A 55,390-nucleotide genomic window follows, 5' to 3' on the forward strand; every position below is an offset into this window, starting at 1 on the left:
GATTGCCGACACCGATTCCCAAGCGTCCGCTGTGGAGACTCTTGCGTCGAGTTGCGTCGATTCGCTAGCGTACCGTTGCGGTTTCTGGCTGAGTCGATCCCCGGCCCGTCTTCGGGTGGCGCGGTCGGGCGTCCGCCCTGTCGGCCCGCACCCCTCGATTGCGCGAGCCACGCGCACTCGTCGCTGACCGGCCCCCACGGTCGTTGCCGAGACCGCGGGGGCCGATCGCGGCTCAGCGCCGGTGCTGCGCGAACAGCGGGCGGTAGTCCGAGTCGTGGCGGAACCAGGCCAGCCCGGCCGGTCCGGCGGCGTACAGGGCGGTGGCGTAGGCGTCGGCGACGGCCAGGTCCGGGCCGATCACGGTGGCGGCCACCAGACGGTCGGTGGGCTCGCCGGTGTGCGGGTCGATCACGTGCCCCCGCCGCCCGGTGACGCCGGAGGTGCCCACCGCGCCGGTCGTCATCTCCAGCACGACAGGCGTCCGCCGGGTGTCGGTGGGGTGGTGCACCGCGACGCGCCACGGCCCGCCGTGCGCCGCGCGCCCGCGTACCGTCAGGTCGGCGCCGCTGAGCACGGCGTAGTCGTGGACGCCGGCGGCGCGCAGCCGCGCCGCGGCCCGCTCCACCGCCCAGCCGCCGAGCAGACCGCCCGGGTCGAAGCCGCCGGGCACGGCCCAGGCGTCGAACCATCCGTCGGTCGCCGCCCGCATCGACGCGCAGAGGTCGATCAGGTCGGCCAGCGGGGGGTACGAGTCGGGGCTGATCTCGTCGCGGCGCAGCCGGGACACGAGGCTGTCCGGCCGGTTCGGTCCGTAGGTGAGGTCGACGGCCCGCAGTTCGGCGACGGCGTCCCGCAGCGCCTCGCCCACCGCCCGGTGGCCCAGCCACTCGGGTGCGTTGAGCAGCAGCGTGTAGTCGGCGGTCGAGGTGGTCACCGTGTGCCGGACGGCGATCCGGCCGAACGCGCCGGCGCCGGGCCGCTCGACGCGGTGGCTGGCGGCGCCCAGGTGCAGGTCCGGACGGACCGGGCGGAACGCGGACTGATCGACCCAGCGGGTACGTGGTTGCTCGTCCGCCCAGTGGGTTCGCCGGTGTTCGATCCGCATGACACCTGCCCCTCGGTGGTCGCCGCCGTGTCGCGGCGGTGGCCGGTTCCGGGCCTGCGTCGACCCGATCGAACCCGACCCTAAGCAGTGGAGATGACGGCACCATGAGTGTCGGCTGGGAGCATCCTGTGACTCGCCTTTCCCGAATGGTGGAAGAGTCGTACCGGGGGCCGGGACACCGACGTACCGTTGCCGAGAACGTCGAGACGAGGAGCATCAGGTGGCACGCATCGCGGTGGTGGCCGGCGACGGCATCGGACCCGAGGTGGTCGCGCAGGCCCGCAAGGTCCTCGACGCGGTGCTGCCGGGCATCGAGGCCACCGAGTACGACCTGGGCGCGGCGCGCTGGCACCGCACCGGCGAGGCGCTGCCCGACTCCGTCCTCGACGAGCTGGCCGGTCACGACGCCATCCTGCTCGGCGCGGTCGGCGACCCGACCGTGCCGCCGGGCGTGCTGGAGCGCGGCCTGCTGCTCAAGCTCCGGTTCGCCTTCGACCAGTACGTCAACCTGCGCCCGTCCCAGCTCTGGCCCGGCGTCGGCGGCCCGCTCGCCGCGGTCAAGCCCGGCGAGGTCGACCTCGTGGTGGTCCGCGAGGGCACCGAGGGCCTGTACGCGGGCGCCGGTGGCGCGCTGCACCGGGACACCCCGGCCGAGGTGGCCACCGAGGAGAGCCTGAACACCCGGCACGGCGTCGAGCGGGTCATCCGCGACGCCTTCGCCCGCGCCCGCCGCCGCGAACGGCGCAAGGTCACGCTCGTGCACAAGACCAACGTGCTCACCCACGCCGGATCGCTCTGGTCGCGTGCCTTCGCCGCGGTGGCCGCCGAGCACCCCGACGTCACCACCGAGTACCAGCACATCGACGCCGCCGCGATGTTCCTGGTGACCAACCCGTCCCGCTACGACGTGGTGGTCACCGACAACCTCTTCGGCGACATCCTCACCGACATCGCCGCCGCGGTGACCGGCGGCATCGGGCTGGCGGCCAGCGGCTGCATCAACCCGGAGGGGCGCTACCCGTCGATGTTCGAGCCGGTGCACGGCTCCGCGCCCGACATCGCCGGCAAGGGCGTCGCCGACCCGGTCGCCGCCGTGCTCTCCGCCGCGCTGCTGCTGGACCAGCTCGGCCACGCCGACGCCGCCGCCCGGGTGACCGCCGCGGTCGGCGCCGAGCTGGCCGCGCGTACGCCCGGCGCGCCGCTGCGCACCGAGGAGGTCGGCGACCGGCTCGCCGGGTACGCCGTATCCTGACCGGGCCGATCCTCCCTGGCGGCCCGGTAACGGGCCGCCAGACCCGTCTCCGGGCCCGCTCCGGCGGTCCGGTGCGGCGTGACCGCCCGCGGGCGGATCTATCCGCTGAACGACCGTTCGGGGTAAGTTTCTGGCACCAGTGACGTCGGCGTGCGATCCCGCATGCCGTCAACCCGCAGGGAGGTCAGCGCGATGAGCGGTGGTGACAAGCTCGATTTCGAGATCCGTCCGAATCCCGCGCCGGTATCCGCCGCCGACCGGGCCGCCCTGCTGGCGAACCCCGGTTTCGGCCGGGTCTTCACCGACCACATGGTCACCATCCGCTACGCCGAGGGCAAGGGCTGGTACGACGCCCGCCTGGAGGCGCGCGCGCCGATCCCGATGGACCCGGCCGCGGCGGTGCTGCACTACGCGCAGGAGATCTTCGAGGGGCTGAAGGCGTACCGCACCGGTGACGCGGTGACGATGTTCCGCCCGGAGGCGAACGCGGCCCGGTTCAACGCGTCCGCCCGCCGGCTCGCCATGCCGGAGCTGCCGGACGAGACGTTCGTGGAGTCGCTGCGCCGGCTCGTCGAGATCGACCAGGCGTGGATCCCGCAGCACGAGGACGCCAGCCTCTACCTGCGTCCGTTCATGTTCGCCAGCGAGGTCTTCCTCGGTGTGCGCCCGGCCAACGAATACCTCTACTGCGTCATCGCCTCGCCGGCCGGGGCGTACTTCTCCGGTGGGGTGAAGCCGGTGACGGTCTGGGTCTCGCCGGACTACACCCGGGCGGCGCCCGGCGGCACCGGCGCGGCGAAGTGCGGCGGCAACTACGCGGCCTCGCTCGCGGCGCAGGCCGAGGCGATCGAGGCCGGCTGCGACCAGGTGGTCTTCCTGGACGCGGTCGAGCGGCGCTACGTCGACGAACTGGGCGGCATGAACGTCTTCTTCGTCTACGACGACGGCAGCATCGTCACCCCGCCGCTGGGCGGCACGATCCTGCCCGGCATCACCCGCGACGCGATCCTCACGCTGGCCGCCGAGGCCGGGCACGAGGTGCGGGAGGCGCCGGTCAGCTTCGCCGACTGGCAGACGGACGCGGCCGGCGGGCGGCTGCGCGAGGTGTTCGCCTGCGGCACGGCCGCTGTCGTCACCCCGATCGGCGGCGTGCGGTTCCCGGACGGCGAGTTCCTCATCGGCGGCGGCGAGCCCGGCCAGGTCACCATGGCGCTGCGCCAGAAGCTGGTGGACATCCAGCGCGGTCGCGCCGAGGACCCGCACGGCTGGGTCACCCGGGTCATCTGACCGTCCCGCCCGCGCGGTGGTCGAGGAGTCCGCTCCCCGACCACCACGCGGCGGGGTCAGTCCAGCAGGTGGGTGCGCAGGGACTCCAACTGCGCCTCGGTGACGCCGGCGTGGGTCAGATAGCCCTCGACCGAGCCGTAGCCGGCGCGCAGCTCGGCCAGGAACAGCTCCATCGCCTCGGCGGGCGAGGCCAGGAACGGCGGCGGCGGTTCCTCCGCGTCCGGCAGCGTGGCCCGTACCCACTCGGCGAAGCGCTGCGAGGCGGCGCTGCTGAGCGCGTAGTCGGCGACCACGTCCTCGTCGGGCACCCCGAGCACTGCGAGCGTGAGCGCGCAGACGATGCCGGTGCGGTCCTTGCCGGCGACGCAGTGCACCACCACCGGGGCGTTGGCGCTGTCGGCGATCAGCCCGACCGCCTCGGCGAGCCCCGCCGTGCCGGTACGCGCCAGGTCGGCGTACCGGTCGGCCAGGTAGCGGGCCAGGCTGACGCCGGAGGGGTCGAACCGGTTCGCGCCCCAGTCGGCGTGCTCGGGGTGGATGTGCCGGTAGGTGAGCCCGTCGTAGGCGGGCACCCGCCCGTCGCGTTCCACCTCGGTGGGGCGGCGCAGGTCGATCACGGTACGGATGCCGAGCGCGGTGAACGCCGCCCGGTCGGTCTCGTCGATGCGGTGCAGCGAGTCGGAACGGTAGAGCCGGCCGCGCCGTACGGTGCGCCCGTCGCCGGCGGCGTACCCGCCGACCTCACGGAAGTTGAACAGGGTGGGGAAGGGGCTCTGCGGGGCGTCCACATCCGACACGGTAACGGCCGGCGGGGCGTTCACACGTCCCGCCGGCCGTCGCCGAGGTGTCAGATGCGCGGCGGTACGTCCGGCGGCAGCGCCGAGTGGCTCTCGCCGTAGTAGCCGCCGAGCCGGTCCCGGTAGCCCGGGTCGGCGTGGCTGGACTCGTCGTACTCCGGGGCGGCCTTGATCTGGTCCTTCTCCCGGTCGACGTGCACGGTGCGGGCGTCGTGGTCGACGTGGTTCACGGTCCCGGCCGGGAGCATCACCTTCTTGCCGAAGATCCACGGGCCGGTGTCCACGACCAGGTAGCTGTCGTCCACCTCGTGGCTCGCCCGGTCGATCTTGCCGATGGCGCCGTCGGTGGCCTCGACCTTGTAGCCGGTCAGGTCGGCGCTCGCCACGCCCGCCTCGTCGCGGTAGCGCCACGGGTCGAAGGCGCCCGCCGGAGCGCCGCCGGCGACGGTGCCCCGGCCGTCGTCGAGGATCGGCTCGGTGCCGCCGTGCGTGGCGCGCGGGTCCAGTCCGTCCATGTGCCGCCTCCCGTCTCGAGGGCCGCGGCCGTCGCGGCGCCGTCATCAGTCGGGAGGGTTACCCACGCTGTCCGGGGGTCAACCGCCGAAGGGCCGGCCCGCCGACGCCGAGGGGCCGGTGCCACGGTGGTGACGCCGGCCCCTCGGGACGTCGGCCCGCGTGGCGCCGGTCGGGCGCGTTCGGGCCGGTGGATCAGGCCAGCGCGGCCTCCGCGTCCAGGGTCACCGCGGCGGCGTGTACGACGGCCGCGATCCGCAGCCCCTCGTGCACCTGCTCACGGCTGAACCCGGCGGCGCGCAGCGTCTTCTCGTGCGACTCCAGGCAGACGCCGCAGCCGGTGATCGCCGAGACGGCGAGGCACCACAGCTCGAAGTCGGTCTTCTCCACGCCGGGGCGGGCGATGATCTGCATCCGCAGCCGGGCCGGCAGCGACGCGTACTGCTCGTCGCCGATCAGGTGCTTGGCCCGGTAGTAGACGTTGTTCATCGCCATGACCGCCGCCGCGCCCTTGGCCGCCTCGACCGCCTCGGGCGTGAGGTGACCGGCCGCCTCGGCGGCGATCTCCCGCAGCGCCACCGGGTTGCGGGCCGCCACGGCGCACGCCAGGGCGGTGCCCCAGGCCTGCTCCGGCTTCAGCGTCGAGGTGGTGATGGTGGAGCCGAGGTTGAGCCGGATGTCCTTGGCGTACTCCGGCAGGCCCGCCTTGATCGCGTCCAGGCCCATGTCAGGCCCCGGCGCCGGCGAGGAGCGCGTTGGCGTCGAGCGTCGCCGCACCCTTGTTCCAGTTGCACGGGCACAGCTCGTCGGTCTGGAGCGCGTCGAGCACCCGCAGCACCTCGGAGACGTTGCGGCCGACCGAACCGGCGGTCACCATGACGAACTGGATCTCGTTGTTCGGGTCCACGATGAAGGTGGCCCGCTGGGCGACACCGTCGGCGCCGAGCACGCCGCAGGCGGAGGTCAGCTCACGCTTGATGTCGCTGAGCATCGGGAAGGGCAGCTCGCGCAGGTCCGGGTGGTCCTTGCGCCAGGCGTAGTGGACGAACTCGTTGTCGACGGAGACGCCGAGCACCTGGGCGTCGCGGTCGGCGAACTCGCCGTTGAGGCGACCGAACTCGGCGATCTCGGTGGGGCAGACGAAGGTGAAGTCCTTCGGCCAGAAGAACACGACGCGCCACTGGCCCTCGTGGGACTTGTGGTTGATCGTCTCGAACGCCTTGTCGGCGTCGAGCGACACGCAGGCGGTGAGTTCGTACTCGGGGAAGTGGTCACCGACAGTGAGCACGGGTCCTCCTTGAGCGTGGCCGGGCAGGGTGGCCGGGCCAGTAACTGGATCAGTTCAAGATTCTTTCGCAGTCGTGTTTGTCCTCCCAGGGGGCGGTGTCCGGGTGTGAAGGCGATCACCGGCCTCGCGATCGTCCCGGAATATGGGTTTCGCCTCCCAAAACCGAGTGCGAGGTGGCAGAGTACGGGTCGTGACCAGCTTCGTCCTGATCATTAGCAGCTAGCGCGCCGGCCCTCCCTCGCCGAGCGCGCAGACCTCCCGCATCCGCGGGGGGTCTTTTTGTTTGCCCCCCAGGACGGACACGAGAAGAGGACTCCGATGACCTTCCAGGTGTACGACACGACGCTGCGCGACGGCGCCCAGCGCGAAGGACTCACGTACTCGGTGGTCGACAAGCTGGCGGTCGCCCGCCTGCTCGACGACCTCGGGGTCGGCTTCATCGAGGGGGGCTGGCCGGGCGCGGTGCCGAAGGACACCGAGTTCTTCCGCCGGGCCCGCACCGAGCTGGAACTGCGGCACGCGATCCTGGTCGCCTTCGGCGCCACCCGCAAGGCCGGCCTGGCGGTCGAGGACGACCCGCAGGTGCGCGGGCTGCTCGACGCGCAGACCCCGGCCGTCGCCCTGGTCGCCAAGGCGGACCTGCGGCACGTGGAACGCGCGCTGCGCACCACCGCCGAGGAGAACCTGGCGATGATCCGCGACACCGTGTCGTACCTGGTGGCGCAGGGCCGGCGGGTCTTCGTCGACGGGGAGCACTGCTACGACGGGTTCCGCTTCGACCCGGGCTACACCACCGCCGTGGCGGAGACCGCGCTGGCCGCCGGCGCCGAGCGCTTCGTGCTCTGCGACACCAACGGCGGCATGCTGCCCTCCCAGGTCACCGCCGTGATCGAAGGGCTGGTGGCGCGGACCGGGATCGCGCCGGAACGGCTCGGCATGCACGCGCAGAACGACACCGCCTGCGCGGTCGCCAACACCATCGCCGCGGTCGAGGCCGGCGTCCGCCACGTGCAGGGCACCGCCAACGGGTACGGCGAGCGCCCCGGCAACGCCGACATCTTCGCGATCGTCGCCAATCTTCAGCTCAAGCTGGGCATGCCCGTCCTACCGGAGGGCTGCCTGGAACAGATGGTGCGGGTCTCGCACGCCATCGCCGAGATCGCCAACATCGCCCCCGACACCCACCAGGCCTACGTCGGGGCCGCCGCCTTCGCTCACAAGGCGGGGCTGCACGCGAGCGCGATCAAGGTCGACCCGTTGCTCTACAACCACGTGGAACCCACTGTGGTGGGCAACGACATGCGGATCCTGGTGACCGAGATGGCCGGCCGGGCCAGCATCGAGCTCAAGAGCCGTGAGCTCGGTCTGGACCTGGCCGGCCATCCGGACACCCTGTCCCGGGTCACCGGGCGGGTCAAGGAGCTGGAGGCCGACGGGTGGTCCTTCGAGGCCGCCGACGCCTCGTTCGAACTGCTGGTCCGCTCGGAGCTGCCGGGCGCGGCGCCGGTCCGGCCGTTCACGCTGGAGTCGTACCGGGTGCTGGTCGAGCACCGCGAGGACGGCGCCGTGGTCTCCGAGGCCACCGTGAAGATCCGGGTACGCGGCGAGCGGGTGATCGCCACCGCCGAGGGCAACGGCCCGGTCAACGCGCTGGACGAGGCGCTGCGGGTGGGACTGGCGCGGCACTACCCGGAGCTGCGCGAATTCGAGCTGGCCGACTACAAGGTCCGCATCCTGGAGGGCAGCCACGGCACCGGCGCGGTGACGCGCGTGCTCGTGGAGACCGCCGGGGCCGGCCGCGACTGGACCACTGTGGGCGTGCACCCGAACGTCGTCGAGGCCAGCTGGGTCGCGCTCGTCGACGCCCTCACCTACGGCCTGGACCGGGCCCGTGTGTCCGGCGGTACCGCGGCCTGACTCACCCGGCCGGCAGGCGCAGTTCGGCCAGCAGCGCGCGGTGATCGCTGCCCGGCACCGGGAAGGTGCCGGCGGCGCGCACCGCGATGCGCCGGTCCACCAGGACGTGGTCGATGGTGACCGGCGGGATCGGGTCGCCGTCGTACGGGCCCCAGGTGCCGCCGAACCCGGCCCCGGCCGCGTCCGCCGCGTCGGTGTAGCCGGTGGCGATCAGGTCCCGCAGCGCCGCGTGGTCGAGCGTCGCGTTGAAGTCACCGGCCAGCACGCTCAGCCCGTCCGGGGTGGCCGGCGGCTGGGCGCGCTGGTCGGTCCACCAGTCCGGCACCACGTCCACCGCGTACGGCGCGGCCGGATGCGCCGACTCCACCCGTAGCGGCGGCGCCCCCGGCACCGTCACCGTCGCGTACGCCTGGGTGAAGAAGAACCCCTTGTTGCGGCGGTGCCCGGTGTCGCGCAGCGGGTGGCGGGCGTACACGCCGGAGCCGGTGGAGCCGACCTCGGGGCTCAGCGACCGGTACGGCAGCAGCGTGGCCAGGCCGAGCCGGTCCAGCTCGGTCGCGAGCGCCGGGGTGAGTTCCTGGACCGTGAGCACGTCCACCCGGCGCGTCCGGACCAGGCCGACCAGTCCCGCCGCGTCGGCCGAGCCGAGGCGCAGGTTGGCGGTGAGCAGCCGCAGCGTCGGCCCGTCGGCCGGGGGACCGGTGTCGGGAACCGCCCGGGGCGTCACCGCGCCGATCAGCGACAGCGCGGCGAGGGCCGCGACCGCCGCCGGGGCCCGCCGCCGCAGGGCGAGCGCCGACACCGCCACGACCGGGGCCACCGCGGCGACGTACGGCGTGAAGGCGATCGCCAGCACCAGCGGACCGCGTTCCAGCCCGGCCAGGCGGACGAGCGCCCAGGCGGCGACCGGCGCGACTGCCAGCCAGCACGCGGCGGTGGCCCAGCGGCCGCCCCGGGTACCGCCCCGGGACAGGTCCGGCGCCGTGATCATGGTCGTCAGGCTACCCGGCTCCGCACCGTCGCGATGCCCGGCGAAACAATTTCGTGAACGCTCGTCCGCAATTTCCGAGCAGCTTTTCGATCGGCCGGACACGCAATATGAGCTATTGACCGCCTGCATTTCCCGGTGCTACGTTCCCCCTGGTTGAGACGTCGCGACTCTCTGTAGTAAGGCCAGCTCACGAGCGGTGCGCTCCCCGGGCGGATACCCGATGATCCGCAATTTGACGCGCGCAGTCGCCGTATCACCACGGTTTACCAAGGGAGAACTCATGGCCACATTCTTCAAGCGAAAGGCGACGGTGGTGGCGCTCGCCGCGCTGTCCCTCACCCTGGCCGGTGGCGGGATCGCCGCGGCCGCCCAGTCGGAGGCGCGGCCCCAGCCCGGCGTCCGGCACACCACGGCGCAGCCACCGGTGACCGCCGCCGAGCGGCAGGCCGCCCGTACCGCGATGCGGGCCACGCTGGCCCCGCCGGCACCCGGCCAGGTCGCCTGGGCGGTCGTGGCGGCCAACGGGACGCTGCTGCAGCACTCCGGCAACGTGGTGTCCTCGTTCCGGTTCGTGCCCGGACCAGGCGTGTCCGCCGGGCAGTACCAGGTGCTGTTCGACTACGACGTGAGCCTGAAGTCGTACCACGTCTCCATCGGTACGAACGACACGGCGAACGTGCCGCCGGGCGGTGAGGTCTCGGCCGCGCCGCGCACGCTGACCCCGAACGCGGTCTTCGTGCAGACCCGCAACTCCGCCGGCGGATTCGCCGACCGGCCGTTCCACATCCTGGTCGCCAACTGACCCGTCCGGCCGCGCGCCGGCCCCCGCTCCGGCGGGGGCCGGTGTCGTGTTCCGTCCCGGTCCGGCACGCGGCACGCCGGTTCGCGCCGTTGCCGCCCGATCGGGGAGATGCTGCCCGTCCGGTTCGGCCACTGCCGGTCAGGGTCCGATAATCCGACGTTTGTCGCCGGTCCGGCACGGGAAGCAAGCACCGTGACGGACATCTCGGACACCCTGGCCAGCATGCCCAGCCCGGTCGATGCCGACGCGAGCGGCGTCGAGCTGGAACAGACCCTCGCCGAGGTCAAACGCGTGATCGTCGGGCAGGATCGGCTCGTCGAACGCCTGCTCACCGCCCTCATCGCCGACGGTCACTGCCTGCTGGAGGGCGTACCGGGGGTGGCCAAGACGCTCGCGGCGCAGACGCTCGCCACAGTGGTCGGCGGCACGTTCTCCCGGATCCAGTTCACGCCCGACCTGGTGCCCTCCGACATCGTCGGCACCCGCATCTACCGCGCCTCGACCGAGCAGTTCGACGTGGAACTGGGCCCGATCATGGCGAACCTCGTGCTCGCCGACGAGATCAACCGGGCTCCGGCCAAAGTGCAGTCGGCCCTGCTGGAGGCGATGGCCGAACGGCAGGTCTCGATCGGCGGGCGGAGCTGGCCGGTCCCGGAGCCGTTCCTGGTCCTGGCCACCCAGAACCCGATCGAGTCCGAGGGCGTCTACCAGCTCCCCGAGGCGCAGCGCGACCGCTTCCTCATGAAGGTCGTGGTCGACTATCCGAGCGACGCCGACGAGCTGGCCATCCTCTACCGGATGAGCACCGAGCGCCCCACCGCGAGCACGGTGCTCGACCCGACCCGGCTGCGTGACCTCCAGCGCCGCGCCACCGACGTCTTCGTCCACCACGCGCTCGCCGAGTACGTGGTGCGCCTCATCCTCGCCACCCGGGACCCGCAACGCTTCGGCCTGCCCGACATCGCGCCCCTGCTGGCGTACGGGGCCAGCCCCCGGGCCACGCTCGGCCTGGTGGCCGCCGCCCGCGCGCACGCGCTCATCCACGGCCGGGACTACGTGCTCCCCGAGGACATCCGGGACCTGGCGGTGGACGTGCTGGCGCACCGGCTCGTGCTCACCTTCGACGCGGTCGCCGACGGGATCTCCGGCGAGGACGTGGTGCGCCGGGTGATCGAGGCGGTGCCGCCGCCCCGGCTGGTGAACGGGCCCACCGAGGCGGCGCCGGACCTGGCGGCGGCATGACCGGCGCGGGCGAGCCCGGGCTGACCGACCTCGCGCCCGACCAGCGGCTGCGCCGGCTGGAGCTGACAGTGACCCGGCGGCTCGACGGCCTGCTGCACGGCCGGTACCGGGGCCTGCTGCCCGGACCGGGCAGCGAGGCCGCCGGCAGCCGGGAGTACCGCCCCGGTGAGGACGAGGTGCGCCGGATGGACTGGGCTGTCACCGCCCGGACCACGGTGCCGCACGTCCGCCAGGTCGACGCGGACCGGGAGCTGACCACCTGGCTGCTCGTCGACGCCAGCCCCAGCATGGAGTACGGCACCTCCACACTGGACAAACGGGAGCTGGCGGTGGCCGCGGTGGCCGCGATCGGCTTCCTCACCGCCGGAGTCGGCAACCGGCTCGGCGCGCAGGTGCTCACGCCCGACGGGTTGCGCCGCTTTCCGGCCCGCAGCGGGCGTACCCATCTGCTCGGGCTGCTCCGTGCGCTGCTCGGCGCCCCGCGTACCGACGACGGGCGGGACCCGGGCGGCGCGGGCGCGGCCGGCGCACGCCCGCCGGCCGCGGGGCCGGGCCTGGCCGACGGGCTGGACGGTCTCCAGCGCGTCGCCACCCGGCGCGGGCTCGTGGTGATCGTCTCCGACTTCCTCGACGAGCTGCCCGACGACCCGGACGCCGCGCCACCGCCCTGGGCGGCCGCGCTGCGCCGCCTCGCGGTACGGCACCAGGTGCTCGCGGTCGAGGTGACCGACCCGCGTGAGCTGGAACTGCCCGACGTCGGGCTGATCACGCTCGTCGACCCGGAGAGCGGCCGGCACCGCGAGGTGTGGACCGGTGATCCCGACCTGCGCGAGCGGTACGCGCGCGCCGCCGCCGAGCAGCGCGAGCAGGTACGCCACACGCTGCGCCGGGCGGGCGCCACCCACATGGCGCTGCGCACCGACCGGGACTGGTGCGCGGACGTGGTCCGGCACGTGCACGAGCAGCGCCGGCTGGCCACCGTGCCGGCCGCCGCCCGCGGAGGTGTCGCATGACCTGGCAGTCACCCGCCCGCCTCTGGCTGCTGCTCGCCGTCGTCGCGCTGGTCGCCGGTTATCTGGTGCTGCAACGGCGGCAGAGCCGGTACGCGGTGCGCTTCACCAACCTGCGCCTGCTGGACCGGGTCGCCCCGCGCCGCCCGGCCTGGCGCCGGCACGTGCCGGCGGGCCTGTTCCTCGCCATGCTGGCGCTGCTCGTGGTCGGGTTCGCCCGCCCCGAGGCGGAGGTACGGGTGCCCCGGGAACGGGCCACTGTGATGGTGGCGGTCGACGTCTCCACCTCCATGCTCGCCGGTGACGTGGACCCGGACCGGCTGACAGCGGCCAAGGACGCCGGCCGGCGGTTCGTCGACGGGCTGCCCGACGAGTTCAACGTCGGCCTCGTCGCGTTCGCCGGCAGCGCCGCGGTGCTGGTGCCGCCGAGCACCGACCGGGAGGCGCTGCACGACGGCATCGAGCGGCTGGCCGAGGGCATCACCGGCGTGCAGGGCACCGCGATCGGCGAGGCGATCAGCACCTCGCTCGGCGCGGTAAAGAGCCTGGACGCCACCGCCGCGAAGGACCCGCCGCCGGCCCGGATCATCATCCTCTCCGACGGCGCGAACACCTCCGGGATGGACCCGATCGAGGCCGCCGACCAGGCCGTCGCCGCCAAGGTGCCGGTGCACACGATCTCCTTCGGCACGCCCGGGGGTTCGGTCGACCGGGGCGGCCGGGCGATCCAGGTGCCGGTGGACGGGCAGACGCTGCGGGCGGTCGCCGAGCAGACCGGTGGCGGCTTCCACGAGGCGTCCACGACCGCCGAGCTGAAGGACGTCTACGAGGACATCGGCACCTCCGTCGGCTACCGCACCGAACGGCAGGACATCTCGGCCCGCTTCATCGGCCTCGGGCTGGTCCTGGCGATGGGCGCCGCCGCCGGCTCGCTGCGGTGGTTCTCCCGCCTGCCCTGACCCGCACCAACACCGGACGACGGCACGACACGTGAGGAGCCAGGCATGGCAGTGCAGACCGGACTCGGCGAGCCACGCGGTCCGTGGTTCGTCTCGCCGGAGCTGGACCCGGACGGGCGCGGCTACCGGGAGGTACCCGGAGGCGGGCCGGACGGGGGACGCCGGAGCCTGCGGCACCGGCTGCTGAGCGTGGCGGCGGTGGTGGCGCTCTCCACCGCCTCCGGCGCGGCGGCCGGCACCTGGGCGGCCGACCACGGCTCGCCGGGGCCGACGGCGGCGTCCGCCGCTCCGGTGCCGGCGGAACTGGTCACCGCCGCCGGCAGGACGGTGCCCGGCGTGGTCTCGGTGATGGTCGGGGGCCGCTCCGGCGCGTCCGCGTCCGGCTCCGGCTTCGCCATCGACAACGAGCAGCACATCGTCACCAACGACCACATCCTGGCCCGGGGCGGCTCGGGCTCGGTGACAGTGGAGACCTCGGACGGGCGTCGCTTCCCCGCGGAGGTGGTGGGCCGGGAGCCGGGCAGCGACCTCGCCGTGCTCAAGGTGCCCGCGTCGGCCGGGCTGCCGCCGCTGCCGCTGGCCAAGGCGAACTCGACCCGGGTGGGCGAGCCGGTGATCGCGGTCGGGTCGCCGCTCGGGCTGGCCGGCACGGTCACCGCCGGCATCGTCAGCGCGCTGAACCGGCAGGTCCGGATCGGCAACGGCCGGCACACGGCGGTGCAGACCGACGCCTCCATCAACCCGGGCAACTCCGGCGGGCCGCTGGTGAACGCGCGCGGTGAGGTGGTCGGCGTGAACACCGCCATCGCCACCATCGACGGCAACGGGTCCATCGGCATCGGCTTCGCCATCCCGATCGACCAGGTCCAGCAGACCGCCGACACCATCATCGGGCGGGGCGGCTGAGCCGCCGGGGGCGCTCGCCCCGCACGGGCACTGACCTGCACAGGAGCCGCAAGATCGGTGCGAACTGTCGGATATCCGGCGTGGGATCATTGGGGCATAGAAATATTACGCTGAGTATGGATACTGGCGGAGGTGGAGCAAGCTGTCATTGCGGCCCTCCTCGTGATGGGCCTGATCATCGGCGCCGGTGTCGGCGCGTCCTACGCGCGTGCGAAACGTGGCTGGACGGACTACCAGACGATCCGGACCAGCGTGCCGGGCGCCCGCCGCAACGCCTGGCTCGCGATCCGCGGCGTGGTCGTCAAGCTCGCCGTGATCGCCCTGCTGCTGGTCGGCGCGGCGGCGTACGCGGCCTCCGGCGGCGGCGAGGAACGGGCCGGTCCCACGCCGAGCGCGACCCCCACCCCGAGTCACCGTCCCGGGCGCTAGCCTCGGGGAGTGGACGACGGACTGCGGGTGACCGACCGGCTCGTGGTGCCCGCCGCCGAGCTGCGGGAACGGTTCTCCCGGTCGTCCGGGCCCGGCGGGCAGGGGGTGAACACCACCGACTCGCGGGTGGAGCTGAGCTTCGACCTGGGCCGCTCGCCGAGCGTGCCGGAGGCGCTGCGGGAACGGGCGCTGGCCCGGCTCGCCGGCCGGCTGGTCGACGGTGTGCTCACCGTGACAGCCAGTGAGCACCGCGCGCAACTGGCGAACCGGGAGGCCGCCCGGGAACGGATGGCCGCGCTGCTGCGCGAGGCGGTCGCGCCGCCACCGAAGGCGCGCCGCCCGACCCGCCCGTCGCGCGGCGCCAAGGAACGCCGCCTGGCCGAGAAGAAGCGCCAGTCCCAGCGCAAACGCGACCGCCGGGTGGACGGCGACTGACCGAAAACATGTTGAGCCGCCACGCGCGCCGCGCGGAGAATTTCGCCACGTGATCGACTTCTCCGTCAAGCCCACGCTCACCGGCGAGCGCGTGGTGCTGCGCCCGTTCCGCGACGACGACCTGCCGGCGCTCGCCGGGATCCTGGCCGACCCGGAGGTGGCCCGGCTGACCGGCAGCCCGGCCGGCGAGACGTTCGAACCGGCCCGGCTACGGGCCTGGTACGGCACCCGCAACAGCCAGGCCGACCGGCTCGACCTCGCGGTGGTGGACCGGGCCAGCGGCGTCTGCGTCGGCGAGGTCGTCCTCAACGAGTGGGACCGGGCGAACGCGAGCTGCAACTTCCGCACCCTGATCGGCCCCGGCGGGCGCGACCGCGGGCTCGGCACCGAGGCGGTCCGGCTGATCGTCGGGTACGGCTTCGAAAAACTCGGCCTGCACCGCATCAGCCTGGAGGTGTTCGCGTTCAACCCGCGTGCCCGGCGGGCGTACGAGAAGGTGGGCTTCGTCGCCGAGGGGACGCTGCGGCAGGTGCTGCGCGACGGCGACGGCTGGGTGGACGCCACCGTCATGTCGATCCTCGCGCCCGAGTGGGACCGGCATCGGGGACACCCGGAGGGTTGAACACCAGGCGTCGAAGCGCTTCAATGCGTACGGGAGCATCAGGGCCGTCACCGACCACCACGTCACAGTGACAGGAGTCCCCCTCGCATGTCCCGAAACCCTGTGCGCGCCGCGCTGACCGCGCTCGCCGCGCTGCTACCGGTACTCGCTCTCGGCCTCGCCCTCACCGCCACCACGCCGCCGGCCGCGGCGGCCGCCACGCCGATCCGCGTCATGCCGCTCGGCGACTCCATCACCGGGTCGCCCGGCTGCTGGCGCGCCCTGCTCTGGAACCGCCTCCAGGCCACCGGCCACACCGACGTCGACTTCGTCGGCACGCTCGGGCCGCAGGGCTGCGGCGTGCCGTACGACGGCGACAACGAGGGCCACGGCGGCTACCTCGCGACGAACGTGGCGAACCAGAACCTGCTGCCCGGCTGGCTCGCCGCCACCCGCCCCGACGTCGTGCTGATGCACTTCGGCACCAACGACGTGTGGAGCAACATCGCGCCCGCCACGATCCTCGCGGCGTACTCGAAGCTGGTGGACCAGATGCGCGCCGCCAACCCGGCGACGACGGTGCTGGTCGCGAAGATCATTCCGATGAACCCGGCGAGCTGCCCGGAGTGCGGCCAGCGGACCGTGGCGCTCAACGCGCTGATCGACGGCTGGGCGGCCGGGAAGACCACCACCGCCTCCCCGATCGTGGTCGTCGACCAGTGGACCGGGTTCAGCACCGCCACCGACACGTACGACGGGGTGCACCCCAACGCGGCCGGGGACCAGAAGATGTCCGACAGGTGGTACCCGGCGCTGGTCGCCGCGCTCGACCGGACCACGCCCGCCCCGACGACGAGCCCCACGCCGTTGCCGACCACCAGCCTCACCCTCAGCCCGTCGCCCACCACCGGCCCGACGTCGGCGCCCGGCGGCTGCACCGCCACCTGGCGCGTCGCGGGCCAGTGGCCGGGCGGGTTCCAGGGGGAGGTGACCGTCCGCAACGACGGCGCCGCGTCGATCGGCGGCTGGACGGTCCGCTTCCCGCTCGCCGACGGCCAGCGGATCAGCCAGGCGTGGAGCGCCGACGTGACGCAGAGCGGAACCACGGCGACCGCCCGGAACGCGGGCTGGAACGGCGTACTGGCCCCGGCCGCCCAGGCCACGTTCGGCTTCCTGGCCGAGGGAACCGTGCCGAGCCCGGCGCCGGCCCTGACCTGCGTGGCGAGCTGAGCCGTCGCGCCCGCTCCCCGCGTCGCGTGCCGGCCGGCTCCGCTCAGCGGCCGCCGGCCGGCACCGCCCGGTCCAGCGCGGCCAGCAACCGGGACCGCAGCCCGGCGGCACGTTCGGCGAACCCGCGCTGCGCGGCGGCGTACTCGGCCCGGCCCTCCGGGGTCTCCACAGGCACCGGCGGATACCCCAGACCGGCCAGGTCGTACGGGCTGGCGCGCATGTCCAGCGTCCGGATCTCCCGGGCCAGCTCGAAGCAGTCGGCCACGAGTTCCGAGCAGACCAGCGGAGACAGCTTGTACGCCCACTTGTAGAGATCCATGTTGGCGTGCAGGCAGCCCGGCTGCTCCAGCGCGTGCTGGCTCTCCCGGGTCGGCTGGAGCACGTTCAGCGGGCGGGCCGGCGCCGTGAAGAACCGGAACGCGTCGAAGTGGCTGCACCGCACGCCGCGCTCCTCGACCACCGCCGCCGTCCGCGCCGGGCTCAGCCGCAGCGGCCAGGAGTTGTGCCGTACCTGCTCCTGGGTCTGCCGGTAGACCATCGCCCACTCGTGCATGCCGAAGCAGCCGAACTGCGCCGGACGCCCGGCGGTCGCCGCCAGCAGCGTACGGATCCAGGCGATCGACTCGGCGCGCCGCGCGCGTACCCGATCGGTGTCGAGGGTGAGCCCGGCGGCGCTCGCCATGTAGTCCGGGCCGAAACCGGCCGGGTCTGCGTCGCGCAGCGCCACGCCCGCGCCCGGGTGCCAGCGGCGCAGCTGGGCCGGGCGGTACGAGTAGTACGTGAAGAGGAAGTCCTCCACCGGGTGCTTCACGCCCGTCCGGCGGCGGCCCAGATGCGGCGTCAGCCAGGCGTCCACCCGCTCCTCGTGGGCGTGCCGGCGCGCCTGCCAGTCGGCGACGTCGAGCGCGGGGGCGAGGGCGGCGGTCACGCACCCCAGGGTACGACCGCCGCCCGTCGCCGGGTCAGGGCACGTCCACCCGCACGCCCGCGGAGAAGACGCCGCTGCGCAGCTCCAGCCGCTTCGGCGGCTCGTCGCCGCGCATGGTGAACACCAGCGGCAGCAGCACCCGCCGCCCGGCGGCCACCGGCTGGGAGAAGACGTCCCGGCCCAGGTTCGCCACCCGGGTCGCGTCCTCGTCGGCGGCCACCCAGTTCCCGCTCGGCAGGTACGCGCGCTGCAACTGCCCGTGCCAGGTCTGGTCCTCGTTCGTGACGTTGCGCACCCCGACCGTGGCCAGGCAGGGGCGCCCGCTGGCGGGCATCGCCGGCAGGACGTTCGCGCCGCAGCTCACCCGGTAGACGGTGAACTCGAACGCGGTCTCCCGCAACGGCTGGCCCAGCCCGCCGGTGACGCTGCTGCCCACCCACGCGCCGCTCGTCGGCTGCTTGGTGGTGTCCATCGCCGCCACCCGCTGCGTGGCCGACCACGCCGCCGCGCCGACCACACCGGCCAGCACCGCCGCCGCCACGCCCACCACCAGCCAGACCGGCGGCCGGCGACGGCGGCTGGCGGGCGCCGGCGCCGCCGTACGCGGATAGACGGTGCCCCGTTCGGCCGGGCCGCCGGTCGCGCCCTGCCCCGGTACGCCGCTTGCCGGCGCGGACATCGCGCCGCCTCTCGGCGTTCCGGAGGTCATGGTGCCGCCTCCGGTCGCGCCGGTGCCCGTCGTCGCGGCCGTGCGCCGGCGGCGGCGCCACACTGCCCACCACAGCACGCCCGCGGTGACCACCAGCAGCGCGGTGAACGCGGCGAGCAGCACCGGTGGCCGGCGCCAGGCCGGGGCGGCCGTCACCTGCGCCGCCGGGGCCGTCGCGGCGCCCACCCAGGTCGCCGTGGCGCAGTCGTACGGGCGCGTGCCGTCGGTGCCGTAGACGCAGGTCGGCGCGGTCACCGAGCGGCCCGGGCCGGGGATCGACAGCGCGGTGTGCAACGTGGTGGTGCTCTTCGCCGGCAGGCGCAGCCGCCAGGTCACCTCCCCGGCGCTCGACCCGGCGGGCCGGGTGCTCCGCCCACCGCCGGTGACCGTGGTGGCCCGTGACCCGCTGGGCAGCTCCTGCCGCACCATCGTGTCGACCGGCGCCGTGCCGGTGTTGCGGACCTCGATCCGGTAACCCGGCGCCGGAGTGCCCGCCGCGCCGACCGCCACGCTCACTGGCGGCATCGACGGGCGGACCGGGGCCGGGCCGGTGGTCGGCACCGCCGGGGGGACCGCCGGCACGCCGGTCGGGATCGGGGTCGCTCCCGCCCCGGGCAGGGCGACCGGGACGGCGGCCGGCGGTGGAGCCGGTTGAGCGGGGGTGGCGGCCGCGCGGGGCGTCGCCGGGGACAGCGCCGGTACGGCGGCGATGACGCCGAGGCAGTTCACGAACACTGCCAGGGCCCTGTGGTGTCGTCTCGATGCAGGCATACCAACGAACCTCCGGAACCGAAGCTATGGGCCGGGAGCCGCCGGGCGGGTACGAAGCCGCCATTCCCGCCCCGTCCGGCGCGATCCGGCGTACCCTGCCGCCCTCTCCGGCGGTCCGGCGCGGGTGTGGCGCGGGCGGCCGGGCGTGCCGCCTGCCGGTGTCCGCCGGGTGGCGCGCGGGCGGGGATAGATTGGCCGGGTGCGTATCGCTCGTTTCGCTCATGCCAAGGGAATGTCGTTCGGGGTCGTCGAGGGCGAGCCGGAGGCCGGGCCGCAGGGCCTGACCATCGCCGAGATCGAAGGCCACCCGTTCGGGCAGATCCAGTTCTCCGGCGCCCGCTGGGCGCTCTCCGACGTCCGGCTGCTGTCGCCGATCCTGCCGAGCAAGGTGGTCTGCGTCGGCCGCAACTACGCCGAGCACGCCGCCGAACACGGCAGCGAGGTGCCGAAGGAGCCGCTGCTCTTCCTCAAACCGTCCACCTCGGTGATCGGCCCGCGCGACGCGATCCGGCTGCCGATCTTCTCCAAGCAGGTCGAGCACGAGGCGGAACTCGCCGTGGTCATCGGCGCTCCCGGCGCCCGCCGGGCCGACCGTGCCGCCGCCGAGCGGGCCATCTTCGGCTACACCTGCGCCAACGACGTCACCGCGCGGGACCTTCAGCGTTCCGACGGGCAGTGGACCCGCGCCAAGGGCTTCGACTCGTTCTGCCCGATCGGGCCGTGGATCACCACCGGTCTCGACGTCAGCGACCTGGAGATCCGCTGCGAGGTGGGCCGCAACCCGGAGGAGATGGAGGTACGCCAGCTCGGCCGGACGAAGGACATGGTGTTCGACGTACCCGGCCTGGTGTCGTACATCTCGCACGTGATGACGCTGCTGCCCGGCGACGTGGTCCTGACCGGCACGCCGGCGGGGGTTAGCCCGCTCACCGAGGGGGATACGGTCACCGTGCGGATCCAGGGGATCGGGGAGCTCAGCAACCCGGTGGTCCCTGTCGCCTGATTCGCTCCGATGCCTCGTTTCCGCTGGTCAGGTGGGTTTCGAGGGGTTGGATTTGGCCTGTCGGCACCGGGAGGGTAAAGTTCATTCCCGGCGCCGCAAGGGGCCAATGGGGTATGGGGTAATTGGCAGCCCGACTGATTCTGGTTCAGTTAGTCTAGGTTCGAGTCCTGGTACCCCAGCGCAGCCGCGGGTTCGCAAGAGCCCACGGACGCTGGATTCCGGCAGCTCACGCTGGCGGAGTGCAATGAAGGTTCTGGCCCCGTCGTCTAGCGGCCCAGGACGCCGCCCTCTCAAGGCGGTAGCGCCGGTTCGAATCCGGTCGGGGCTACAGCACTGTCAGCCCGTCCCGTTTTCCGGGGCGGGCTTTCTGCTGTCCGGCCACGTGTTTTCCGCGCGCGGTGAGGGTGTACCCCCGCGGCGCGGTGCCGGACGCGATGCCGCTAGACTACTGCCACGCCACCCGGCAGGGCGGCGAAGCAGGAAAAGTGCCTGGCCCCGTCGTCTAGCGGCCCAGGACGCCGCCCTCTCAAGGCGGTAGCGCCGGTTCGAATCCGGTCGGGGCTACGTCACCGAACGGCCCGCCTCGCGGAGCGAGACGGGCCGTTCGCGTTCCCGCCCTCTCACCCTGGCTGCCGCCCTCGGCCTCACCCGGCTGGCAGCCCGCCCTGTTGATCAAGGAGTTTGCGGCGGATTCACGCGGCCCCGAGGACACAAACTCCTTGATCAACCGGGTCAGGCGAGGGGAGCTGCCGCAGCCGGCTCAGCAGGCGAAGATCTTGGTAGGAAATGGCCCCTCTGAGGGCCATTTCCTACCAAGATCTCGCAGCCGCCGGGTCAGAGGCCGGAGAGGCGCTGGCCGGCTCGGACGACGGCCATGGCGTGGCGTTCGCCGGGACGGCGGCCGAGGCGCTCGATCGGGCCGGAGATGCTGATCGCGGCGATCACCCGACCGGTGCGGTCCCGGATCGGCGCCGAGACGCTCGCCACACCCGCCTCCCGCTCCGCGACGCTCTGGGCCCAGCCGCGCCGCCGCACCTCGGCCAGCGTGCGGCCGGTGAACTTGGAGCGGGGGAGCAGCGGCATCACCGCCTCCGGCGGCTCCCAGGCGAGCAGGATCTGCGCCGCCGACCCGGCGGTCATCGGCAGCACCGAGCCGACCGGGACGGTGTCCCGCAGGCCGCTGGCGCGCTCGGCGGCGGCCACGCAGATCCGTTCGTCGGCGCGCCGCAGGTAGAGCTGGGCGCTTTCGCCGGTGGCGTCCCGTAGCGCGGCGAGCAGCGGCTCGGCGGCGGTCAGGAGCACGTCCGGGGCCGCGTTCGCCAGCTCGCCCAGGCGTGGCCCCGGGCGCCACCGGCCCTGGGTGTCCCGGACGAGCATCCGGTGGATCTCCAGCGCCTGTGCCAGCCGGTGCGCGGTGGCCCGGGGCAGCTTGGTGCGTTCAACGAGTTCGGCCAGGCTGGCGCCGTCGACACAGGCGGCCAGGATGACCACCGCCTTGTCGAGAACGCCGACACCGCTCATACTGTGTCCCACAAGCCGAAATTTACCTCCCAGAATTTAGGATGTCCAGATGGTGGGAGTCACTCAACCGAGGACCCTGGCCGAGAAGGTCTGGGACGCACACGTGGTCCGCTCCGCCGACGGGGAGCCGGACCTGCTCTTCATCGACCTGCACCTGCTGCACGAGGTGACCAGCCCGCAGGCGTTCGACGGGCTGCGTCTTGCCGGGCGCGGGGTCCGCCGTACCGACCTGACGATCGCGACGGAGGACCACAACACCCCGACCGGGTACGACGACCCCGCGTTCCGCCTCCGGCGCGGCGACCTGCTCACGATCGCGGACCCCACCTCCCGCACCCAGATCGAGACGCTGCGTCGCAACTGTGCCGAGTTCGGCGTCCGCCTGCACGCGCTGGGCGACGAGAACCAGGGCATCGTGCACGTCATCGGCCCGCAGCTCGGCCTCACCCAGCCCGGCATGACGATCGTCTGTGGCGACTCGCACACCGCCACCCACGGCGCGTTCGGCGCGCTCGCGTTCGGCATCGGCACCAGTGAGGTCGAACACGTGCTGGCCACGCAGACGCTGCCGCAGGCCCGGCCGAAGACCATGGCGGTGAACGTCGTCGGCGAGCTGGCGCCCGGCGTCACCGCCAAGGACCTGGTGCTCGCGCTGATCGCGCAGGTCGGCACCGGTGGCGGTCGCGGTCACATCGTCGAGTACCGGGGCGAGGCGATCCGCAACCTCTCCATGGAGGGGCGGATGACCATCGCCAACATGTCCATCGAGTGGGGCGCCAAGGCCGGCATGATCGCGCCGGACGAGACCACGTTCGCGTACCTGAAGGGGCGGCCGAACGCGCCCCAGGGCGACGACTGGGACGCGGCGCTGGAGTACTGGCGCACGCTGCCCACCGACGACGGCGCGACGTTCGACACCGAGGTCACGCTCGACGCGAGCCGGATCACGCCGTTCGTCACCTGGGGCACCAACCCCGGGCAGGGCGTGCCGCTGGGCGCGACGGTGCCGGACCCGGAGGAGTTCGTCACCGAGCCGGAGCGGGTCGCCGCCCGGCGCGCGCTGGAGTACATGGACCTCACCCCCGGCGCGCCGATGCGCGACCTGGCCGTGGACGTGGTCTTCGTCGGCTCCTGCACCAACGGCCGCCTGGAGGACCTGCGGGCCGCCGCCGACGTGCTGCGCGGCCACCAGGTCGCCGACGGCGTACGCATGCTGGTGGTGCCCGGCTCGGCCGCGGTCCGCGAGGCGGCCGAGGCGGAGGGGCTGGACAAGGTGTTCACCGACGCCGGCGCCGAGTGGCGTTTCGCCGGCTGCTCCATGTGCCTGGGCATGAACCCGGACACGTTGAAGCCGGGTGAGCGGTCCGCCTCGACCTCCAACCGCAACTTCGAGGGCCGCCAGGGCCGGGGCGGGCGTACCCACCTGGTGTCCCCGCCGGTCGCCGCCGCCACCGCCGTGGTCGGCCGGCTGGCCGCCCCCGCCGACCTGTAAGAAGGGCAGCCGAGATGGACAAGTTCACCACCCACACCGGCACGGCCGTGCCGCTGCGCCGGTCCAACGTGGACACCGACCAGATCATCCCCGCCGTGTACCTCAAGCGGGTGACCCGGACCGGATTCGCCGACGGTCTGTTCAACGCGTGGCGGGAGGATCCGTCATTCGTCCTCAACGATCCCGTCCATTCGGGTGCGTCGATTCTGATCGCCGGCCCCGAGTTCGGCACCGGATCCTCCCGTGAGCACGCCGTCTGGGCGCTGCGGGACTGGGGCTTCCGGGCCGTCATCTCGCCCCGCTTCGGCGACATCTTCCGCGGCAACGCGCTCAAGGAAGGTCTCCTTCCGGTCGAGCTGGAATTGAAAGCCGTGGAAGAACTGTGGGATCTCGTGGAATCCGAGCCGACCACGCCGATCACTGTCGACCTCGCCGCCCGCCAGGTCCACGCCGGTGACGCCACCTGGGCGTTCCCGCTGGACGACCACAGCCGTTGGCGGCTGATGGAGGGCTTGGACGACATTGGACTCACCCTCCGGCACGAAGCGGAGATCTCCTCGTACGAGGCGTCCCGGCCGTCGTTCCTGCCCTCGGTAGCCTGACTCCGGCCCGAATTCGCCCCCACCGGTGTGCCCGGTGGGGGCGAATCCGTTACGACACAAGGGCTTTTTTCCACCGAATGTTTGTGTCCAGGCAGCACAGGGCATAACGTGCGCGCAGAATGGCTCGCGTCGAGTCAGTTGCACAATCGGGAGGAAGTCGTGAACAAGGCCGAGCTCATCGAGGCGCTCGCCGTTCGCCTGGGGGACCGGAAGACGGCGACGGCCGCGCTCGACGCGGTTCTCGCTGAGGTCCAGGCGGCGGTCACCAAGGGCGAGAAGGTGGCGATCACCGGTTTCGGAGCGTTCGAGAAGCGCGTCCGGGGAGCCCGAACAGCGCGCAACCCGCGGACCGGAGAGGCGGTGAAGGTCAAGAAGACCTCCGTCCCGACGTTCCGCGCCGGCGCGGGCTTCAAGGAGATGGTGGCCAGCGGCAAGGTGCCGAAGGACACCGCCGCCGCGAAGAAGACCACCGGCGCCGCCAAGAAGACCACGGCGGCGAAGAACACCGCCGCCGCGAAGAAGACCACGGCGGCGAAGGCCACCAAGACCACCGCTACCAAGAAGGCCGCCCCGGCGAAGAAGGCGGCCGCGACCAAGACCACGGCGGCGAAGAAGGCGGCCGCGACCAAGACCACGGCGGCGAAGAAGACGACCGCGGCGAAGTCCACCGCGGCGAAGAAGACCACCGCCGCCAAGAAGACGACCGCGGCGAAGTCCGCCACGGCCAAGAAGACGACCGCGGCCAAGAAGGCGCCCGCGAAGAAGGCACCGGCCAAGAAGGCCGCCAGCCGGCGCTGACCGGACGGCCCACGAAGGGCGCCCACCGTTCGCGGTGGGCGCCCTTTCGCATGGGTACGCGTTGACCGCCCGCCGCCGCGCGCCGCAGAATCGCCGTGCCGAAAACCCCCGTCGGTCACGAGAAGAGGCGCCCCGTGCGGCACCGTCACCTCTCCACCCTGGCGCTTGCGCTGGGCATCGCGGTCCTGCTGGACGTGCTGCGGGTCTGGCTCCCGTCGGTCATCACCCTCTTCGGGCGGGCCGCCGAGACGCCAGCCGAACTGCTCGGCGCGTTCGCGCTCGGCTGGTTCCTGCTCGCCCTCGCCGCGCCCGCGCTCGTACGCCGGATCGGCGCCCGCCCGGTCGGCCTCGTCGCGGCCGGTGTGGTGGCGGCGGCGCGGCTGGCGCTCACCGCGCAACCCGGTGGCCCGGCACAGCTCTGGCTGGCCTGCGCCGGGCTGCTCGCCGGGCTGGTCTGGCTGGCCGCCACCGCCGCGTCGGCGCCCCGGCCGGTGGCCGGGCTGGCGTTGGGCCTGGCCGGGAACGCGGTCGGGCACGCGCTGCTCGGCACCGAGGACCTGGTGTGGCGCGGCGGCATCGCGGCCTGGACGCTGAGCGCCCTGCTGGTGCTGGCCTTCCTGGCCGCGTCCGCGGCGGAGCGGACCACGGCGGCCGGAGAGCCGTCCCCGGCGGGCGCGGACGAGGGCGTGGCCGCCGCGACCGGCGGGCGCACCCGTACGCCGGGACGCCGGGCCTGGCTGCTGTGCGGGCCGGCACTGGTGCTGGCCGGTCAGGTGGCGCTCGCCCCGGCGCTCTGGAGCGCCGCCGCCGGCACCGGATCGCCCGACTTTCCCGGGCTCGCCCGCCCCGGCGGCGCAGCCGTGCCGGGCGCGCTTGCGGTCCTGCTGTTCCTGGCGTCGGCGCTGTTCCGGGTGCCGGCGCGTCCGGCCCGGGTGCTGTGGCCGGCGGCGCTGCTCGCCGGATCGGTGCTGTTCGTGACCGGGCATCTCGTACCGGCGTACCTGCTCACCGCCGCCGGTCTCGGCGGCTGCCTGGCGTTGACCGACGCGGCAGCCGGCGACGACCGGGCCGCCGGAACCGACGACGGCGGGCGGGCGGGTGCGCGCCGCGGCCGGGCGGCCGCGCTCGGGATGCTCGTCTTCGCGGTGGCCACGGTGGCCTACTACGCCGCCTACGACGTGGGGTACCCCAACTGGTGGGCCCCGGTCGCCACGGCCGTCCTGGTCGCCGTGGTGGCGGCCGGCGCACCCCGCCAGGCTGACCCGGCGCTGCCCGCCCCGGTCCGGGTCACCGTCCTGGCCGGCCTGACCGCGCTGGCCGGGCTGGGCGCCGCGCTGCACGTACCGCCCGCGCAGGCCCGGCCGACGACCGCGCCGGCGGCGGTACGGGTGGCCGCGTACAACCTCCGGATGGGGTTCGGCCTGGACGGCCGGCTGGACCTCGACGCGCTGGCCCGGGAACTGCGCGGCGCGGACATCGTGCTGCTCAGCGAGGTCGACCGGGGCTGGTGGCTCAACGGCGGTCACGACACGCTGGGGTTGCTGGCCCGGCGGCTGGAGATGCCGTACGTCTTCGCGCCCGCCGCCGACCCGGTCTGGGGCGACGCGGTGCTCAGCCGGTTCCCGGCGCGCTCCGGTCAGACCCGGCGGCTCACCGCGCACGGCGCGCCGACCGGGGCGCAGGCCCTCGGCGTCACGCTCGACCTCGGTGGTCGCGAGCTGGCAGTGGTGGCCACGCATCTGCAACCGCCACCCGGCCGGGACCCGGTGGAGCAGGCCCGCGAGGTGGCGGCGTTCGCCGGCCGGTACGCCGCCGGCCGTCCACTGGTGCTCGGCGGCGACCTCAACACCGAGCCGGCCGACCCGGCGTTCGCCGAGTTCACACGCGCCGGGCTGGTGGACGCGCTGGCCCCGGCCCGGCCGCTGCGGACCAGCCCGGCCGACGACCCGCGCACCCAGATCGACCACGTCTTCGTCTCGCCGGGACTGACCGCCGGCGCGGTACGCGCGCCGCGCACCGAGGCCAGCGACCACCTCCCGGTGACGCTCACCGTCACGCTGCCCTGACCCGCCGGCCCGCGGCCTGCCTCACAGCCGGTCGGCGAGGACCAGACGGTCGCCGGCGAAGGGCAGCAGCCAGCCGCTTCCCTTGGCGGTGGCGAAGTCGTCCGCCCGGCCGGCGAGCCGTTCCAGCGCGCCCGGGATCACCTTGCCCTGGCTGCACACCGCCACCGCCCCGGCGGTCTGCGCCAGCGCGGTCAGCCGGGCCGCGGCGGCCAGCGCGCACTCCTCGACCTGCTGGCCCGGCGCCGGCTCGTCGAAGTCGCCACACACCTCGATCGGCAGGTCCAGCCGGGCCGCGGCCGGGCCCAGCGTCTGCACGCAGCGGCGCGCCGAGGCGGAGAACAGGCGGTCCGGGCGGACCAGGGCCACGAGCGGGACCAGCGCCCGCGCCTGGGCCTGCCCGTCGTCGTCCAGCGGGCGCCCGTGGTCCGGGCCGGTCCAGGTGCCGCGCTTGCCGGCGCTGGCGTGCCGCACCAGCAGCACGGTCGCGGTGACCTGCGGCAGCGCCGCGAACGCGGCGATCACCTCGCCGTCGTGCGGGTAGCTGACCCGGCGTACCGCCTCGTCGACCGGGAACCAGGCCACGTCGTCGACCTCGGTGCCGGGCTGGAAGCCGCCGGTGCCGGCCGCCCGCATCGACCAGTAGTCGACCGCCTTGGCGTGACCCTCGCTGCGGTAGCGGACAGTGGGCAGGCGCACCTGCGGCACCGCCCGTACGTCGCTCTCCTCGGCCACCTCACGGACGGCTGCGACCAGCGGATGCTCGCCGCGATCCAGCTTGCCCTTCGGCAGCGACCAGTCGCCGTACCGGGGGCGGTGCACCAGGCAGACCTCGACGCCGGCCGGGCCCGGGCGCCACACCACGCCGCCCGCGGCCCGGATCCGCACCGGCTCGTCGTCGCTCACCCGCTCACCGTATGCCCGCCCGGCACGCGCCACGGCCCGCTCAGTCCGCCCGGCCGCCGACCCGGCGCAGCAACAGGTCCTGCAGGTGGGTCAGCGGCGCGTCGCCGTCGCCGGTACGCCGGTGCCAGGTGCCGTCGGCGGCCAGCTCGAACGCGTCCACGTCGGGATCGAACGCGGCGGTGAGGACGTGGTCCAGCTCGGCGCGGGCCACCGGGTCGCTGACCTGCACCAGCGCCTCGACCCGGCGGTCCAGGTCGCGGTGCATCAGGTCGGCCGAGCCCATCCAGAACTCGGCGTCGCCGTCGTTGCCGAACCGGAAGATCCGGGAGTGCTCCAGGAACCGGCCGAGGATCGAGCGGACCCGGATGTTCTCCGACAGCCCCGGCACGCCCGGCCGCAGCGTGCACATGCCCCGGATCAGCAGGTCCACGTGCACGCCGGCCCGCGACGCCCGGTAGAGCGCGTCGGTGATCTCCTCGTCGACCAGCGAGTTCACCTTGAACTGCACCAGCCCCGGCATGCCCAGCCGGACGTGCTCGATCTCCCTGTCGATCCGCTCGATCAGGCCACTGCGGATGCCCTGCGGCGCCACCAGCAGCCGCCGGTACGCGGTCTGCCGGCTGTAGCCGGTGAGCACGTTGAACAGGTCGGTCAGGTCGGCGCCGATCTCCGGGTCGGCGGTGAGCATGCCGAAGTCCTCGTAGAGCCGGGCCGTCTTCGGGTGGTAGTTGCCGGTGCCGATGTGGCAGTACCGCCGGATCTGGTTGCCCTCCTGGCGTACCACGAGCGCGGTCTTGCAGTGCGTCTTGAGGCCCACCAGGCCGTAGACCACGTGGCAGCCGGCCCGTTCCAGCGTGCGCGCCCAGCCGATGTTCGCCACCTCGTCGAAGCGCGCCTTCAGCTCGACCAGCACCACCACCTGCTTGCCGGCGGCGGCCGCGTCGACCAGCGCGTCCACGATCGGGGAGTCGCCGCTGGTGCGGTAGAGCGTCTGCTTGATGGCGAGCACGTTCGGGTCGGCCGCGGCCTGCTCCACGAAGCGCTGCACGCTGGTGGCGAACGAGTGGTACGGGTGGTGCACCAGCACGTCGCCGTCGCGCAGCGTGGCGAAGACGCTGCGCGGCACCTCGCCCTCGGCCAGGCGCGGGTGGGTGGCCGGCACGAACGACGGGTCCTTCAGGTCCGGCCGGTCGGCCTCGCCGTAGACCTGCCACAACGCGGAGAGGTCGAGCAGGCCACGGACCCGCAGCACGTCGTGGTCGTCCACGTCCAGCTCGCGGACGAGCAGCTCCAGCATGTGGTCGGAGATGGACGCGGCCACCTCCAGGCGTACCGGCGGACCGAACCGGCGCCGGGCCAGTTCCCGCTCCAGCGCCTGGAGCAGGTCCTCGTCGCGGTCCTCGTCCACCTCGACCTCGGCGTTGCGGGTCACCCGGAACAGGTGGCACTCGACCACCTGCATGCCGGAGAAGAGCTGGCCGAGGTGCACCGAGATGAGGTCCTCCACCGGCAGGAACCGCACGCCCGGCTGGTCACGGTGGACGCGGACGAACCGGGGCACGTTGTTCGGCACCTTGACCCGGGCGAACAGTTCCGACCCGCCGTCCGGGTCGCGTACCGAGACGGCCAGGTTCAGCGACCGGCCGGAGATGTACGGGAACGGGTGCGCCGGGTCGACAGCGAGCGGGGTGAGCACCGGGAAGATGTGCTCCCGGAACCAGGTGCGCAGCCGCTCCCGCTCGGCGTCGTCCAGGTCGCTCCAGCGCAGCACGCGGATGTCCTCGGCGGCGAGCTTCGGCAGCACGTCGTCGACCAGGCAGGTGGCGTGCCGCGCGACCAGGCCGGCGGCCTTGGAGGTGACGAGGTCGAGCTGGGTGCGCAGCGGCAGCCGGTCGCCGCCGCGTACCGGCAGGCCGGCGGAGAGGCGGCGCTTCAGCCCGGCCACCCGCACCATGTAGAACTCGTCCAGGTTGCTGGCGAAGATGGCCAGGAACTTCGCCCGCTCCAGCAGCGGGGTGCGCGGGTCCTCGGCGAGCGCCAGCACCCGGGCGTTGAAGTCGAGCCAGGACAGCTCCCGGTTGAGGAAGCGGTCCTCCGGCAGCGGCTGCGCCGGGGGCGGCCCGGCGTCCGGGCCGGTCTCGTCCGGGCCCTCGACCGGGTCGAGCGGCTCGTCCAGCCCGGTGGCGGCGGTCGCCTCCGGGTCGGCGCCGAGGCGCTCCTCGGGCGGCCGGGGCTGGCGGAACCGCCCGTCCGGGCCGCGGCCGGGGCGGCCGTTGCGGGGCGTGCCGGGGTCGAGGATCGGCGGCGGGCCGTCGGGTTGCTCGCGAGGGGTGCTCACCACCTCATGATTCCCCGATAAGGGTGAACGGAAAATGAACTCCGGCCAGGTTGTTCACGCCATCGTCGGCAAGGTCACCCGGACCACCTCGCCGTCGGCGTCCCGCTCGATCCGGACACGCTGCCCCAATCGGAGCAGCCGCAGCCCGGAGGCGTCGAACGCGCGGGCCGGGAACGCCAGCTCGGTGCCGTCGTCGAGCAGCAGCACGCCGCTGCGGGTCGACGCGTCGTAGGTGGCCACCGTCCCCTGCATGCCAGCACCGTACCGGACTCCGCCGCCGGCCAGCAGCGCCGCCGTGCGCGGCCCCAGGCCCAGCCCGGCGGCGGTGGCCAGGTCCGCCGGGGTGTCCACGTCCCGGCGCAGGCTGGGCCAGTCACCGGCCAACGGCAGCGCCCCGCTCGCCGCGTGGGCGGCGGCCGAGCCGGGCCCGAACCGCGGCGCCAGCGGCACCCCGGCCGGCGCGGCCAGCAGCACGGTGCCACCGCCGGGGGCGTCCGCGACGAACCCGCGTACCCCCTCGGTGGCACGCAGCGCGGCGGCCAGCTCGGCCGGACGCAGCGCCGGCAGGTCGGCGGTCAGGCCGGCCACGGCGGCGCGCGGCCCGGCGACGGCCGCGCCGTGCCGGAACGCCGCGTTCAGCCCGGCCGCCGGGTCGGCGACGACCCGGGCGCCCGCCGCGTCCGCCGCCGCGCGCACCCGCGCGTCGTCGGTCACCACGAGCACCACGGCGACCGCCGGGCACGCCCGCGCCGCGCGCAGGGTGTCGGCCGCCAGGGCCAGCGCCAGCTCCTCGTGGGGTACGCCGGGCAGCGCGCCCCGCAGACGGCTCTTCGCCGCTCCCAGGCGCTTCACCGGCATCACCACGGTCCAGCGGGCCTCAGACACGCCGACCATCCTGCCAGCGGGAGCGCCGGTACCCGCACTGGCCGCAGCGGGGGCGAACAGGCATGATTCTGTGCCGGGGCGCGTGGGCGGATCGAGGAGGCACTGTGGCACGGCGGAGGCTGGGGTTCTGGCGACGGCTCGCCGTGGTGCTGGTGAAGCCGCTGATGACCGTCTGGACCCGGCGCACCTGGCGGGGCATGGAGCACCTGCGCCAGGACGGCGGCGTGATCCTCGTGCCCAACCACATCTCGCACGCCGACCCGCTCGTGGTCGCGCACTACATCTACGACGCCGGACGCTGGCCGCGTTTCCTCGGCAAGGCCAGCGTGTTCCGGGTGCCGGTGGTCGGCTCGATCCTGCACCGCTGCCAGCAGATCCCGGTCGAGCGGGGCACTGTCGAGGCGGTCAAGTCGCTGGACAAGCTGATCGCCGCGCTGGCCGAGGACGGCGCCGTGGTGATCTACCCGGAGGGCACCACCACCCGGGAGCCGGACCTGTGGCCGATGAAGGGCAAGACCGGCGCGGCCCGGCTGGCGCTGGCCACCGGCGCCCCGGTGGTCCCGATCGCCATGGTCGGCCCGGAGCGGATGTTCGACCCCCGTACCGCGCGGTTCGGGCTACGCCCGCGTACCCCGGTGACGGTGATCGCCGGTCCGCCGGTGGACCTGAGCCCCTGGGCCGGCGCCACGCCGACCCGGCCGATCCTGGAGGAGATGACGGACACCATCATGCTGCGCATCCGGGATCTGGTCGCGGAGATCCGCGGCGGCACGCCACCGCCGCTCTGGCAGCGGCCCGCCCGCACCGGCGCGCGGGAGGCCGGCGAATGAGCGGGCACGTGGCGGTGCTGGGCGCCGGTTCCTGGGGGACCGCGTTCGCGAAGATCCTCGCCGACGCCGGACGGGACGTCACGGTGCTGGCCCGCCGGGCCGCCGTGGCCGAGGCGATCCGGACCGGCCGGGAGAACCCGGAGTACCTGCCGGGCGTGCGCCTGCCGGAGCGGGTCACCGCCACCGGCGACGCCGCCGAGGCGATCGAGGGCGCCGAGGTGGTGGTGCTGTCGGTGCCGTCGCAGACGCTGCGCGGCAACCTCGCCGACTGGACGCCGTACCTGGCGCCGGACGCCACGCTCGTGTCGCTGATGAAGGGCATCGAGCTGGGCACCACCAAGCGGATGAGCCAGGTCGTCACGGAGACCGCCGGGGTGCCCGCCGACCGGGTGGTGGTCGTCTCCGGGCCCAACCTCGCCCCGGAGATCGCCGCCGAGCAGCCGGCCGCGACTGTTGTCGCCGGCACCGACAGCCGGCGTACCGCGCTGGTGCAGGCGTCCATCCGCACGCCGTACTTCCGTCCGTACACGAATGACGACGTGATCGGCTGCGAGCTGGGCGGCGCGGTGAAGAACGTGATCGCGCTGGCGTACGGCATCGCCACCGCGATGGGCTTCGGCGACAACACCCGGGCCATGCTGATGACCCGGGGGCTGGCCGAGACCGCCCGGCTGGGCGTGGCGCTCGGCGCCGACCCGATCACGTTCGCCGGGCTGGCCGGCATGGGCGACCTGGTCGCGTCCTGCTCGTCTCCGATGGCCCGCAACCGCACCTTCGGCGAGCACCTGGGCCGGGGCGAGTCGCTGGAGCAGGCCCAGGCCGCCACCCGGCAGACCGCCGAGGGCGTCAAGAGCTGCCTGGCCATCCGCGACCTGGCCCGCGCGCACGGCGTCGAGATGCCGATCACCGAGCAGATCGAGCGGATCTGCCACGAGGGGATGGACCCCCGCCTCGCGGTGGACGCGCTGATGAGCCGTACCGCCAAGCCGGAGTCGTACGAGTGAGCGCCGCCGGCGCGGCGGGCGGGAACTGGGGCGACGGCACGCGCAGCGTGCACGCCGGCCTGCCGGAGGCCGTACCCGGGCAGCCGTTCCTGCCCGGCCCGGTCTTCGCGGCGCCGTACCACCTCGACCCGGAGCGCGGCCCGTCGGCGGCGGCGGACGGGTACGGGCGACCCGACAACCCCACCCGGCGGCTGCTGGAGACGGCGATCGGCGAACTGGAGGGCGCCGACTGCCGCGTCTTCGCCAGCGGCCAGGCCGCCATCACCGGGCTGCTGCTGACCGTGCTGCGCCCCGGCGACACCGTGCTGCTGCCCGCCGACGGCTACTTCTCGGTGCGCTCGTTCGCCTCGGACACGCTGGAACAGCTCGGCGTACGCGTGGTGCTGGTGCCGACCGCCGGGCCGTACCCGTCGTTCGACGGCGTCCGGCTGGTGCTGCTGGAGACCCCGGCGAACCCCGGCCTGGACGTGGCCGACGTGCGGGCGGTGGCCGCCGCCGCGCACGCCGCCGGCGCGCTGGTGGCGGTGGACAACACCACCGCGACGCCGCTCGGGCAGCGCCCGCTGGACCTCGGCGCGGACGTGGTGGTCGCCTCCGGCACCAAGGCGCTGACCGGCCACTCGGATCTGCTGCTGGGCTATCTGGCGACCCGGGACGCCGGGCTGCGGGACGCGGCGACCACGTGGCGCAACGCCACCGGCGGGGTGCCCGGCGCGTTCGACTGCTGGCTGGCCCACCGCTCGCTGGCCACGCTCGACCTGCGGCTGGCCCGGCAGACCGTGAACGCGCGGGCGCTGGCCGACCTGCTCGCGGCCCGGCCGGACGTGACCGGGGTGCGCTGGCCCGGGCGGCCGGAGGACCCGGCGTACCCGGTCGCCTCGGCCCAGATGCGGCGCGTACCGGGCGTGCTCTCGTTCGACCTGGGCGACGAGCGCCGCGTGGCCCGGTTCCTCGGCGCCTCCCGGCTGGTGGCCGCCGCCACCTCGTTCGGCGGGCTGCACACCACAGCCGACCGGCGCGCCCAGTGGGGCGACGACACAGCACCCGGTTTCGTGCGGTTCTCCTGCGGCATCGAGGACACCGCCGACCTGCTCGCCGACGTGGCGGCGGCGCTCGACGCGGCGGGCTGACGGCGCGACGCCCGCTGGGCTATCGTGACGGGCAGCCACGGCCCGTGCGGCCCCGACCCGAGGAGGTGAGTCCGATCCCCCAGCAGAGGACCGGCGTTCCCTCCGAGTCCGCGTCGCCCAGGAGCTGAGGCGACGCCGGGAACGCCGACGAGCGCTTCCCGAAAGGCCTGCCATGGCATCCACCGTGTTCACTCCCGACCGCCCTGCCCTCGTCCGCCGGCTGCGCGCCGCCGGTTGCGTCTTCGCCGAGGACGAGGCGGACCTGCTGATCGCCGCCGCCGACTCGGCGCAGTCACTGACCCGGCTGGTCGACCGTCGCGTCGCCGGCCTGCCGCTGGAACACCTGCTCGGCTGGGCCGAGTTCTGCGGCCGGCGGATCGCCGTCCACCCGGGGGTGTTCGTGCCGCGCGGGCGTACCGCGGTGCTCGTCGCCGCCGCGGTGGCGGTCGCCGGGCCGGCGCCCGCGGTGCTCGACCTGTGCTGCGGCTCCGGCGCCGCCGCCGTGGTGCTGCACGAGCGGCTGGCGCCGCGCTGGCTGGCCGCCGCCGACATCGACCCGGTGGCGGTGGCGTGCGCGCGGCGCAACCTAGACCCGCTCGGCGTCCCCGTCTATCAGGGCGACCTGTTCGACGCGGTGCCGGCCACCTGGCGCGGCCGGCTGGACCTGGTGGTGGCGAACGCGCCGTACGTGCCGACCGGCGCGGTGGCCTCGTTGCCGGCCGAGGCGCGGTTGCACGAGGCCCCGGTGGCGCTGGACGGCGGCGCGGACGGCCTCGCGGTGCTGCGCCGTGTCGCGTCCGGCGCGGCGCAGTGGCTGGCCCCGGGCGGGCATGTCGCTGTCGAGGTGAGCGCCGGGCAGGCCGCGGCGTTGTGCGCCGTGTTCGCCGCCGCCGGGCTACACCCGTCGGTGGTCCGTGACGAGGAGCGCGAGGCGACAGCGGTGACCGCCCGCCGTCCCGGCTGAGAGCGGGCGGGGCAGTACCGCCGGCGGCATGGCGGGTGGGCCCGCCGAGAACTAGCCTCGGATCAGGCTCGGCGGGAGGCGGTGGCGTGGACAGCGCAGGGCTGCCGGTGGTGGTGGGGCTGGACAACGGGGGCACGAGCGACAACGCCACGGTGCTGACCGTCGACGGCCGGTTCCTGGTGGACGGGCTGCTGGAGATCCCGAGTGACGTCGGCGCCGGTCCGCAGGCGGCGGTGGAGGCGCTGGCGCGGGCGTTCGACGGCGTGCTCGCCCACACCGGCGTGCCCCGTGACCTGGTACGCGCGGTCGGGCTGGACACGCCCGGCCCGGCCAGCGCCACCGGGGTGATCTCCTCGCGCGGCTCCACCAACTTCTCCCAGCCGGCCTGGCGTGGCTTCGACGTGCGTACCGCGCTGGAGCGGCGGCTCGGCCTGCCGGTGGTGTACGCCAACGACGGCAACGCCGCCGCGCTCTACGCCCATCACGTGCACTTCGGCGCGGACGCGATGGCCCGGTCCTCGGTGTCCGCGATCGTGGGTACCGGGCTGGGCGGGGGAGTGGTGGAGTCCGGCCGGGTGGTCGGCGGCGCGGCCGGCATGGCCGGCGAGTTCGGCCACGTGCACATCCCGCTGGACGGCCTGGTCGAGCCGGACCAGCCGGCGCCGGTCTGTGCCTGCGGCTTCACCGGGGACGCGGAGAGCGTCGCCTCGCTGACCGCGATCCGGCGCAACCTGCTGCCGTACTGGCTGGCCCGGCATCCGGAGCATCCGCTGGCCGCGGAGGAGCCGGAGCGGGCGGCGAAGCTGCTGCGCGGCTACGGCGAGCGGGGCGACCCGCTGGCCCGCCAGGTGTTCGGCCAGCAGGCGCGGGCGCTGGGGCGGTTGTTCACCATCGCTGCGAACTTCACCGACCCGCACGCGTACTTCGTCGGCGGGGGCGTGGTGGAGGCGGCGCCGGAGTTCCGGGACTGGTTCCTCGCCGCCGTCGCCGAGCACACGGTGCTGCGCGAGGAGCAGCGCGCGGTGGCCACCTTCGCGCTGGTGCCGGACCGGGACATGGCCGGGGCGCGCGGGGTGGCCATCGCGGCGCTGGAGACGGTGCGCGCCGCCGCCGTGGCCGCGCCGCTGCGGCCGGGCGGCGCGCTCGCCTGAGGGCCCGCCGTCAGGGGCGCGGCGGCGCCGCGGTGAACGCGGCCCAGGCGTGCGGCGGGAACACCAGCACCGGGCCGGCCGGGTCCTTGGAGTCGCGGACCGCCACCGCGCCGGACAGCGGCGCCATCTCCACGCACGCGCCCTCGTCGCCGCTGTGGCTGCTCTTGCGCCAGCCGGCCGGTGTCGGGTGCGGACGGTTCGTGCCGTTCATCTGGTCACCTCTCGTTCAGCAGGCGGAGCAGCTGGTCCCGACTGGCCGCCGGACTCAGCGCCACGGTCCGCAGGTGCTCCATGATCTTGGTGCAGGTACGCAGGTCGCCCGGCCGGTCGAGGATCATCTGCCCGGCGACGGTCTCCACCGAGGCGATGATCGGGTCCTCCGGGTCGGCGAACTCCAGCATGTGCAGCGAGCCCCGGGTGCCCCGGTGGTAACCGGCGGCCAGGGGGATCACCTGCACCGTGATGTTCGGCAGCTCGGCCATCTTCACCAGGTGCTGGAGCTGGGCGGACATGACCGAGCGGCCACCGACCGGGCGCAGCAGCGCGCCCTCGTCGATGATGGCGTCGAGAATCGGCGGTTCGTCCCCGGAGAGCCGCTGCTGGCGGTCCAGCCGTAGCTGCACGCGCTGCTCCACCTGCTCGTCGCTGAGGGTGTGCGGGCCGCCGCGCATCACGCCGCGGATGTAGTCGGCGGTCTGGAGCAGACCGGGCACCACCGACGGCTCGAAGTTCGCGATGCCGGTGGCCTCGGCCTCCAGCGCGATGAAGTCGATGGTGCGGCGGTCCAGCAGGTACGAGTAGGACACCCACCAGCCGGGCTTGCGGGCGTCCTTCGCGAGCTGCACCGCCGCGGCGATCTCGTCCGGGCCCACGCCGTAGCTGGTCAGCAGCGCGCGCACGGTGGCGGGACTGATCAGCGTCTGCGCGTTCTCGTAGCGGGACAGCGTGCTGCGGGTGCTGTTGATCTCGTCAGCCGCGGTCTCCAGGGTGAGGCCGGCGGCCTCCCGGTGGGTCCGCAGGGCGATGCCGAGCCGTCGGGCCCGGGCGGTCTTCGGCGCCATGCATCGATGGTCGCACATCTGGTGGGAAAATGTGCGTGAGAGAAAGTCGATGAGAGTTGCATTCACGCGTGTGAACCTGTCACTCTGTGACGGCGTCCTCACCGCCGGTTGTCGTGGCGACGGTGGCGGTGAGCGACCGGAGGGGATGGGGCGCGCGGTGGTCGGATTTCTACTCCCCCACGATCCGACCGCCGCGTGCCCCTGCCGTTCCACGAGACGGGAGGGGTTCCGCGATGACGGTGACGGCCTGCCACCTCCGGAGCGGAGGTGGCCGGGAATGACCCGGTTCCTCGTGGTCCTCACCGACGTGCGCCCCCCGGACGGCTCCGGGCGTGACGAGCGGACCAGCCCCGAGCGCCGGCGGCAGGTCGTCGGCGCGAACAGCCGGGAGGCGGCCGACCGGATCGCCGGCGCGTTCATGGCGCTGGGCATGGTGCGAGCCGGCCGGCAGCGCGTCAAGGTGATCGCGGTCGGCCGCCGGCCCCGGCACCCGGCCTTCTGAGCCACACCCGCCCCGCGGGCTCTCGGCACCGCGTCTCGTTACTCCCTGTACATGTCGCCTTGACCGTTTGCCACGCGGCTCCGCGTCTCCCCGGGTATCGGCCACCCCTGCCGACAACGCACAGTAAGGTCAATCGGGTGAGCGCCACCGGCGAGCACGGCCAGCCGTAGTCGCGACGATGAGGTGACCATGACCACCCCAGGCAAGACCCGTGTGGCGATCGTCTTCGGTGGCCGCAGCCCCGAACACGGCATCTCCTGCGTCAGCGCCGGCAGCGTGCTGGCCGCGCTCGACCCGGACGAGTTCGAGGTGGTGCCGGTCGGCATCACCCGGCAGGGCCAGTGGGTGCTCGCCGACGGCGAACCGAGCCGGCTCGCCATCACCGACCGGAAACTCCCGGAGATCACCGCCGGGTCCGGTGCCGAACTGGTGCTACGCGCCGACCCCGCCGCGGGCGGCCTGATGGTGCTCGACCCGGCCCAGGGGCCGGTCGCGCTCGCCGACGTGGACGTGGTCTTCCCGGTGCTGCACGGCGCGTACGGCGAGGACGGCACGATCCAGGGGATGCTGGAGATGGCCGACATCCCCTACGTCGGCGCGAACGTGTTCGCCTCCGCCGCGGCCATGGACAAGGAGTTCACCAAGAAGCTCTGCGCCGTCGAGGGCATCCCGGTCGGCCCGTACGCGGTGCTGCGCGCCGGGATGTCGCTGAGCGACGAGGACAAGGAGCGCCTCGGGCTGCCCGTCTTCGTCAAGCCGTCGCGGGCCGGCTCCTCGTTCGGCATCACCAAGGTCGACGACTGGGCGGACCTGGACGCCGCGCTCGTCACCGCCCGGGAGATCGACAGCAAGGTGCTCGTCGAGGGCGCCGTGGTCGGCCGCGAGATCGAGTGCGGCGTGCTGGAGGGCGAAGCCGGCGGCGCGCCGGAGGCCTCGGTGCTCGCCGAGGTGCGGATGATCGGCGACCGCGACTGGTACGACTTCGAGGCCAAGTACATCTTCGCCGACGAGGTCTGCGAGTACGACGTCCCGGCCGACCTGCCCGAGCCGGTGGCGCGGCAGGTGCGCGACTACGCCACCCGCGCGTTCACCGCGCTCGACTGCTCCGGCCTGGCCCGTGTCGACTTCTTCGTCACGGCGCAGATGGACGTCTACCTCAACGAGATCAACACGATGCCGGGCTTCACCCCGACCTCGATGTTCCCGCGGATGTGGTCGGCCAGCGGGCTGGAGTACCCGAAGCTGGTCAACCGGCTGATCCGTACCGCCCTGCACCGCCGCGCCGGGCGCTGACCCGGCCGGCCGGGCGTCAGGCGGAGCAGCCCGAGGGGGCCTGCTTCGCCGAGGGCACGGAGCTGACGATGGTGTCGGAGATCGAGGTCACCCACTGAAGCGGCGGCTCGTAGCTCTTCGGCACCCGTACCCGGATCGGGGTCTCCCGGTCGACGGTGGTCAGCACCGTGGCGTCGGCCTCCTCGGCCGCGTGCCAGCAGACCTTGTTCACCGTCCACACCTCGTCGGTGGGCGGGAACTGCGCCGGGCTGCCGCCGCAGGCCACGGTCAGGGCCGGGTCGCCGTACGCGGCGTTCTGCTCCGGGCCCGCGGTGACCGGACGCTGCGCCAGGTCACGGACGCTGTCCGGGAGCTGCGACATCAGGGCGCGGCAGAGGACGGTCGGGCGCTCGGCCAGCGCCGGGGCGGGCATCTCGACCGGCGCGCTCGACTGCGCCCGGGGGCTCGCCGACGCGCTCGCGCCGGCGTCCGGGGACTCCGGGGCCAGCTTGGCGAACGTGAACCCGGCCACCGCCACGGTCACCGGCACCGCGACCAGAGTCGCCCAGAGCGCGGCGCGGCGGGTGGAGCGGTCCCGGCGCGGGGAGGTCTTCTCGTCCACTTACAGCCGCACCACAGAACACGTGAGGGTGCGGGTGATGCCGGGCACCATCTGCACCTTGCTGACGATGAGTTTGCCGAGCTCGTCGACGGTGTTCGCCTCGGTGAGCACGACCACGTCGTACGGCCCGGTGACGGCGTCGACCCGTACCACGCCGGCCAGGTCCGCGATCAGACCGGCCACGTCACGCGCCCGGCCGACCTCGGTCTGGATGAGGATGTACGCCTGTACCACGACTCGACCTCCGTCCGTCGCCTCCGGGCGACCCGAAGGGTGAAACTACCGTACTGAGCGGCAGTGATCCCTATCGGTTGCCGGTCGGACGCGGTGAGCGAGCACACGCCGGCGCGGACAGGGGTGGGATGTGCGGAACGACGCAGCGGATCGAGGGGACGGCATGACGGTCACGGATGTCGGCGAGTTCGGGCTGATCGACCGGGTGACCGCCCGGCTGGCACAGGGGGAGAGCTGCCTGCTCGGCCCCGGCGACGACGGCGCGGTGGTGGCGGCGCCGGACCGGCGGGTGGTCGCATCGACCGACGTGCTGGTGGAGGGGCGGCACTTCCGGCGCGACTGGTCGGCGGCGCGGGACGTGGGGCATCGCGCGGCGGCGGCCAACCTCGCCGACATCGCGGCCATGGGCGCCACCCCGACAGCGCTGCTCGTCGCGCTCTGCATGCCGGCCGAGCTGGACCCGGCCTGGGCCGAGGAACTGGCCGACGGGCTGGGCACGGAAGCGGCGCTCGTCGGCGCGAGCGTGGTCGGCGGGGACATGTCGGCCAGCCCGACGCTCACCATCGCGGTGACCGCGCTCGGCGACCTGGCCGGGCGGCCCCCGGTGGTCCGCTCCGGCGCCCGGCCGGGGGACGTGGTGGCGCTGGCCGGGCGCACCGGCTGGTCGGCGGCGGGCTACACCGTGCTGTCCCGGGGCTTCCGCACGCCCCGGCTGCTTGTCGAGGCGTTCCGCCGCCCGGAGGTGCCGTACGCGGCCGGTCCGGCCGCCGCCGCGGCGGGCGCCACCGCCATGATCGACGTGTCGGACGGGCTGCTGGCCGACCTGGGGCACGTGGCCACCGCCAGCGGCGTGGCGATCGACCTGCGCCGTGAGGCGTTCGAGGTGCCCCGGCAGATGCGCGACGCGGCGCAGGCGCTCGGCGTCGACCCGTACACCTGGATCCTGGCCGGCGGCGAGGACCACGCGCTGGCGGCGACGTTCCCGGGCGACGCGGCGCTGCCCGACGGCTGGCGGCCGGTCGGGCGGGTGGCGGCCGGCGCCGGGGTCACCGTCGACGGCGCCGGGTACGACGGCCCGCGCGGCTGGGACCACTTCCGCCGGACGGCGGAATAGTCGGCTCAGTCGCCGCACGGCGGAATAGCCGGTTCAGTCGCCGGACGGCGGAGTAGCCGGCTCAGTCGCCGCACGGCGGAATAGCCGGGCCGGAGTGATCTGCGTCCGACCCCCGGCCGCCGGGCCGGGCGGGGGTCGGAGGCGGTCGTAACCTGGCACGGTGAGCGAGATCGAGATCCGGGAGCGGCGCTTCGACGCGCCCGAGTCGCAGGCTTTGATCAGGGCGGCGCTGGCCGACCTCGGCGCCCGCTACGGCGGCAGCGGCGACGACACCCCGGTCGACGCGGCCGAGTTCACCCCGCCGGACGGCGTGTTCCTCGTCGCCTACCTGGACGGGCGTCCGGTGGGCTGCGGCGGCTGGCGCAGCCACGGCGCGGACGGCGACACGGCCGAGCTGAAGCGGATGTACACCGATCCGGCGGTCCGGGGCCGGGGCGTGGCCCGCGCGGTGCTCGGCGCGGTCGAGCGCTCCGCCCGCGACCACGGCCGCAAGCGGATCGTGTTGGAGTGCGGCGACAAGCAGCCCGAGGCGATCGCCATGTACACCTCGTCCGGCTACGAGCGGATCCCGAACTTCGGCTTCTACAAGGACGCCCCGGGCTGCCTGTCCTACGGCCGTACGCTCTAGGAGACCGTGATGCGGATCTCGCTCGCGGCGCGGCGCGCGGCACCGGCCGCCTCGTCCGGGGTAGCGCCCCAGGCCATCAGGTGCCCGCTGCGGTGCGCCGAGGAGAGCAGTTCCGGCACGGTCTGACCGACCTTCGTCTCCACCTGCACGTCGAGCACGCCCGGCACGCGCAGCGCGTCGCGCCTGCCGTCCACGGCTGTCACCCGGCCGGGCGGCGCGATCAGGAACTCGATGGCCGCCGCGCCGGTCGCCCGCGCCGGCAACGCCGGCCGTTCGCCGCGCAGCACCCGCAGGTACGCCTCGATGACGTCGCGCTCGTAGGCGATCGAGATGAGCGCGGTGATCATGTCACCGGGCATCCGGGCCGCGCACTCCACCAGCGTCGGCACGCCGTCGACGAGGATCCACTCGCTGTGCAGCATGCCGCTGCGGAAGCCGGCCGCCTCGGCGAGGCGTGCCGCGGCGGCGCGCAGCGCGTCGTGCTCGGCGGCGGGCAGCGCGGACGGCACGGTGTGGCCGGTCTCGACCGGGTACCGGCCACCGGCGATCCGCTTGTCCGTCACGTTGGCGAAGATCACCTCACCGTCGGCCACCAGCAGCTCGACGCTGTGCTCGGAGCCGACCAGCAGTTCCTCCACCAGCACACCGGTGGGCAGGCCGCGCTCGGTGGCCTCGGCCGGGTCCGGCGGCGCCGCGCTCGCCGCCCACCGGGCGGGCACCTCGGCCGGGTCGGTGATCAGCTGCACGCCCAGGCTGCCGGAGCGGCGGGTGGGCTTGAGCACGCACCGGCCGCCGTGCTCCTGCGCGAACTCCACCGCCCGCGCCGGGTCGTCCACCAGCTCGTAGACGGGGTTGGCCAGCCCGATCCGGTCGGCGAGCAGCCGCATCCGGTGCTTGTCGGAGAAGACGTCCGCGGCCTCCGCACCGGCGCCGGGCAACCCGAGACGTTCGGCGAGCCGGGCGGCGGCGCCGACCGCGTACTCCAGGCCGGGCAGGACCAGCTGGGCGTCGGCCAGGGCGGGCTCGCGGGCGAGCAGGGCGTCGGCGTCGAAGCCGGTCTGGTACTCGGCCTCGACCAGTCGCCCGATCATCGGCAGCCGCTCGGCGAACCGGGCCAGGTCGCGGCGGCGGATCACGTCCGGCTCCTCGACCAGCACCACGGTGCCGGCCGGCAGCTGCTGGTCGAACCAGCTCAGTGAGCCGATCGACGCGCCCACCACCACCAGTTGCTCGCGGCCCAGATCGAGGTCCACCGGTCACCCTCCCCACGGCTCGCGCCGGAACCGGACGGCCCGGCGCAGCAGCACCCTAACCGGCCCGTACCAGCCGGTCGCCGTACGGTCGGTCAGGTGTGCGGCGCGGGTCGGTGGATACGACAGAAGCCGGCGGACCCCGAGGGGTCCGCCGGCGACCGACGATGTTCCGGTGGCGCTACCGCGTCAGGCGCGGGTGACCTTGCCGGCCTTGATGCACGAGGTGCAGACCTTCAGCTTCTTGGTGTTGCCGCCACCGGCCGGGGTGCGCACCGACTGGATGTTCGGGTTCCAGCGGCGGTTGGTCCGCCGGTGCGAGTGGGACACGTTGTGGCCGAAGCCCGGCCCCTTGCCACAGACGTCGCACACGCTAGCCACGGGATACTCCTGGGATTGAAACGTTCATGAGGTCGCCGCCAGGCACTGCCCGGGCAACCTGGTCAGGTTACCCGATGACAGTCGGTACGCCCAACCGGCCCTTTCGCGAGCCCACCCAGCGTACCGGCGACCCGGCCGGGCCGGCGGGCGGGGCGGACACGCGGCGGACGACCCCGGCGGGTGTCGGTGCGCGCCAGTAGGCTTCCCGACGTGCTGGAGACCCTCGACGCCGCAGCGGTGCGCCGCTGGTGCGCGAGCGGGCTGGCCGCCCTCCGGCGGCACCAGAGCGAGATCGACGAGCTGAACGTCTACCCGGTGCCCGACGGCGACACCGGCACCAACCTGGTCCTCACGCTGACCTCGGCCCAGCAGGCCCTGGCCATGGACCTCGGCACCCTCCCCGACGACGGGCACACCCCGCACGGGCACGCGCTGCGGCTGATGGCCCGGGGCGCGCTGCTCGGGGCGCGCGGCAACTCCGGGGTGATCCTCTCGCAGATCCTGCGCGGTCTCGCCGACACGCTCGCCGCCGCCCCGGCGGTGGGCGGGCGGCAGCTCGCCGACGCGCTGGCCGACGCCACCACCGCCGCCTACGCCGCGGTGGCCCGGCCGGTCGAGGGCACGCTGCTCAGCGTGGTCGCCGCCGCGGCACACGCGGCCCGCCGCTCGGACAGCGACGACCTGCGCACAGTGGCCCGGGCCGCGGCCGAGGCGGCGGCCCACGCGCTGGCGCGTACCCCCGAGCAGTTGCCGGAGCTGGCCCGCGCGGGCGTGGTCGACGCCGGTGGGCGCGGCCTGTGCCTGCTGCTCGACGCGCTGGTCGAGGTGGTCACGGGGGAGAGCCCGGCGCCCGCGCCGCCCACCCGCCGCCCGCCGGCCACCGTCGTGCGGGAGAGCGGCTCCGACGTGTACGCCTACGAGGTGCAGTACCTGCTCGACGCGGACGACGAGGCGGTGGCCCTGCTGCGCGCCGAGCTGGCCGTGCTCGGCGACTCGCTGGCGATCGTCGGCGACGGCGCCGGCACCTGGAACGTGCACGTGCACGTCAACGACGTCGGGGCGGCGATCGAGGCGGGTGTGGTCGCCGGCCGGCCGCACCGGATCGGCGTGACCCGCTTCGCCGACCAGACCGGCCCGGCGCCCGCGTCGCGGGTCGCGCGCCCGGACGGCCGGGCCGCCGTGGTGGTGGCCACCGGCGCGGGCATCGCCGAGCTGTTCGCCGCCGAGGGCGCAGTGGTGGTGCCGGGCAACCCGTCCACCGGCGAGCTGCTCGACGCGATCCGGGCCACCGACGCCGCCCGGGTGGTGGTGCTGCCGAACGATCCGAACACGCAGTCGGTGGCGAGCGCCGCGGCGAAGGAGGCGTACGGCCTCGGCATCAAGGTGAGCGTGGTGCCCACCCGTTCCCCGGTGCAGGCGCTCGCGGCGCTGGCCGTACGCGATCCGAAGCGGCGGTTCGAGGACGACGTGATCGCGATGGCCGAGGCGGCGGGCGCCTGCCGGTACGCCGAGGTCTGCCACGCCGCCCGGGAGGCGCTGACCGTCGCCGGCCCGGCCCGCCCGGGTGACGTGCTGGCCCTGGTCGAGGGCGAGGTGCACCTGATCGGGCAGGATCTGGTCGACACCTGCATCGCGGTGGTGGACCGGATGCTCGGCGGTGGCGGTGAGCTGGTCACGCTGCTCTGCGGCGCTGACGCGCCGGCCGGGCTTGCCGACCGGGTCCGCGCGCACGTCGAGGGGGCCTGGCCGTTCGTCGAGGTGCAGGCGTACGAGGGCGGGCAGCCGCATTATCCGCTCCTGGTGGGGGTCGAATGACTGGCGAGGCGGCCACCGTGGACACGCCGCTGAAGAAGCTTGTCGGCGAGCGCACCGCGAAGGCGCTGGCCGGGCACCTCGACCTGCACACCGCGGGCGATCTGATCTACCACTTCCCGCGCCGCTACGACGAGCGCGGCGAGCACACCGACATCCGCTCGCTCGACGTCGGGGAGCAGGTCACGGTGCTCGCCCAGGTGCAGCGCACCGCTGTGCGCCCGATGCGCCAGCGGCGCGGCAACCTGCTGGAGGTGACCGTCGGCGACGGGTCCGGCGGCGTGCTCACCTGCACGTTCTTCGGCAACCAGGCGTGGCGCGAGCGGGAGCTGCGCCCGGGCCGGTGGGGGCTGTTCGCCGGCAAGGTGACCGAGTTCCGGGGCAAGCGGCAGCTCAACGGCCCGGAGTACGTCCTGCTCGGCGAGGGCGGCGAGGGCGAGGCGGCCGCGAACGAGGAGGTCGAGGAGTTCGCCGGGGCGCTGATCCCGGTCTATCCGGCCGCGGCGGCGGTGCCGACCTGGGTGATCGCCCGCTGCGTGCGCGTCGTGCTGGACACGTTCACCCCGCCGGACGACCCGCTGCCGGCCACCGTGCGGGCCACCCGCAACCTGATCGACATCGGCACCGCGCTGCGCGAGATCCACCGTCCGACCAGCAAGGAGGCACTCTACCGGGCCCGCCGTCGGCTCAAGTGGGACGAGGCGTTCGCCGTGCAGCTCACGCTGGTGCAGCGCAAGCACCGGGCGGCGGCGTGGCCGGCACGGGCCCGGCCGGCGAAGGCGGGCGGTCTGCTGGACGCGTTCGACGCCCGGCTGCCGTACGAGCTGACTTCCGGCCAGCAGGTCGTCGGGCGGGAGATCGCCGCCGACCTGGCCGCCGCGCACCCGATGCACCGGCTGCTCCAGGGCGAGGTGGGTTCCGGCAAGACGGTGGTGGCGCTGCGCGCCATGCTCCAGGTGGTCGACGCCGGGGGCCAGGCCGCGTTGCTCGCGCCGACCGAGGTGCTCGCCGCCCAGCACTACCGGGGCATCCTCGACCTGCTCGGCCCGCTCGCCCGGGCCGGTGAGCTGGGCGCCGCCGACGACGCCACCCGGGTGGAGCTGATCACCGGCTCGCTCGGCGCGGCGGCCCGGCGCCGGGCGCTGGCCGAGGTGGCCGAGGGCCGGGCCGGCATCGTGCTCGGCACGCACGCCCTGCTCTACGAGGGCGTCGACTTCCACGACCTCGGCCTGGTGGTGGTGGACGAGCAGCACCGCTTCGGCGTGGAGCAGCGCGACGCGCTGCGCGCCAAGGCCGACCAGCCGCCGCACGTGCTGGTGATGACCGCCACCCCGATCCCACGCACTGTGGCCATGACTGTCTACGGCGACCTGGAGACGTCCACGCTCTCCCAGCTGCCGCAGGGCCGCTCGCCGATCGCCTCGCACGTCGTACCGGCCGCCGAGAAGCCGGCGTTCCTCGACCGGGCCTGGCGCCGGCTGCGCGAGGAGGTCGCCAAGGGCCACCAGGCGTACGTGGTGTGCCCGAGGATCGGTGAGGGACCGGTGTCGGACGAGGAGGCGCCGCGGGAGGACGACAACGGCCGCCGCCCGCCGCTGGCGGTGACCGAGGTGGCGCCGCTGCTGGCCGAGGGGCCGCTGCACGGGCTGCGGATCGGGGTGCTGCACGGTCGGCTGCCCGCCGACGAGAAGGACGCGGTGATGCGGGCGTTCGCCGACGGCGAGCTGGACGTGCTGGTCGCGACCACAGTGGTCGAGGTCGGCGTGAACGTGCCGAACGCGACGGTGATGATCGTGCTGGACGCCGACCGGTTCGGCGTGTCCCAGCTGCACCAGTTGCGCGGCCGGGTCGGCCGGGGCTCCGCAGCCGGTCTGTGCCTGCTGGTGACCGAGGCGGCCGAGGGCTCGTCGGCGCGGGAGCGGCTGGACGCGGTGGCCTCCACCACAGACGGGTTCAAGCTGGCCGAACTCGACCTGGAACAGCGCCGGGAGGGTGACGTGCTCGGCGCGACCCAGTCCGGCCGGCGCTCGCACCTGCGGCTGCTGTCGCTCCTGCGCGACGCCGAGCTGATCCGCGACGCGCGGGCCGAGGCGATCGAACTGGTCGAGGAGGACCCGGACCTGGCCCGGCACCCGGCGCTCGCGGCGTCGGTGGCCGCGCTCGTCGACGAGGAACGCGCCGAATACCTGGAGAAGGGCTGACGGCGGGCCGGTGCGGTCGCGGGGCTGCGGCACGCGCGTGGCGTGCCTAGGCTCGCGCAGATGTCGACACCATCACTCGAACGCGGCGTGCTGCTTCTGGCCCGAGGTGACGAGCTTCTGGTGGACCGGGTCGCCGGAGTCGCCGACGAGACGTCCGGCCGACGCTGCACCCCGGCGACGCGATTCCAGATCGCCTCGATCAGCAAGCAGATGGCGGCCGTGGCGGTGCTGCTGCTCGCCGAGCGGGGAGCGTTGAGCCTGTCCGACCCGGTCGTACGCCGGCTGCCCGGCACGCCGCCGCAGTGGTCCGGCATCACGCTGCACCACCTGCTCACCCACACGTCCGGCCTCGGCCACTGGGAGGACTACCCGGCGATCGACCTGCACGGGCCGGCCGAGCCGGACGAACTGCTCGACCGGTTCGCGGCGCTGCCGCCGTTGTTCCGGCCCGGGGCGGGATGGCACTACAGCAGCCCCGGCTACGTGCTGCTGGCCCGCACCGTCGAGCGGGCGGCCGACCGGCCGTACGCCGAGTTCCTCGCCGAGGAGGTCTTCGCGCCGCTGGGCATGACTGGCAGCTTCGCCGGTTCCGGCGACGGGCGGCCGGACGTGGCGGTCGGGCACGAGGGCGGCCGTGCGGTGCCGTCCTGGGACCTGGCGACGGTGAGCATGGGCGCGGGTGACGTCTGGTGCACCGGGGCGGACCTGCTCACCTGGCTGGACGTACCGCGCCGGGGCCGGCTGCTCGCCCCGGCCTCGGTGGCGGCGATGACCGCGCCGCACGCGCCCACCGGCCGGCCCGACGAGGCGTACGGCTACGGGTTCTTCGTCGGCCCGCTCGCCGGCCGGCGGGCGCTGCACCACTCCGGGGACAACGGTGGCTACAAGGCGTTCGCCGCCTGGCTGCCCGACTCCGACGAGCGGCTCGTCCTGCTGACCAACCAGGCCGAGGTCGACCCGGTCGCGGTCACGTCGGTGCTCGACACGGTCTGACCGCGCCGGGCCCGTGCCGGCCCGCGGCACACACACGGCGAGGGCGCGCCGACCGGTCGTCGACGCGCCCTCGGGTGCGGATCAGGCGGTGAAGCGGATCCGGCGGCGACGAGCCGTCACGAACAGCACCGCGCCGGCGGCGAGCAGCAGCGCGGCGCCGCCCGCGATGGCGCCCGCGGCGGGGCCGGTGACCGGCAGGCCGCCACCCTGGCCGGAGCAGTCGTCCGGCTGGGCGTACGGGATGGTCTCGGCGTCCTCGACCACGTCGTACTTCACGGTGACCTTGAGGCCCGGGTAGGCGTCGAACTCGACCGAGCTGGTCTTGCCGGGCTCGGACGCGAGCGTCCGGGTGACGCCCTTCTCGGTGGTCAGCGTGGCGGTGAACGGCGCGCCCGCCGCCGGGTTCTCCACCACGAACGTCATCGAGTCGCAGTCCTGGTCGAGCTTGAAGATCGGCTCTGCCGGCGCGGGCGGAGAGCTGGGCGGGGTGGACGGGCTCGGCGGGACGGACGCCGACGGCGTCGGGGTGGTGGTCCGCGGCGGCGTGCTCGGCGAGGGGGTGGCGCTCGGCGGCGTGCTGGGCGACGGCGACGGGCTCGGCGTCGCGCAGTCGCGGGCCGGGCGGGCCGTCACGGTCCGCTCGCCCTCGTGCGACTTGCGGCCCCGGTCCCAGTGCGCCCCGACGGTGAGCTTCAGCTCCGGGACCGGGCCGGAGAACGTGTGGGTCTGGGTGCCGGTGAGCGTGCCCTTCCCGGCCGGCTTCAGCTCGGCGCCGACCGCCAGGTCCCCGTCGACCGGGCCGGGCACTGTGGACACGAGCTTGGTGATGCGGCCGGAGATGTCGGTCTCGCTGCTGGTCACGGACCAGGTGACGGTGACCGCGCCGTTCGGGGTGGCGCAGTAGCTGCCGGACGGCTCGGGGTGGTGGGCGGCGGCCGGGCCGGCGACGGTGGCGACGCCCGCGAGGCCGAGCAGCGTGCCGGCGGTGAGGACGGCGGCACGCCGGAGGTGGAGACGATTCACGCCTGCTCCTGACGAGGGGGAGGATGGGAGAGACCCGGGCGGAGGGACCGGAGCCACGCGTCCGCTCGGCAATCGGGCCAGACCCTAGCGAGATCGACAGCGCGGGCGTTACCGAGATCGACGGGTCGTAAAGGGTCCGTTATGAATTCGAGATCATTGATGTACGTCGAGTCACCCGGCGTCGCCTCCGGGTGCTCGATCCACCCCGGCGCGCCCGTCGCGTAGCGTCGTGGCATGCGCAGGGAGCGACGGTGACCCGGATCGTGGCCGGCACGCTCGGCGGACGGCGGATCGCCGCGCCGCCCGGCGCGGGCACCCGGCCCACCTCGGACCGGGTCCGGGAGGCGCTGTTCAGCGCCGTCCAGGCCGATCTCGACCTGGACGGGGCCCGCTTCGCCGACTTGTACGCCGGTTCCGGCGCGGTCGGCCTGGAGGCGCTGTCCCGGGGCGCGGCGCACGTGCTGCTCGTCGAGTCCGACGCGCGGGCCGCCCGGGTCGTCCGGGAGAACATCGCCGCGCTCCGGGCCGCCCCCGCCGCGCGCCTGGTCACCGGCAAGGTCGCCACCGTGCTGGCCGCCGGTCCGGCCGACGGGCCGTACGACGTGGTCTTCGCCGATCCGCCGTACGCGGTGCCGGACGCCGAGATCACCGCGATGCTGGCGGCGCTGGTCGACGGCGGCTGGCTCGCCCCGGACGCCCTCGTGATCGTCGAGCGGTCCAGCCGATCCGGACCGGTCACGTGGGTGGAAGGTGTCACTCCGGAGCGCAGCAGACGTTACGGCGAGACCACTCTTTGGTACGGTCGCCGATCATGAGACGTGCGGTCTGCCCCGGCTCGTTCGACCCGGTCACCAACGGTCACCTCGACATCATCGGCCGGGCCAGCCGGCTGTTCGACGAGGTGATCGTCGGGGTGCTGATCAACCAGTCGAAGCAGGGCCTGTTCACGGTCGAGGAGCGGATCGACATGCTCCACGAGGTCACCGCCTCGTACGACAACGTCCGGGTGGAGTCGTTCCGCGGCCTGCTCGTCGACTTCTGCCGCGCCCAGCAGGCGAGTGTGCTGATCAAGGGCCTGCGCGCGGTGAGCGACTTCGACTACGAGTTGCAGATGGCCCAGATGAACATCGGCCTGGCCGGCGTGGAGACGCTGTTCATGCCGACCAACCCGCTCTACTCGTTCATCTCGTCCAGCCTGATCAAGGACGTGGCGAAGTGGGGCGGCGACATCTCCGCCCACGTCCCCGACCTGGTCCGAGAGCAGCTGACCACCCGCCTCCGCCCCTGACCCACCCGGAGTGGGCGGCGACGGCGGCCGGGGGCGACGCGCCGGGTGGGGCGGGTGGGGCGTCGGTGGCTCGGGCGCGACATGATGTGTGCAGCGCCGAAGCCGGGCGCAGGCCGCATCATGGAGGGCGGCCGACGAAGACAGGAGTGAGGTACCGGTGGACCCGCTCGATCGCATCGATGAACTGATCGCCATGGTGGAGCAGGCCCGCTCCGTCCCGATGTCGCGCAACAACTGCATGGTCGACCGGGGCGAGATGATCGCCGTGCTCGACGAGTTGCGCGCGGAGCTTCCCGCCGACCTGCGCCGCGCCGCCGCGCTGCTGGAGGAGCGGGACAAGATCATGGAGGCCGGTAAGCGCGAGGCCGACCGGATCATCAGCGAGGGTGAGGCGGAACACGCCCGGCTGGTCTCGGTCAACGAGATCACCGTCTCGGCCGAGCACGAGGGCGCGCGGATCATCGCCGAGGCGCGGGCCGAGGCGCAGCGCCTCCGCGAGGAGGTGGACGACTACGTCGACACCGCGCTGGCGAACTTCGAGCAGTTCCTCACCCGGGCGCTCGCCTCGATAGAGCGCGGCCGGGACAAGATGCACGCGCTGCGCGAGATCGGCACCTTCGCCGGGGACGAGGCGGACCGCCCGCTACCCTTCTGAGCGGCGCACGGGCCGGTCGCCGACAGCCGGCTGCCGCCGAGCCGGAGGTCCGCCCCCGGTTCGACGGTCCGCCGCCTGGCAGGTAACCTTCTTTGTCGGCCTCTCATCGGCCGGAGTCTGACTATGCCCAAACACTCGCCAAGCACACTCGACCCCAGGTCGCCGCTGGTCCTCGACACGAGGGAACTGCCGCGCCGACCTGGCGCGTTGCGTACGCACAAGCGGGTCGTGCCGGCACCGGCGGACCTCGGCGGGGAGTTGATCGGCGTGCCGGAGGGCGCGGACCTCGACCTCGACCTGAGGTTGGAGTCGGTGTCCGAGGGCGTGCTCGTCTCCGGGACCGTCACCGGTCCCGTCAAGGGCGAGTGCGGGCGCTGCCTGCGCGAGATCGACGACTCGTTGGCCGTGACGATCCAGGAGCTGTACGCGTACGAGAACAGCACCACGGACGACACGGCCGATGAGGACGAGGTGGGCCGGATGCAGGGCGATCTGATCGACCTGGAGCCGGCGTTGCGGGACGCGGTGGTGCTGGCGCTGCCGACCAACCCGCTCTGCCGGGAGGACTGCCCAGGGCTGTGCCCCGACTGCGGGGTGCACTGGGACGATCTGCCGGCCGATCACAGCCATCAGCAGGTCGACCCGCGTTGGGCGAGCCTGACGCAACTGACCCGTACAGAGGAGTAAGAACCGTGGCCGTCCCCAAGCGCAAGATGTCGCGCAGCAACACCCGCGCCCGCCGGGCGAACTGGAAGGCCTCGGTGGTGGCGACCGTGGCCTGCCCGCAGTGCAAGTCGGCCAAGCTGCCGCACGCCGCCTGCTCCGTCTGCGGCACCTACAACGGCCGTCAGGTCCTCGAGGTCTGACGCGGCCGCCGAGTGACGTCCCCGACCACCGGTCGGGTGACGCGCGCACCAAGGCTCTCGCCCGGTGCCCCGGCTCCCTTCACCGCCGACCGGCTCCCGGCCGGCGGACCTGCGGAGCCGGGCACCGCGCGGATCGCCGTCGACCTCCTCGGCGGGGACGATGCTCCCGCCGTCGTGGTTGACGGCGCTCTGCGAGCGGTACGCACTGATCCCGCCCTGCACCTGATGCTCGTCGGCCCGATCGAGGTGGCCGACGAGCTGATCGGTGCGCTCGACCCGGCGCAGCGAACCCGGGTCACCGTCCGCCCGGTGCGGGCCGCCGTCGGCATGGCCGACCATCCCACCGCCGCGCGCGGCGAGAGCACGGTACGCGCGGCCGTGCAGGCCGTCCGCGACGGTCTCGCCGACGCCGTGGTCTCCGCCGGCTCGACCGGCGCCACAGTCACCGCCGCCGCGCTCGGCCTCGGGCGCTGGACCGGGATACGCCGGCCCGCTCTCGTCGCCACGCTGCCCGCCGTCGAAGGCCCGGTGGTGCTGCTGGACGTGGGCGGCACGCTCGAGTCCGGTCCCGCCACGCTGGCCCGGCACGGCGTCCTGGGCGCCGCCTACGCGGCCGTGGCGCACTTCGTCACCGCGCCCCGCGTCGGGCTGCTCTCCGTCGGCCACGAGACCGGCAAGGGCGACCGGCTGCGCCGGCACGCCGATCCCGCGCTCGCCGCCCTCGCGCTGCCCTGTGACGCGCGCTACGTCGGCCTGGTCGAGGGGTACGACATCTCCCTCGGCACCCGCGCCGACGTGGTGGTGACCGACGGCTTCACCGGCAACGTCCTGCTGAAGGCCATCGAGGGCGCGTACGCGATGGCCGGTGGCCCCCCGCCGAACGGCGGCGCGCCCCGCGCCGCCGCCCTGCTCGGGGTGGGCGGCACCGTGGTCGTCTGCCACGGCGCGGCCGGCTCCGAGGACGTCGCCTCGGGTATCGCCCTGGCCGCTCACCTCTGGCGCCGCGACGCCGCCGGGACGGTCCGTGCCCTGCTCGCCGACGTTCCGCACGAATCCGCACCTGACCGACACGACACCGAGGTAGCACCATGACCAACGACAAGCGGCGGCGTGCTCCCGTCGGCCACCTGGAGGCGGCCTTCGGAGTGTCGCTCGACCCGGAGCTGCTGGAACGCGCGCTGACCCACCGCTCGTACGCGTACGAGAACGGCGGCCTGCCCACGAACGAGCGGCTGGAGTTCCTGGGCGACTCGGTTCTCGGCGTGGTGATCACCACCGCGCTGTTCCACAACCACCCCGACCTGGCCGAGGGGCAGCTGGCGAAGCTGCGCGCGAGCGTGGTCAACATGCGCGCGCTGGCCGACGTGGCGCGTGGCCTCGGCCCGGACGGGCTGGGCGCATACCTGCTGCTGGGCAAGGGCGAGGAGGCCACCGGCGGACGGGACAAGGCGAGCATCCTGGCCGACACGCTGGAGGCGCTGCTGGGCGCGATCTACCTCCAGTACGGCCTGGACACCGCGGCCATCGTGATCCACCGGCTCTTCGACCCGCTGATGGCCGAGTCGGCGGGCCGGGGCGCGGCGCTGGACTGGAAGACCAGCCTCCAGGAGCTGACCGCCGCGCTGGGGCTCGGCGTGCCCGAGTACCGGATCGAGGGCACCGGGCCGGACCACCTGAAGACGTTCACCGCCTGGGTGGTGGTCGCCGGCAACCGCTACGGCGGCGCGGAGGGGCGCAGCAAGAAGGAAGCCGAGCAGCGCGCCGCCGAGTCGGCCTGGCGGACGATCACCGAGCGGGCCGAGGCCGAGGCCGAGGCGGCGGCCGGAGCGCGCGACGAAGCGGCGGGGCAGGACGAGGCGGCGGACGTCGAGGCGGGCGCCGGCCGTGCCTGAGCTGCCCGAGGTCGAGACCGTCCGGCAGGGGCTGGCCCAGTGGGTGATCGGGCGGCGGATCGCCGCCGTCGAGGTGCGACACCCCCGGGCGGTACGCCGGCACGCGCCGGGCGGCGCGCACTTCGCCGACGTGCTCGCCGGCCGGACGATCACCGGCGTACGCCGCCGGGGCAAGTACCTCTGGCTGCCGCTGGACAGCGGCGACGCGGTGATCGGCCACCTCGGCATGTCCGGCCAGCTGCTGTTGCAGCCGGTCGGCGCGGCCGACGAGCTGCACCTGCGGGTCCGGTTCCGGTTCGCCGACGACGGGCCGGAGCTGCGCTTCGTCGACCAGCGCACGTTCGGCGGGCTGTCCGTCTCCGAAGGCGGGGCGGAGTTGCCGGCCGAGATCGCGCACATCGCCCGCGACCCGATGGACCCGGAGTTCTCCGACGAGGCGTTCGTGGCGGCGCTGCGGCGCAAGCGTACGGAGATCAAACGGGCGCTGCTCGACCAGACGCTGATCTCCGGGGTGGGCAACATCTACGCCGACGAGGCACTGTGGCGGGCGAAGCTGCACGGCGTCCGCCCGACCGACGCGCTGACCCGCCCGGCCGCGCTGCGGCTGCTCGGGCACGTGCGGGACGTGCTCGCCGAGGCGATCAAGCAGGGCGGCACCAGCTTCGACGAGCTGTACGTGAACGTCAACGGCGAGAGCGGCTACTTCGACAGGTCGCTGAACGCGTACGGCCGGGAGGAGGAGCCCTGCCCGCGTTGCGGCGCGCCGATCCGGCGTGAGGCGTTCATGAACCGGTCCTCCTACAGTTGCCCGCGGTGTCAGCCGCGGCCCCGGGGCACCCTCCGGGGATGACCCCGAGCCGGTTCGGGGTTGCGCCGGTGTGCATCGCCGGGCGGTCCCCGGAGACGCGCCGGAGCGTACCCGGAGATGTCCTTTTGCGCCCGGTCGGCGCGGCCGGTTCCGGCCGCGCGGACCGCGTCCACGGGATCGGGGACGAGCGGGGGCCGTTCCCCGATGTCGGGTCCCCACCTGCTGCCTAGCGTCATCTGGGGTCGGCACAGGGCCGGCATCAGGAGGGTGGAACCCGGGACATGGGCAGGCGACCGGTGACCGTGCGGCTGGCACGGTGGAGTGCGGAGCATCCGTGGCGCGCGATCGCGTTGTGGGTGGTCTTCGTGGCGGTGTGTTTCGTCGGCGGCAGCGCCGCCGGGTTGAACGAGGCGACCGACGAGGATCAGGCGATCGGCGAGTTCGGACGGGCACAGCTGATCGTCGACAGTGGCGGGTTCGACCGGCCGGCAACCGAGAACGTGCTGATCACCGCCCGCTCGGGGACGCTCGACCAGACGGCGGCGAAGGCCGCGGCGCAGGACGCGGCGGACCGGCTGCGGCAGGTCGACGGCGTGGCCTCGATCGGTACGCCGATGCCGTCGCGCGACGGCAGCGCGTTGCTGCTGCCGATCACCATGTCGGGCGACCCGGGCACCGCCGGGGACCGGGTGCAGCCGCTGCGGGACACCACCGCGAAGGTGCAGGACGCGCACCCGCAACTGCGGGTGGAGCAGGTCGGCGGCCCGTCGATCGACAAGGCGCTCGACGACACGCTCGGCAAGGACTTCAAGCGCGCCGAACTGCTCAGCCTGCCGGTGACGCTGGCCATCCTGATCATCGCGTTCGGCGCGCTGATCGCCGCCGGGGTGCCGGTGCTGCTGGCGCTCTCCTCGGTGGCCGCCGCGATG

Annotated in this window: 57 protein-coding genes, 3 tRNA genes and 1 pseudogene (1 of these 61 cut by a window edge); 41 read left to right on the top strand and 20 right to left on the bottom strand. The window is 74.0% G+C overall.

Annotated elements, in window-relative coordinates; translation table 11 throughout:
* Positions 1–232: 232 nt before the first annotated feature.
* Positions 233–1,105, bottom strand: coding sequence for an FAD:protein FMN transferase (locus tag MicB006_RS06560; RefSeq protein ID WP_116504558.1), 873 nt, complete (start codon positions 1,103–1,105; stop codon positions 233–235).
* 220 nt (positions 1,106–1,325) lie between these two features.
* Between MicB006_RS06560 and MicB006_RS06565 the strand changes: the two genes are divergently transcribed.
* A complete protein-coding gene (locus MicB006_RS06565; protein WP_116504560.1) occupies positions 1,326–2,357 on the top strand; it encodes a 3-isopropylmalate dehydrogenase in 1,032 nt (343 codons plus the stop codon).
* Between the two features lie 192 nt (positions 2,358–2,549).
* Positions 2,550–3,644 carry a branched-chain amino acid aminotransferase gene (locus MicB006_RS06570; RefSeq protein ID WP_073830433.1) on the top strand — a complete coding sequence of 365 codons (1,095 nt, stop codon included), beginning with the start codon at positions 2,550–2,552 and terminating at the stop codon, positions 3,642–3,644.
* 56 nt (positions 3,645–3,700) lie between these two features.
* Here MicB006_RS06570 and MicB006_RS06575 read toward each other — a convergent pair whose 3' ends face one another.
* The 4 genes from MicB006_RS06575 to MicB006_RS06590 all read right to left on the bottom strand — a co-directional run bounded on the left by MicB006_RS06575 (position 3,701) and on the right by MicB006_RS06590 (position 6,242).
* Positions 3,701–4,441 (bottom strand): tyrosine-protein phosphatase, encoded by a 741-nt coding sequence (locus MicB006_RS06575; RefSeq protein ID WP_116504561.1) that lies wholly within the window; start codon positions 4,439–4,441, stop codon positions 3,701–3,703.
* Positions 4,442–4,491: 50 nt separating this feature from the next.
* On the bottom strand, positions 4,492–4,956 hold the full coding sequence (locus MicB006_RS06580; protein WP_030500871.1) for a hypothetical protein: 465 nt from the start codon (positions 4,954–4,956) through the stop codon (positions 4,492–4,494).
* A gap of 193 nt (positions 4,957–5,149) precedes the next feature.
* On the bottom strand, positions 5,150–5,680 hold the full coding sequence (locus MicB006_RS06585; RefSeq protein WP_116504563.1) for a carboxymuconolactone decarboxylase family protein: 531 nt from the start codon (positions 5,678–5,680) through the stop codon (positions 5,150–5,152).
* A 1-nt stretch (position 5,681) separates the two neighbouring features.
* Complete coding sequence (locus MicB006_RS06590; protein WP_069087635.1) at positions 5,682–6,242, bottom strand: peroxiredoxin; 561 nt, start codon at positions 6,240–6,242, stop codon at positions 5,682–5,684.
* A 318-nt stretch (positions 6,243–6,560) separates the two neighbouring features.
* Here MicB006_RS06590 and cimA point away from each other — a divergent pair, with 318 nt between their 5' ends.
* Entirely contained in the window at positions 6,561–8,159 is a 1,599-nt protein-coding gene (gene cimA / locus MicB006_RS06595) for a citramalate synthase (RefSeq protein WP_116504565.1), read from the top strand.
* A gap of 1 nt (position 8,160) precedes the next feature.
* Here the strand turns inward: cimA and MicB006_RS06600 are convergent, their stop codons facing one another.
* The gene (locus tag MicB006_RS06600) at positions 8,161–9,150 is read right to left on the bottom strand and encodes an endonuclease/exonuclease/phosphatase family protein (protein WP_116504567.1); all 990 of its coding nucleotides are present in this window, start codon (positions 9,148–9,150) and stop codon (positions 8,161–8,163) included.
* A gap of 280 nt (positions 9,151–9,430) precedes the next feature.
* Between MicB006_RS06600 and MicB006_RS06605 the strand changes: the two genes are divergently transcribed.
* The 9 genes from MicB006_RS06605 (at position 9,431) to MicB006_RS06645 (ending at position 16,764) form a co-directional block, all read left to right on the top strand.
* Positions 9,431–9,952 carry a hypothetical protein gene (locus MicB006_RS06605; protein ID WP_116504568.1) on the top strand — a complete coding sequence of 174 codons (522 nt, stop codon included), beginning with the start codon at positions 9,431–9,433 and terminating at the stop codon, positions 9,950–9,952.
* Between the two features lie 192 nt (positions 9,953–10,144).
* On the top strand, positions 10,145–11,194 hold the full coding sequence (locus MicB006_RS06610) for a MoxR family ATPase (RefSeq protein WP_116504570.1): 1,050 nt from the start codon (positions 10,145–10,147) through the stop codon (positions 11,192–11,194).
* Complete coding sequence (locus MicB006_RS06615; RefSeq protein WP_073830427.1) at positions 11,191–12,207, top strand: DUF58 domain-containing protein; 1,017 nt, start codon at positions 11,191–11,193, stop codon at positions 12,205–12,207. The genes MicB006_RS06610 and MicB006_RS06615 overlap by 4 nt, the downstream gene beginning before the upstream one ends.
* Complete coding sequence (locus tag MicB006_RS06620) at positions 12,204–13,163, top strand: VWA domain-containing protein (RefSeq protein WP_073830426.1); 960 nt, start codon at positions 12,204–12,206, stop codon at positions 13,161–13,163. The genes MicB006_RS06615 and MicB006_RS06620 overlap by 4 nt, the downstream gene beginning before the upstream one ends.
* A gap of 45 nt (positions 13,164–13,208) precedes the next feature.
* Positions 13,209–14,069 (top strand): S1C family serine protease, encoded by an 861-nt coding sequence (locus MicB006_RS06625; RefSeq protein ID WP_116504572.1) that lies wholly within the window; start codon positions 13,209–13,211, stop codon positions 14,067–14,069.
* A 132-nt stretch (positions 14,070–14,201) separates the two neighbouring features.
* On the top strand, positions 14,202–14,498 hold the full coding sequence (locus tag MicB006_RS06630; RefSeq protein WP_116504574.1) for a hypothetical protein: 297 nt from the start codon (positions 14,202–14,204) through the stop codon (positions 14,496–14,498).
* Between the two features lie 9 nt (positions 14,499–14,507).
* Positions 14,508–14,933, top strand: coding sequence for an alternative ribosome rescue aminoacyl-tRNA hydrolase ArfB (arfB, locus tag MicB006_RS06635; RefSeq protein WP_116504576.1), 426 nt, complete (start codon positions 14,508–14,510; stop codon positions 14,931–14,933).
* 49 nt (positions 14,934–14,982) lie between these two features.
* Positions 14,983–15,555, top strand: a complete 573-nt coding sequence (locus tag MicB006_RS06640) for a GNAT family N-acetyltransferase (protein WP_116504578.1) — start codon at positions 14,983–14,985, stop codon at positions 15,553–15,555.
* Positions 15,556–15,642: 87 nt separating this feature from the next.
* Complete coding sequence (locus MicB006_RS06645; RefSeq protein WP_116504580.1) at positions 15,643–16,764, top strand: cellulose binding domain-containing protein; 1,122 nt, start codon at positions 15,643–15,645, stop codon at positions 16,762–16,764.
* 43 nt (positions 16,765–16,807) lie between these two features.
* Here the strand turns inward: MicB006_RS06645 and MicB006_RS06650 are convergent, their stop codons facing one another.
* Positions 16,808–17,692 carry a 3-methyladenine DNA glycosylase gene (locus MicB006_RS06650; protein WP_116504582.1) on the bottom strand — a complete coding sequence of 295 codons (885 nt, stop codon included), beginning with the start codon at positions 17,690–17,692 and terminating at the stop codon, positions 16,808–16,810.
* A gap of 34 nt (positions 17,693–17,726) precedes the next feature.
* Positions 17,727–19,172 (bottom strand): hypothetical protein, encoded by a 1,446-nt coding sequence (locus tag MicB006_RS06655; RefSeq protein WP_116504584.1) that lies wholly within the window; start codon positions 19,170–19,172, stop codon positions 17,727–17,729.
* 199 nt (positions 19,173–19,371) lie between these two features.
* On the opposite strand from MicB006_RS06655, the gene MicB006_RS06660 reads away from it, so the two are divergent.
* The 4 genes from MicB006_RS06660 (at position 19,372) to MicB006_RS06675 (ending at position 20,739) form a co-directional block, all read left to right on the top strand.
* On the top strand, positions 19,372–20,175 hold the full coding sequence (locus tag MicB006_RS06660) for a fumarylacetoacetate hydrolase family protein (RefSeq protein WP_013284528.1): 804 nt from the start codon (positions 19,372–19,374) through the stop codon (positions 20,173–20,175).
* A gap of 107 nt (positions 20,176–20,282) precedes the next feature.
* Positions 20,283–20,354: transfer RNA gene (locus tag MicB006_RS06665), tRNA-Gln, on the top strand.
* 76 nt (positions 20,355–20,430) lie between these two features.
* Positions 20,431–20,503, top strand: a tRNA-Glu gene (locus MicB006_RS06670).
* A 163-nt stretch (positions 20,504–20,666) separates the two neighbouring features.
* Positions 20,667–20,739: transfer RNA gene (locus tag MicB006_RS06675), tRNA-Glu, on the top strand.
* A 270-nt stretch (positions 20,740–21,009) separates the two neighbouring features.
* On the opposite strand, the gene MicB006_RS06680 is transcribed toward MicB006_RS06675, so the two are convergent.
* Complete coding sequence (locus MicB006_RS06680; RefSeq protein ID WP_013284529.1) at positions 21,010–21,696, bottom strand: IclR family transcriptional regulator; 687 nt, start codon at positions 21,694–21,696, stop codon at positions 21,010–21,012.
* 49 nt (positions 21,697–21,745) lie between these two features.
* Between MicB006_RS06680 and leuC the strand changes: the two genes are divergently transcribed.
* The 4 genes from leuC to MicB006_RS06700 all read left to right on the top strand — a co-directional run bounded on the left by leuC (position 21,746) and on the right by MicB006_RS06700 (position 26,654).
* A complete protein-coding gene (gene leuC, locus MicB006_RS06685) occupies positions 21,746–23,188 on the top strand; it encodes a 3-isopropylmalate dehydratase large subunit (RefSeq protein ID WP_073830418.1) in 1,443 nt (480 codons plus the stop codon).
* Between the two features lie 14 nt (positions 23,189–23,202).
* A complete protein-coding gene (gene leuD / locus MicB006_RS06690) occupies positions 23,203–23,790 on the top strand; it encodes a 3-isopropylmalate dehydratase small subunit (RefSeq protein WP_073830417.1) in 588 nt (195 codons plus the stop codon).
* Between the two features lie 159 nt (positions 23,791–23,949).
* Positions 23,950–24,588: an HU family DNA-binding protein gene (locus MicB006_RS06695; RefSeq protein ID WP_116504586.1), complete on the top strand. Its 639-nt coding sequence runs from the start codon at positions 23,950–23,952 to the stop codon at positions 24,586–24,588.
* Positions 24,589–24,722: 134 nt separating this feature from the next.
* Complete coding sequence (locus MicB006_RS06700) at positions 24,723–26,654, top strand: endonuclease/exonuclease/phosphatase family protein (protein WP_116504588.1); 1,932 nt, start codon at positions 24,723–24,725, stop codon at positions 26,652–26,654.
* A gap of 21 nt (positions 26,655–26,675) precedes the next feature.
* Here the strand turns inward: MicB006_RS06700 and MicB006_RS06705 are convergent, their stop codons facing one another.
* From MicB006_RS06705 to cofC, 4 genes and pseudogenes are all read right to left on the bottom strand, one after another.
* A complete protein-coding gene (locus MicB006_RS06705; protein WP_116504590.1) occupies positions 26,676–27,590 on the bottom strand; it encodes an NUDIX hydrolase in 915 nt (304 codons plus the stop codon).
* A gap of 7 nt (positions 27,591–27,597) precedes the next feature.
* Positions 27,598–29,895: an RNA degradosome polyphosphate kinase gene (locus MicB006_RS06710; protein ID WP_370013426.1), complete on the bottom strand. Its 2,298-nt coding sequence runs from the start codon at positions 29,893–29,895 to the stop codon at positions 27,598–27,600.
* Positions 29,896–29,949: 54 nt separating this feature from the next.
* A complete protein-coding gene (locus MicB006_RS32245) occupies positions 29,950–30,147 on the bottom strand; it encodes a cold-shock protein (RefSeq protein ID WP_043330566.1) in 198 nt (65 codons plus the stop codon).
* Between the two features lie 33 nt (positions 30,148–30,180).
* Positions 30,181–30,789 (bottom strand): annotated as a pseudogene (cofC, locus tag MicB006_RS06715) (2-phospho-L-lactate guanylyltransferase); the annotation flags it as partial.
* 95 nt (positions 30,790–30,884) lie between these two features.
* Here cofC and MicB006_RS06720 point away from each other — a divergent pair.
* The 5 genes from MicB006_RS06720 (at position 30,885) to MicB006_RS06740 (ending at position 35,859) form a co-directional block, all read left to right on the top strand.
* Positions 30,885–31,610 carry a 1-acyl-sn-glycerol-3-phosphate acyltransferase gene (locus MicB006_RS06720; protein WP_116504596.1) on the top strand — a complete coding sequence of 242 codons (726 nt, stop codon included), beginning with the start codon at positions 30,885–30,887 and terminating at the stop codon, positions 31,608–31,610.
* Positions 31,607–32,614: an NAD(P)H-dependent glycerol-3-phosphate dehydrogenase gene (locus tag MicB006_RS06725; RefSeq protein WP_116504598.1), complete on the top strand. Its 1,008-nt coding sequence runs from the start codon at positions 31,607–31,609 to the stop codon at positions 32,612–32,614. Before MicB006_RS06720 ends, MicB006_RS06725 begins: the two co-directional genes overlap by 4 nt.
* Positions 32,611–33,744: a cystathionine gamma-lyase gene (locus MicB006_RS06730; RefSeq protein ID WP_116504599.1), complete on the top strand. Its 1,134-nt coding sequence runs from the start codon at positions 32,611–32,613 to the stop codon at positions 33,742–33,744. The genes MicB006_RS06725 and MicB006_RS06730 overlap by 4 nt, the downstream gene beginning before the upstream one ends.
* 172 nt (positions 33,745–33,916) lie before the next feature.
* Complete coding sequence (locus MicB006_RS06735) at positions 33,917–34,708, top strand: putative protein N(5)-glutamine methyltransferase (protein ID WP_116504600.1); 792 nt, start codon at positions 33,917–33,919, stop codon at positions 34,706–34,708.
* Between the two features lie 86 nt (positions 34,709–34,794).
* Positions 34,795–35,859, top strand: a complete 1,065-nt coding sequence (locus MicB006_RS06740) for an ROK family protein (protein ID WP_116504602.1) — start codon at positions 34,795–34,797, stop codon at positions 35,857–35,859.
* A 10-nt stretch (positions 35,860–35,869) separates the two neighbouring features.
* Here MicB006_RS06740 and MicB006_RS06745 read toward each other — a convergent pair whose 3' ends face one another.
* Complete coding sequence (locus MicB006_RS06745) at positions 35,870–36,070, bottom strand: DUF397 domain-containing protein (RefSeq protein WP_073830407.1); 201 nt, start codon at positions 36,068–36,070, stop codon at positions 35,870–35,872.
* A gap of 4 nt (positions 36,071–36,074) precedes the next feature.
* Positions 36,075–36,920, bottom strand: a complete 846-nt coding sequence (locus MicB006_RS06750) for a helix-turn-helix transcriptional regulator (protein ID WP_073830406.1) — start codon at positions 36,918–36,920, stop codon at positions 36,075–36,077.
* A gap of 277 nt (positions 36,921–37,197) precedes the next feature.
* Here MicB006_RS06750 and MicB006_RS06755 point away from each other — a divergent pair, with 277 nt between their 5' ends.
* Together MicB006_RS06755 and MicB006_RS06760 are read left to right on the top strand one after the other, a co-directional pair.
* Positions 37,198–37,422: a hypothetical protein gene (locus MicB006_RS06755; protein ID WP_116504604.1), complete on the top strand. Its 225-nt coding sequence runs from the start codon at positions 37,198–37,200 to the stop codon at positions 37,420–37,422.
* 189 nt (positions 37,423–37,611) lie between these two features.
* Positions 37,612–38,715, top strand: coding sequence for a D-alanine--D-alanine ligase family protein (locus MicB006_RS06760; protein ID WP_116511230.1), 1,104 nt, complete (start codon positions 37,612–37,614; stop codon positions 38,713–38,715).
* 16 nt (positions 38,716–38,731) lie between these two features.
* On the opposite strand, the gene MicB006_RS06765 is transcribed toward MicB006_RS06760, so the two are convergent.
* Together MicB006_RS06765 and MicB006_RS06770 are read right to left on the bottom strand one after the other, a co-directional pair.
* On the bottom strand, positions 38,732–39,316 hold the full coding sequence (locus tag MicB006_RS06765) for a DUF3515 family protein (protein WP_116504606.1): 585 nt from the start codon (positions 39,314–39,316) through the stop codon (positions 38,732–38,734).
* The gene (locus tag MicB006_RS06770; RefSeq protein WP_013284547.1) at positions 39,317–39,550 is read right to left on the bottom strand and encodes an Lrp/AsnC ligand binding domain-containing protein; all 234 of its coding nucleotides are present in this window, start codon (positions 39,548–39,550) and stop codon (positions 39,317–39,319) included.
* Positions 39,551–39,713: 163 nt separating this feature from the next.
* On the opposite strand from MicB006_RS06770, the gene MicB006_RS06775 reads away from it, so the two are divergent.
* Both MicB006_RS06775 and MicB006_RS06780 read left to right on the top strand, forming a co-directional pair.
* On the top strand, positions 39,714–40,664 hold the full coding sequence (locus tag MicB006_RS06775) for a thiamine-phosphate kinase (RefSeq protein ID WP_116504608.1): 951 nt from the start codon (positions 39,714–39,716) through the stop codon (positions 40,662–40,664).
* A 160-nt stretch (positions 40,665–40,824) separates the two neighbouring features.
* Entirely contained in the window at positions 40,825–41,292 is a 468-nt protein-coding gene (locus tag MicB006_RS06780; protein ID WP_116504610.1) for a GNAT family N-acetyltransferase, read from the top strand.
* Here the strand turns inward: MicB006_RS06780 and MicB006_RS06785 are convergent.
* Together MicB006_RS06785 and rpmB are read right to left on the bottom strand one after the other, a co-directional pair.
* Positions 41,289–42,545, bottom strand: coding sequence for an ATP-grasp domain-containing protein (locus tag MicB006_RS06785; protein WP_116504612.1), 1,257 nt, complete (start codon positions 42,543–42,545; stop codon positions 41,289–41,291). The two genes, MicB006_RS06780 and MicB006_RS06785, sit on opposite strands and share 4 nt — an antisense overlap.
* A gap of 186 nt (positions 42,546–42,731) precedes the next feature.
* Positions 42,732–42,923, bottom strand: coding sequence for a 50S ribosomal protein L28 (gene rpmB, locus MicB006_RS06790; RefSeq protein ID WP_011905179.1), 192 nt, complete (start codon positions 42,921–42,923; stop codon positions 42,732–42,734).
* A gap of 210 nt (positions 42,924–43,133) precedes the next feature.
* On the opposite strand from rpmB, the gene MicB006_RS06795 reads away from it, so the two are divergent.
* The 3 genes from MicB006_RS06795 to MicB006_RS06805 are packed head-to-tail and all read left to right on the top strand — an operon-like array spanning position 43,134 to position 47,929.
* The gene (locus tag MicB006_RS06795; RefSeq protein WP_116504614.1) at positions 43,134–44,738 is read left to right on the top strand and encodes a DAK2 domain-containing protein; all 1,605 of its coding nucleotides are present in this window, start codon (positions 43,134–43,136) and stop codon (positions 44,736–44,738) included.
* Positions 44,735–46,936, top strand: a complete 2,202-nt coding sequence (gene recG / locus MicB006_RS06800) for an ATP-dependent DNA helicase RecG (protein WP_116504616.1) — start codon at positions 44,735–44,737, stop codon at positions 46,934–46,936. The genes MicB006_RS06795 and recG overlap by 4 nt, the downstream gene beginning before the upstream one ends.
* Before the next feature lie 60 nt (positions 46,937–46,996).
* Positions 46,997–47,929, top strand: coding sequence for a serine hydrolase (locus MicB006_RS06805; protein ID WP_116504618.1), 933 nt, complete (start codon positions 46,997–46,999; stop codon positions 47,927–47,929).
* An 81-nt stretch (positions 47,930–48,010) separates the two neighbouring features.
* Here the strand turns inward: MicB006_RS06805 and MicB006_RS06810 are convergent, their stop codons facing one another.
* A complete protein-coding gene (locus MicB006_RS06810; RefSeq protein ID WP_116504620.1) occupies positions 48,011–48,952 on the bottom strand; it encodes a cell wall anchor protein in 942 nt (313 codons plus the stop codon).
* A 251-nt stretch (positions 48,953–49,203) separates the two neighbouring features.
* Here MicB006_RS06810 and rsmD point away from each other — a divergent pair, with 251 nt between their 5' ends.
* From rsmD to MicB006_RS06855, 9 genes are all read left to right on the top strand, one after another.
* Positions 49,204–49,767: a 16S rRNA (guanine(966)-N(2))-methyltransferase RsmD gene (gene rsmD / locus MicB006_RS06815; RefSeq protein ID WP_073830396.1), complete on the top strand. Its 564-nt coding sequence runs from the start codon at positions 49,204–49,206 to the stop codon at positions 49,765–49,767.
* On the top strand, positions 49,764–50,240 hold the full coding sequence (coaD, locus tag MicB006_RS06820; RefSeq protein WP_073830395.1) for a pantetheine-phosphate adenylyltransferase: 477 nt from the start codon (positions 49,764–49,766) through the stop codon (positions 50,238–50,240). Before rsmD ends, coaD begins: the two co-directional genes overlap by 4 nt.
* Before the next feature lie 157 nt (positions 50,241–50,397).
* Positions 50,398–50,895 (top strand): hypothetical protein, encoded by a 498-nt coding sequence (locus MicB006_RS06825; RefSeq protein ID WP_073830394.1) that lies wholly within the window; start codon positions 50,398–50,400, stop codon positions 50,893–50,895.
* Positions 50,896–51,018: 123 nt separating this feature from the next.
* On the top strand, positions 51,019–51,582 hold the full coding sequence (locus tag MicB006_RS06830) for a DUF177 domain-containing protein (RefSeq protein ID WP_073830393.1): 564 nt from the start codon (positions 51,019–51,021) through the stop codon (positions 51,580–51,582).
* A gap of 5 nt (positions 51,583–51,587) precedes the next feature.
* Positions 51,588–51,761 (top strand): 50S ribosomal protein L32, encoded by a 174-nt coding sequence (gene rpmF / locus MicB006_RS06835; RefSeq protein ID WP_073830392.1) that lies wholly within the window; start codon positions 51,588–51,590, stop codon positions 51,759–51,761.
* A gap of 132 nt (positions 51,762–51,893) precedes the next feature.
* A complete protein-coding gene (locus MicB006_RS06840) occupies positions 51,894–52,853 on the top strand; it encodes a phosphate acyltransferase PlsX (protein ID WP_192900265.1) in 960 nt (319 codons plus the stop codon).
* Entirely contained in the window at positions 52,850–53,653 is an 804-nt protein-coding gene (gene rnc / locus MicB006_RS06845) for a ribonuclease III (protein ID WP_073830391.1), read from the top strand. The genes MicB006_RS06840 and rnc overlap by 4 nt, the downstream gene beginning before the upstream one ends.
* Positions 53,646–54,503, top strand: a complete 858-nt coding sequence (gene mutM, locus MicB006_RS06850) for a bifunctional DNA-formamidopyrimidine glycosylase/DNA-(apurinic or apyrimidinic site) lyase (protein ID WP_116504622.1) — start codon at positions 53,646–53,648, stop codon at positions 54,501–54,503. The genes rnc and mutM overlap by 8 nt, the downstream gene beginning before the upstream one ends.
* 239 nt (positions 54,504–54,742) lie before the next feature.
* Positions 54,743–55,390 carry the beginning of an MMPL family transporter gene (locus MicB006_RS06855; protein ID WP_116504624.1) on the top strand. The gene runs 1,569 nt beyond the window's last position, so the window shows 648 of its 2,217 coding nt (coding positions 1–648); the start codon lies at positions 54,743–54,745; its stop codon lies beyond the right edge, outside the window.

This window comes from Micromonospora sp. B006 (genome assembly GCF_003408515.1).
Taxonomy (GTDB): domain Bacteria; phylum Actinomycetota; class Actinomycetes; order Mycobacteriales; family Micromonosporaceae; genus Micromonospora; species Micromonospora echinospora_A.

Excerpts from the sequence above, each read along its gene's own strand:
- MicB006_RS06580 (WP_030500871.1), bottom strand. The coding sequence starts at position 4,956 with ATGGACGGACTGGACCCGCGCGCCACGCACGGCGGCACCGAGCCGATC.
- MicB006_RS32245 (WP_043330566.1), bottom strand. The coding sequence starts at position 30,147 with ATGCAGGGGACGGTGGCCACCTACGACGCGTCGACCCGCAGCGGCGTG.
- MicB006_RS06750 (WP_073830406.1), bottom strand. The coding sequence starts at position 36,920 with ATGGCGCCGAAGACCGCCCGGGCCCGACGGCTCGGCATCGCCCTGCGG.
- coaD (WP_073830395.1), top strand. The coding sequence starts at position 49,764 with ATGAGACGTGCGGTCTGCCCCGGCTCGTTCGACCCGGTCACCAACGGT.
- MicB006_RS06680 (WP_013284529.1), bottom strand. The coding sequence starts at position 21,696 with ATGAGCGGTGTCGGCGTTCTCGACAAGGCGGTGGTCATCCTGGCCGCC.
- MicB006_RS06645 (WP_116504580.1), top strand. The coding sequence starts at position 15,643 with ATGTCCCGAAACCCTGTGCGCGCCGCGCTGACCGCGCTCGCCGCGCTG.
- MicB006_RS06655 (WP_116504584.1), bottom strand. The coding sequence starts at position 19,172 with ATGCCTGCATCGAGACGACACCACAGGGCCCTGGCAGTGTTCGTGAAC.
- MicB006_RS06615 (WP_073830427.1), top strand. The coding sequence starts at position 11,191 with ATGACCGGCGCGGGCGAGCCCGGGCTGACCGACCTCGCGCCCGACCAG.
- leuD (WP_073830417.1), top strand. The coding sequence starts at position 23,203 with ATGGACAAGTTCACCACCCACACCGGCACGGCCGTGCCGCTGCGCCGG.
- MicB006_RS06735 (WP_116504600.1), top strand. The coding sequence starts at position 33,917 with ATGGCATCCACCGTGTTCACTCCCGACCGCCCTGCCCTCGTCCGCCGG.
- MicB006_RS06755 (WP_116504604.1), top strand. The coding sequence starts at position 37,198 with ATGACCCGGTTCCTCGTGGTCCTCACCGACGTGCGCCCCCCGGACGGC.
- MicB006_RS06600 (WP_116504567.1), bottom strand. The coding sequence starts at position 9,150 with ATGATCACGGCGCCGGACCTGTCCCGGGGCGGTACCCGGGGCGGCCGC.
- MicB006_RS06605 (WP_116504568.1), top strand. The coding sequence starts at position 9,431 with ATGGCCACATTCTTCAAGCGAAAGGCGACGGTGGTGGCGCTCGCCGCG.
- MicB006_RS06805 (WP_116504618.1), top strand. The coding sequence starts at position 46,997 with ATGTCGACACCATCACTCGAACGCGGCGTGCTGCTTCTGGCCCGAGGT.
- MicB006_RS06570 (WP_073830433.1), top strand. The coding sequence starts at position 2,550 with ATGAGCGGTGGTGACAAGCTCGATTTCGAGATCCGTCCGAATCCCGCG.
- leuC (WP_073830418.1), top strand. The coding sequence starts at position 21,746 with ATGGTGGGAGTCACTCAACCGAGGACCCTGGCCGAGAAGGTCTGGGAC.
- MicB006_RS06585 (WP_116504563.1), bottom strand. The coding sequence starts at position 5,680 with ATGGGCCTGGACGCGATCAAGGCGGGCCTGCCGGAGTACGCCAAGGAC.
- MicB006_RS06760 (WP_116511230.1), top strand. The coding sequence starts at position 37,612 with ATGACCACCCCAGGCAAGACCCGTGTGGCGATCGTCTTCGGTGGCCGC.
- MicB006_RS06620 (WP_073830426.1), top strand. The coding sequence starts at position 12,204 with ATGACCTGGCAGTCACCCGCCCGCCTCTGGCTGCTGCTCGCCGTCGTC.
- recG (WP_116504616.1), top strand. The coding sequence starts at position 44,735 with ATGACTGGCGAGGCGGCCACCGTGGACACGCCGCTGAAGAAGCTTGTC.
- rnc (WP_073830391.1), top strand. The coding sequence starts at position 52,850 with ATGACCAACGACAAGCGGCGGCGTGCTCCCGTCGGCCACCTGGAGGCG.
- MicB006_RS06725 (WP_116504598.1), top strand. The coding sequence starts at position 31,607 with ATGAGCGGGCACGTGGCGGTGCTGGGCGCCGGTTCCTGGGGGACCGCG.
- MicB006_RS06830 (WP_073830393.1), top strand. The coding sequence starts at position 51,019 with ATGCCCAAACACTCGCCAAGCACACTCGACCCCAGGTCGCCGCTGGTC.
- MicB006_RS06560 (WP_116504558.1), bottom strand. The coding sequence starts at position 1,105 with ATGCGGATCGAACACCGGCGAACCCACTGGGCGGACGAGCAACCACGT.
- cimA (WP_116504565.1), top strand. The coding sequence starts at position 6,561 with ATGACCTTCCAGGTGTACGACACGACGCTGCGCGACGGCGCCCAGCGC.
- MicB006_RS06775 (WP_116504608.1), top strand. The coding sequence starts at position 39,714 with ATGACGGTCACGGATGTCGGCGAGTTCGGGCTGATCGACCGGGTGACC.
- MicB006_RS06745 (WP_073830407.1), bottom strand. The coding sequence starts at position 36,070 with ATGAACGGCACGAACCGTCCGCACCCGACACCGGCCGGCTGGCGCAAG.
- MicB006_RS06625 (WP_116504572.1), top strand. The coding sequence starts at position 13,209 with ATGGCAGTGCAGACCGGACTCGGCGAGCCACGCGGTCCGTGGTTCGTC.